This window comes from Stenotrophomonas sp. IS26 (genome assembly GCF_054188265.1).
Genome location: NZ_JBSZJV010000005.1, coordinates 112312 through 167074, shown reverse-complemented (window position 1 = coordinate 167074; position 54763 = coordinate 112312). Strand labels below are relative to the sequence as shown.

The window sequence follows — 54763 nt, the reverse complement described above, 5'->3', positions numbered from 1 at the left end:
CGGCGGCGGTCGCTCGAATCAGAAGCGGTAGGACATACCCACGTTCCAGGTGTTCAGGCGCATTTTTTCGTCCCCCGAGGCCTGCGTCACCTTCTTGTTGACCGACTGTGGAATGCTGTACTCCGCGCGCACGGCAAGTGCCTCGGTCAGGTACACGTTGGCACCGACGCTGGGCGTGACGCCGAACTTGCTCTGGCGGATTCGCTTGGTATCCCCCACCGCGTTCTTGGGCGGGGCCAAGCTCTGCTGGCGACTGCCGACCGCTGCCTTGCCGAACACTTCGACACGGTCGCCAATCGGCAGCAATGCAAGCCCGCCGACATTGAGCGAGCGGTTCGTCAGTCGCGACACGTCCTTGCTGCGGCTGTTCTTGAGTGTGTTCTCGAACGAAGCTTCTGCGGCCAGGAATGGCCCGAAGCGATATCCGGCGCCGCTGGCGTAGCTGGTCCCCGAATCGCTCTGCTTGCGCTTTTCACCGGGCACCACGTCCGCTGCAGGGGTCTTCGACTTGACGTGCGTCTTGCCGAGACCACCGTAAACATAGGCACCTTCGCGATCAGGGGAAGAAGCGTGGGCGGTGGTGGCGACCAGGGCGAGCGACAGGGCAATGAGGGAACGCTTGATGTACATGGGTGACTCCGTGGTTGGGAGTACACAGCGTGGATCCCTGCCGGCCGCATGTCAGTGGCGTGCGCGTGTGCCTGTCGAAACCGTTGTCGACTGTGTGTAACCGCGCGTGACAACGTGCAGAATGCGACACTGCAGCAGTGTCCGTCCCGGATCCATCGCCGCACCACTGAAGCTGCTGTATACGCCACGGGCAGTCGTTGTCTGCACCAATTGACGTCCTTTGTTTCAGCGTGGCGGCACCACGGCTCACGAACGGCCCACCGCAGTGCGTGTGACGGGCGATGCCTTGCCGTACTGCTTTACGATCGCGTCAGGTCAGGCAGGCGATGCAGCGATGGTCGATATCGTACTGGTGGAGGATGACGAGCGTCTGGGCAGGCTGGTGAGCGGCTATCTGGCCAGACACGGCTATGACGTACTGCATCAACTCACTGGCGAGCGTGCCGTGGAGCGGATTCCTGCGCTGGATCCGGCCGTGGTGCTGCTCGACGTGACCCTGCCGGGCATCGATGGCTTTGCGGTGTGCGCAGCGCTGCGTCCCCGCTATCCCGGCGTGATATGCATGCTGAGCGCCCGTACCGATGATATCGATCAGGTCCTGGGGCTTGAGCTGGGTGCCGACGATTACATCGGCAAGCCGATCGAGCCGCGCGTGCTGCTGGCACGTATCCGTGCGCATCTGCGTCGCGACAGCGGCCAACGACAGACCCGCCCGACGCTGTGCTTCGGGCAGCTGCGCATCGAGCGCGATATCCGCGAGGTGACCCTGCAGTCCAAACGCATCGAATTGACGACGGCCGAATTCGATCTGCTGCTGTGCCTGGCCGAGAGCGCCGGAACGATACTCAGCCGGGACGATCTGTTGCGCGACCTGCGCGGCATCGGATTTGACGGACTGGATCGCTCGATAGATGCACGCATCTCACGGCTGCGCCGCAAGCTCGGCGACCTGGGCGAGGTGCCGGATCGCATCAAAACGATCCGCAGCAAGGGCTATCTGTTCAACCGGGCCGGGTGGGACTGACCCGATGGCGTCCTCTGGTACGGCCATTCACCACGCCGGGCATTTCCGCCTCTTCCTGCGCTATTGCCTGGGCTTCGTACTGGCCTACCTCATCCTTATCGGCTCCGGATTGTACCTATGGGCCGCGCTCACCGAGCAGGGCGAAGACCAGCAGATCCGCACACAGCTGCAAGGCATCCATCATCTCCTGCAGGCTCGCTATGCCGATACCCCGCAGGCGCAATGGCCGCAACTGACCCGGCTGCTGCAGACGCAGTTCGCCTACCCAGTGCGGGTGATACCAATGGCCGAGGCACCGCACACGCTCTATCCCCAATCGCTGCAACATCTCGAACAGGGGGGACTCGTGGTGACCGACGATGCCCATTTCAGCTATCAGCGGCTGCCTGGCTCGAGCGAGGTGCTGGTGCTGGGCGATTTCTCCAAACCCGACAAGGCCGATGTCGCCTGGTACGACAGCCCGAGCGTGGACACGCTGGTAATGGTCGGCATTTTCGTCATCGCCATCGCACTGCCGCTCTATTTTCTGGTGTATCGGCTCTGGCGTGATGTCTATGCGCTGGGCCACATGGCGCTGGCGATACAGCAGGGCGACCTCGCCGTCGGTGCACCGGCGGTCGGCACGCACCTGGTGCGACCCCTGCGCGAAGCATTGTCCAGGATGGCCACCCAACTGCAGGACGTCATGGAAGGGCAGCGGATCCTGTCCCAGGCGGTTGCGCACGAAACCCGCACCCCGCTGGCGCGGATGCGTTTCGCACTGGCCATGATGCAGGTAGGTGACGAGGACCCGGAAGGCACTGAACTGCTCGAGGGTCTGAAAGCCGATGTCACCCGGTTGGAGCAACTTGCCTCGGCTGGCGTGACCTATGCGCAGTTCGGGCGCAGCCTGCGGATCAGCACCCAACGATTGGAGGTTGCCGAGGTGTTCGACGCGCTCGACCAGCGTCTTCCGCCCGGCGGCAGGGTGCGGCGCCTGCGCTTCCTGCCCTCGCATCAACGCACCCTCGTCGCCAACCGCGATGCGCTGCTGCTGGCACTGGGCAACCTGATCGGCAACGCGTGCCGCCATGCGGCCAGCGAGGTGGTGGTAAGCGCATCCACGGTCGAGCAATGGGTGGTCATCGCCGTGGACGATGACGGACCTGGCGTCGCCCCGGCAGACCGCGAACGCATTTTCCAGCCGTACGTGCAGCTGCAGCGGCACCCCGATGGCTTCGGACTGGGGCTGGCCCTGGTCCATATCATCGCCATCAAACACGGTGGCCGCGCGGACGTCTGCGACTCGGTTCTCGGCGGTGCAAGGTTCCGGCTGTTGCTACCAGATGCCTGACGCGCTCCCGCGGGCGCTCAGCGCGCGGCCGGCAACGAGAACACGAACAGCGCCCCCTCGCGACTCTCCAGCAGGCGTATATCGCGCCCATGCAGCTGCAGGATGCGATGCACGATCAGCAGGCCCAGCCCGCCGCTGTCCGGCCGCTGGCTGCCCAGCGCCGGCATGGCGGTGAACAATGTGTCGCGCCGCTCCGGGGCGATGCCCGGACCACTGTCGGCGATGCTGATCTGCACCTCGCCACTGGCCGCGCGCAGTGTCACCGTGATGCGTCCGCCCTCGGGCGTGTGGCGGATCGCGTTGTCGAGCAGGTTGGTCAACACCCGCTCGATCAACGCCAGATCCGCGATCACCGGCGGCACGCCCGGCGGAATGTCGGCACTCAACGTCTGCCGACGCGACTGCGCCGCCAGCTCGAACTTCTGGAACACATCCTGCACGAGATCGGGCAGCGAGAAGGTCTGGCGGTCCAGCACCACGCCGCCGTGTTCAAGGCGGGCCAGCTCGAACAGCGCCTGGGCCAGCCGGCCGACCTTGTGGCTCTGCGACAAGGCGATGGAGAGATAGCGCTGGCGCTCCTCGGCGCTGAGCGTGGCGTCCTTGAGCGCCAGGGTTTCCAGATACCCGTGCAGCGACGACAACGGCGTGCGCAGATCGTGCGAGATGTTGGCGACCAGTTCGCGCCGCTGTAGATCCTGCTGGCGCAGCTGTTGCCACTGCTCGCCCAGGCGCTGGGCCATGTGCCCGAAGCTGTGCTGCAGGATCGCCAGTTCGTCGCGCTCGCCGGGACGCACCGGTGCCGGTGGCGGCGCGGCGTCCGGGGTAGCGCTATCCACATCGAAGGACTGGATGCGCCGGGTCAGCTGGCGCAACGGGCGGGTCACCCAGCGGAACGCGACCAGGCCAGCCAGCAGCCCCACCACGGCCACGATCGCCAGCGACCACAACGTGGTGCGCAGCGTACTGTTGGCCGCGATATTGGCGGCGAGCGCCTCGCGCTGTTCACCGACCAGCACCACGTAGATGTAGCCCGCCTGATGCCCCTGCACCCACAGCGGCGCCGCGTTGAACACCTTGCGGCCGGTCGCGCTGCGTGGGTCATCGCCGAGGATCGGCAACGGCTCGTCGCGCAGCAGCGCCTGCACAGGCGCCAGATCGACACGGCTGCGCTTGAGGTGACCGTCCGGCGCGTCATGGCCAAGGATGCGGCCCTGGTCATCGAGCAGATACACCTCCACGCTCGGGTTGACCGCCATCAGCTTGCCGAACAAAGCGCGCACTTCACCATTGCGCATGCCGCGACCATCCATCAACTCGCCGCTGCGCGCGATGTGCTCGGCCAGCCCGCGTGAGAGGCGCTGCACGGTTTCCTGCTCATGCACAGTGGTGCTGCGCATCTGGATCCAGACCAGTGCGCCACAGCACAGCAGCAACAGCGCGAAGAACACCGCGGACAGGCGCTGGGACAAGGTGAGGCGGATCATGTGTCTGCCCCCTCGTGGCCATCGACCAGTTTGTAGCCGCGCCCCCACACCGTCTGGATACGCTGCGGGCTGGCCGCATCGCGCTCGATCTTGTTGCGCAGCCGGTTGATGTGGGTGTTGACGGTGTGCTCGTAGCCGTCGTGTTGATAGCCCCAGACCTGGTTGAGCAGGTCCATCCGCGAATAGACCTGGTCCGGATGACGGGCGAAGAAGTACAGCAAGTCGAACTCGCGCGGGGTCAGTTCCAGGGGCCGGCCGTCGACCAGTGCCGTGCGTGCGACCGGGTCGATGCGCAGCCCGGCCACCTCGATCTCGCCAGCGTCGATGCGTGCGTTCTGCGCCATCGCCTCGACACGGCGCAGCAGCGCCTTCACGCGTGCCACCAGTTCCAGCATCGAGAAGGGCTTGGCCAGATAATCGTCCGCACCCAGCTCCAGGCCAAGAATGCGGTGCACTTCACTGGCGCGCGCACTGGTGATGATGATCGGGGTGTAGCGCGTCATCGCGCGGGCACGCTTGCAGATTTCCAGGCCGTCCACGCCGGGCAGCATCAGGTCCAGCACCAGCGCGCTCCACGGCTGCGCCTCCAGCAAGGCCAGGCCCTCGTCGCCGGTGGCGGCATGGGTGACCTCATAGCCTTCATCGCGCAGATGCATGCGCAGCAGATTGGCGATGTGGACATCGTCTTCGACGATCAGGACACGCTTGGCACTGCTCATCGGCTCAGGGGGCGGCAGGAGGGCATGGCGGCATTGTCGACGGATCGCGACCTGAATGTGTCACGGAAAATTTAACCCTGCGTGAGGATTCGTTGACCGGGCCGGGCGCAGCATGGCCGCATCGTCCCCGTGCCCGGAGATCGGTCATGCGCTTCACACGTCGCAAAGTGCTTGGAATAGGTGGCATGACGGCCGCCGCCGGTCTGTTTGGCCTGACCGCCTGCAGCAACCCTGCCCCGGCGGCGCCCGCCGCACCCGCACGCCAGTTCGAGGTGATGCGCAGCGATGCGCAGTGGCGCGAGCAGCTCACGCCCGCCCAGTACAGCGTGCTGCGGCGGCAGAGTACCGAGCGGCCGTTCAGCAGCCCCCTCAACAAAGAGCATCGGCGTGGCACCTTCAGCTGTGCCGGCTGCGCGCTGCCGTTGTTCTCCTCCTCCACCAAGTTCGACAGCGGCACCGGTTGGCCAAGCTTCTGGGCGCCGCTGCACGATGCCGTCGGCGAAGACCGCGACACCACCCTGGGCATGGTCCGCGTCGAGGCGCACTGCCGGCGCTGCGGTGGTCATCTCGGCCACGTGTTCGATGACGGCCCGCGGCCCACCGGCCTGCGCTACTGCATGAACGGCGTGGCCATGAATTTCGTCGCGGCCTGAGCGCCGCACTCCCCTGCGTCATAGAAGGACCTCTCCATGCTTCTGCTCGTGCTGGCCTACCTCGGTGGCGTGCTCACCATCCTCAGCCCCTGCATCCTGCCGGTGCTGCCGTTCGTGTTCGCCCGCTCGGACCGCCCGTTCCTGCGCAGTGGCCTGCCGCTGCTGATCGGCATGGCGTTGATGTTCGCCGTGGTCGCCAGCCTGGCGGCGGTGAGCAGCCAATGGGTGGCGCAGGCCAACCAGATCGGGCGCTGGATCGCGCTGGTGGTGATGGCAGTGTTCGCGCTGGCGCTGCTGTGGCCGGCGCTGGCCGACCGCCTGCTGTCGCCGTTCCAGCGGCTGGGCGCACGGCTCAGCGCCTCGGCCGATGCGGCCAGTGACGCGGGGCGGGGGGGCGTGGGCACCTCGCTGCTGATCGGCATCGCCACCGGCCTGCTGTGGGCGCCATGTGCGGGGCCGATCCTCGGCCTGATCCTCACCGGCGCGGCGCTGCAGGGCGCCAGCGTCGGCACCAGCGGGCTGCTGCTGGCCTACGCACTGGGCGCGGCCACCTCGCTGGCCCTGGCGATCTGGATCGGCGGGCGCGTGTTCGCCGCGCTCAAGCGCCGCCTCGGCGTGGGGGAGTGGGTGCGCCGCGGGCTCGGCATCGCCGCGTTGCTGGCGGTGGTCGCCATCGCGATGGGGTGGGATACCGGCGTGCTGACCCGGCTCTCCACGGTCAGCACCGCCAAGCTGGAGCAGGGCCTGCTCGATGTACTTCCGGCGCAGCAGCCCGCGGCCGGTGCGGCGATGATGAGCACCGCCGGTGCCCCTGGGCAGCCGCTGCCGGTGGAAGGCACCCTGCCCTCGCTGGCCGGTGCGACCGGCTGGCTCAACAGCCCGCCGCTGGACGCGCAGGCGTTGCGCGGCAAGGTGGTGCTGGTCGACTTCTGGACCTACTCCTGCATCAACTGCCTGCGCGCGATGCCCTACGTGCGTGAGTGGGCCGAGCGCTATCGCGATCACGGTCTGGTGGTGATCGGCGTGCATGCGCCGGAGTTCGCCTTCGAGCGCAATCTCCCCAACGTGCAGCGGGCGGTGGAGGACCTGAAGGTCACCTACCCGGTCGCGATCGACAACGACTTCGCCATCTGGCGCGGCTTCAACAACAAGTACTGGCCGGCGCATTACTTCATCGATGCGCAGGGCCGGATCCGCGCGCATCACTTCGGCGAGGGTAACTACGCGCAGTCCGAGCAGATCATCCGCCAGCTGCTGCGCGAGGCCGGCAACATCCTGCCCGGTGACGATGCACCGGTCGCGATGACGCTGGACGGCGTGGCGCGCCAGGCCGACATGAGCAACCTCAAATCACCGGAGACCTACCTCGGCCATGCGCGTGCCGAGAACTTCGCCTCCCCCGGTGGCCAGCGCCAGGACCAGCCTGCCGACTACACCGTGCCTGCCACGCTTCAACACAACCAGTGGGCCTTGGCCGGACGCTGGACCGTGGGCAACGAAGACGCCCGGTTGGAGACACGCGGCGGCCGCATCGCCTTCCGCTTCCATGCGCGCGACCTGCACCTGGTACTGGCGCCGGGCGAGGACGGCAAGCCGGTCCGGTTCCGCGTGCGCATCGACGGGCAGGCGCCCGGCGCTGCGGCCGGTGGAGACATCTCCGCCGACGGCGACGGCCGCGTGGATGAAAACCGTCTGTATCAGCTGATCCGCCAGTCCGGCGCCGTGCAGGAGCGCACCTTCGAGATCGAGTTCCTCGATCCGGGCGTGCACGCCTACGCCTTTACGTTTGGGTGAGGAGCCATCGCATGAAGATCGCAGTCGACAAACTCGTTGCAGGCGGCATCGCTGTCGCTATCGCGGCACTCACCGCCAGCGTGGTGCTGGGTCTGGATCGACCGGCACACGCCGCCGCAGCCATCACAGCCGCGGCGATGCCGCCACCTGCCGGCAAGGCCGACCTGCGCCAACCCGGTGTGAAGCGTGCACAGGTGGTATTCGCCGGTGGCTGCTTCTGGGGTGTGCAGGGCGTGTTCCAGCACATCAAGGGCGTGGACAACGCGCTCTCCGGCTACATCGGCGGCAGTGCGGCGAATGCCACCTACCCGCGCGTCGGCGGCGGCGGTACCGGCCATGCCGAAGCGGTGCAGGTCACCTACGATCCGGCCCAGGTCAGCTATGGCCAACTGATGCAGGTGTTCTTCTCGGTGGCGCATGATCCGACCCAGCTCAACCGGCAGGGCCCGGACCGAGGCACGCAGTACCGCTCGGCGGTCTATGCCGACGACGCGGCGCAGCGCGATGCCACCCGCGCTTATATCGCCCAGTTGCAGCAGGCCAGGACCTACGCCGCGCCGGTGGTGACCCAGGTCGATGGCGGCAAGCCGTTCTTCGCCGCCGAGGGGTATCACCAGAACTACCTCACGCTGCATCCGGAATCGCTGTACATCCGGATCAACGACCTGCCCAAGGTGGCCGCGCTGAAGCAGCAGTACCCGGCGCTGTACCGCGAGCAGCCGCGCCTGGTGAGCACCACCATTTCGGCGCGCTGATCACGCGGGGAACCAGAAGAAAAGACGCACGGCACACATCGCTCTGCCGTGCGCGAGGGAAGTCATCGAGCCCCATGGTAGGCTGCGTCCCGAGGCGGATACAGATGCAGATGGCTGGCATCCGCACGGTTACAGATACCCGTGGATGCAGATGCCGATGGCGACCAACCTCTACCAGTCCCTGGCCGATGAAATGGCCGATGCGATCCGCAGTGGTCGCTTGCCGGTCGGCACCCGGCTGCCGTCGCTGCGCGGCCTGGCGACACAGCGCAGCCTCAGCCTCAACACGGTGATCGCCGCGTATCGGCAGCTGGAAGATGCCGGGCTGGTGCTGCCGCGGCCCAAGGCGGGCTTCGTGGTGAGCCCGCGCCTGCCCGAACCGACCCAGTCGCTGCGGCAGGCGCCCTCACCACCGACCGCACCCTCGCAGCAGGCGATGATGGCCCGCGTACTGGCCGCACAGCAGCAACCGGACATCGTCGATCTGGCGTTCGCCGGCCCGCGCGGCAAGCGTTTCTATCCCGGTGCCCAGCTGGCACGCACCACCGCGCAGGTACTGCGCCGGGCCGCCACCACGGTGGAGACCTACGCACGTCCCAACGGTGCGGCACGGCTGCTGACGCAGATCGTGCAGCGTGGGCCACGGCTGGGGCTGCACACCACCACGGACCGGCTGGTGCTCACGCATGGCGCGATGGAAGCCCTGCAGCTTGCGCTGCGCGTGGTGACCCAACCCGGCGATGCCGTGGCGATCGAAGCGCCCTCCTACTTCAACATCTACCCGCTGCTGCGCAGCCTGGGCCTGCGCGCGATCGAGCTGCCCACCCATCCGCGCGACGGACTCGATCTGGATGCACTGGAAGCGCTGCTCGCCGCCGGCGGCATCGCCGCGATCATGGCCATGCCGACCGTGCACAATCCGCTCGGCGGCAGCATGCCCGTGCCGAACAAGCAGCGCCTTGCCGCGCTGGTGAACCATTACCAGGTGCCGTTGATCGAAGACGCGGTCTACGCCGAACTGCAGTTCAAGGAACCGCTGGAGCCGTTGGCCAAGAGCTTTGACCGCGATGGCTGGATCATGGTCTGCAGCGGCTTCTCCAAGACGCTGGCACCGGACTACCGCATCGGCTGGCTCGACGGTGGCCGCTTCGCCGCCGATATCCAGCTGCTGAAGTTCCATTCTTCCGGCGCAGAATCACGCCTGCTCGGGGACGCGGTTGCCGCGTTCCTGGAGGCCGGCAACTATGAGCATCATCTGCGGGGCTTGCGTCGGCTCTACAGCGACCAGGTCAGCCACGTGCGTGGCCTGATCGCGCAGCACTTCCCGCCCGGCACGTCGGCCACCCAGCCTACCGGCGGGTTCCTGCTGTGGGTGGAGCTGCCTGCCGCGATCGATGCCGGGGAGCTGTTCGAGCAGGCCTTGGCCGAGGGCGTGGTGTTCATGCCCGGCCAGGTGTACTCGCGCGGTGCCCGCTACCGGCATTGCCTGCGCCTGTCATGCTGCCAGGAACTCGACGCGCGTTTCCTCGGCGCGATCGCCACGGTCGGCCGGTTGGCGACCGCCCTGCAGACGCGCGCAGGCACCTGACACTCAGAACACCAGCCGGTCCGCCAGGCGGGCCGGGTCCAAGCCCGGCGCATACGGCAGGCGCCCCCAACATGGCATCGGCAGCCGCGCGGTGAGCAGTGCGACGTTCTCGTCGCGGCGTGCCATGCTCGGGTCCACGTCGTTGGCAATCCAGCCGATGCAGCGCGCGCCACGGGCCGCGATCGCCTCGGCAGTCAGCCGCGCATGGTTGAGGCAGCCCAGCCGCAGCCCGACCACCATCACCACGGGCAGCGCCAGCGCGTGCACCAGATCACTCTGGTCCAGCCTGGCCGACAGCGGCGCCAGCCAGCCGCCGACGCCCTCGACCACCACCGTGTCCGCGCTGGCGCGCAGGCGCGCGAAGGCGGCCTCGATCGGCGCCAGCGACAGTTGCACGCCCGCCTCCGCCGCGGCGATCTCCGGGGCCAGCGGCTGCTCGAGCGCGAACGGGTTGAGGTCGTCATATGCGGGCATCGGCATGCTGGCGGCCAGCAGGGCCGTGGCGTCCTCGTTGCGCAGGCCCTCGGGCGTGCGCTCGCAGCCACTGGCGACCGGCTTCATGCCCACCGCGGTGCCGCCGTGGCGGCGCAGGGCATGCAGCAGCACACAGCTGCTGAAGGTCTTGCCGATGCCGGTGTCGGTACCGGTGACGAACAGGGCGGCAGGGCGCGGCGCAGGCAGGGGCATGGGGACGACCGGGGGCGGAAACGCGCCATTATCCGCCGTCCCGGCAGCGCTGCGGTGCGGTCCGCTGTGTTCGGCCGGCCCCGGGGGCACCCAACCGCTGCGCTTGGTAGACTGCGGCCATGTTCGATACCTCCACGCTCACCGGCAGCAAGCCGGAACAGTACGGCCAGCTGCTGGCCCAGGCCCGCGCCCTGGTGCACGGCGAGCGCGACCGCATCGCCAATGCGGCCAACCTGTCGGCGCTGGTCTACCACGCCCTGCCGCACCTGAACTGGGTCGGCTTCTATTTCTTCGATGGCAAGGAGCTGGTCGTCGGCCCGTTCCAGGGTCTGCCCGCCTGCGTGCGCATTCCACTCGACAAGGGCGTGTGTGGCGCCGCGGCTTCGCAGCGGGTGACCCAGCGTATCGAAGACGTCGATGCGTTCCCGGGCCACATCGCCTGCGACTCGGCCTCGCGCTCGGAACTGGTGGTGCCGTTGGTCCACCACGGCGAGCTGGTCGGCGTGTTCGATCTGGACAGCCCCTCGCTGGCGCGCTTCGATGCCGAGGACCAGGCCGGGCTGGAAGCCATCGCCGCGGTGTTCGTCGAGGCTTTGGGATGAGTGGCGTCAAGCTGCGCAACATCGGCCCGAAGAGCGCAGCATGGCTGCGCCAGGTCGGTCTGCGTACGCCGGAAGATCTGGTGGCGGTCGGCGCGGTCGGTGCCTTCGTCAAAGTGCGCCGCGCCGGCTTCAAGCCCAGCTTGAACCTGCTCTACTCGCTGGAAGGTGCGCTGCAGGACTGCCACTGGCAGGAACTGCCGGAGGCGCGCCGCACCGTGCTGGTGGCCGAGTACGAAGCGATCATCGCCGACCAGCCGCTGAAGAAGGCGCCGCCCGCCTCCGGCCCGGTCTACGACCGCACCGTGGAGCATCGCGACGATGACGGCGACGAAGCGCCGCCGTTCGAGATGGACGATGACAACCGCTGATCCACGGCTACCGACACACCGTCGGTAGCCGCGCGCCTCATACCTGCTGCAGCTCCAGCAGTTCGCCCCACAGCCGGTCGTCCTCGCGCTCCACGCGCAGGCGCAGCCGCGTGCCGTGATCGATGCGCAGCGCCCAGCACATCGCCATCGGCAGGCCGCATACCTGCGACAGCACCATCCGCAGCGGTCCGCCATGGCTGACGATCAGGGTCGGGACCGGCTCGGGCTCATCCAGCAGCCGGTGCAGTCCACGCGCGATGCGGCGCTCGAAGTGGCCCCAGCTTTCGCCATGCGGCGGCGGGTTGGCGTGCGGGTCCAGATGGAACGCTGACAGCGCATCCATCGGCAGCGCCTCCAGCGCGAGCCCGTCCCAGTCGCCGAAATCCAGTTCTTCCCATTCCTCATCGGCCTCCACGTCCACCGCGTGGGGCAAGGCCAATGCCTCGGCGGTCAACAGCGCTCGCTGCCGTGGCGAGGACAGCACACGCTGCCAGGACAGCCCGGCGTAGCGCGCGCACAGGGCCTCGGTCGCACCCTCGTGCAGCGGCGGATCGGTGCGGCCATCAAGATGGTCGTCGCGGCTGGTGCTGGCGTGGCGGATCAGATCGAGAATCATGCCGCGCCCCGTCTGCTGCCCGCTGCGGCCGGCCGGTGCGGGTCACGGGCGTCGGTGCCGGGGTGCTGCAACCACGTTGGGGTCATGGAGATCACATCGAAAAAGCGAGGCGCATTCTAACCGGTGCGCTCCATGGGCCCGGCCGATGGCTTAGACTGCGCCCACTTTCAGGTGACCTGGGGCTGCAATGCCGCCAGGTTGAAACGGGAAGCCGGTGACGCGTCGGGCCCTGTGCCACGCCGCCACTCCGGCGCTGCCCCCGCAACGGTAAGCGTGGAAACACCAGGCAATACGCCACTGTGCTCCGGCATGGGAAGGCGCCTGGCACGATGGCACGGCCATCGACCCGCGAGCCCGGAGACCGGCCTGGAAGACGACTGGTTGCGATGCGGCGGGCATGGCGGCGGCAAGCAGGCGCCTGCGTGCGCCCGCCCACCGTCGAACCTCCCTGCAGCGTGATCATCCCCACCCCTTGCCGCGCGGGCGTGCGCGGTGCATGGAGTCATCGATGAAGCTGCAAACCCGCGTTCTTTCCCTGGCCGTGCTCTCGGCCCTGCCCCTGCTGGCCGCCGCACAGGACGACGCCACCGCGCTGGACCAGGTGCTGGTCACCGCCACGCGTACCCCGATCGCCCTGCAGGACAGCATCTCACCGGCGCAGGTGATCGACCGCGCCGAGATCGAGCGCAGCCAGGCGCCGTCGCTGCAGGATCTGCTGCGCGGCCGTGCCGGCATCAACCTCAACAACAGCGGCGGCCTGGGCAAGCAGAGCTCGCTGTTCCTGCGTGGCACCAACTCGGCCCACACCCTGGTGCTGGTCGATGGCGTGCGCATCAACACGGGCGACCTCGGCCTGGCGATGATCCAGGATCTGCCGCTGGCACAGATCGAGCGCATCGAAATCGTGCGTGGCCCGCAGTCCAGCCTGTACGGCGCCGATGCGATCGGCGGCGTGATCCAGATTTTCACCCGCCGCAACGCCGGCCAGTTCGCGCCGCACCTGCAGCTCGGCGGTGGCAGCAACGGCCTGCGCGAGGCCAGCGGTGGCTTCGGCGGCAGCGGTGAGCGTGGCTGGTTCGGCACCGACATCGCCTACCAGCACACCGATGGCATCAACGCCTGCCGTGGCTCGGTGTCGCCCTTCGCCGGCTGCGGCGCCGACGAGCCCGACCGCGATGGCTACCGCAACCTGTCCATGAGCCTGCGCGGCGGCTATGCCCTGACGGACACGTTGAGCGTGGAAGGCACCGCCCTGCGCGCCGAAGGCGAGAACCATTACGACGGCTATTACAACTACTCCGAAACGCTGCAGCAGGTACTCGGCGGCAAGCTGCGCTACACGCCGAGCGAGCGCTTGAACCTGACGGTCAACGTCGGTCGCGCCGATAACGAATCGGACAACTTCAACGGTGATACCTGGCTGGGCAATGCACAGACCCACCGCGACAGTGCCTCGGTGCAGGCCGACATCGGCATCGCTGATGGCCAGCTGCTGAGCGCCGGTGTGGACTGGAGCCAGGACAACCTGGACGGCAGCAGCGCCGGCTACCTGGTCGACAGCCGCGACAACACCGGCGTGTTCGTGCAGTACCAAGGCCGCTTCGGCGCGCACCACCTGCAGGCCAGTGTGCGCAACGACGACAACGAGCAGTTCGGCAACCACACCACCGGCAGCCTCGGCTGGGGCCTGGAGCTGGGCAGCGGGTTCCGCCTCAACGCCAGCTACGGCACCGCGTTCAAGGCCCCGACCTTCAGCGACCTTTACGACCCGTGGAGCGGCGTGCCGACCCTGGACCCGGAAAAATCCAAGAGCGCGAACATCGGCATCGCCCAGCAGGGCGACGGCTGGCGCTGGGGCCTGGATGTGTACGAAACGCGCATCGATGACCTGATCACCTACGATGCCACCACGTTCATGATGTCGCAGGTCGAAAAGGCCCGCATCCGCGGCGCCGAATTGACCGGTGCGATCACCGTCGCCGGGTTCGACCTCAACGCACAGCTCAGCCACACCGACCCGCGCAACCGTACCGACGGCAGCGCGCAGTTCGACAACTGGCTGGCCCGCCGCGCACAGAACACTGCGCGCCTGGACGTCGATCGCCGCGTTGGTGATTTCCGCGCCGGCCTCACCGCCAACGGCGCCGGCAAGCGGTACGACAATGCGGCCAACACCGTGCGCCTGGGCGGCTACGGCACCGTGGATCTGCGCCTGGAATACGCCCTGACCGGCGATTGGTCTGTACTGGGCCGGGTCAGCAACGTCTTCGACCGCGAGTACGAAACCGTCGCCTGGTACAACCAGCCCGGCCGCGAGTACCGTCTGAGCGTGCGTTACCAGCCGAAATAAGGGATCTGGACGGCGGCACTGCCGCCGTCCCACCCCCCCGCTAGGTGCCGACCGTTGGTCGGCACAATCATTGAACCTGGCAGGTGCCGACCGTTGGTCGGCACACGCTCGAACGCCTTACAACACCAGCAATTCCCGCAGATCATCCACCACGGCAACCGCCTCGACGTGGTCCAGGTCCAGCCCACGCGGATACCCATAGCGCACCAGCGCCACCGGCATGCCAGCATCCACGGCCGCTCGGTAATCCGTGATCGAATCGCCCACCATCAATGCGGCCTCGACGGCCACGTCGAAGTGCGCCGCGATGTGCCGCAACGGCGCACCACTCGGCTTGCGCTCCGGCAGGGAATCCCCACCCAGCACCAGTGCGAACACGTCCTGCAGACCGAAATGCTGCAGCAGCGGCGCCACCAGTGCGGAGGGCTTGTTGGTGCAGATCGCCAGCGTCACCGAACGCTCGCGCAAGGCAGCCAACGTCTCGGTCACGCCATCAAACAGGCGCGGGCTGCGCAACAGGCACTCCTCGTAGTGCCGCATGAAACCGGGCATCACTTTGTCCAGATCGATATCACTGCCGGCCGCAGTAAACGCCTGCTCGACAAGCCGACGCACGCCATCACCGATCCACGTCAACACCGTCGCCTCCGGCACGCGCGGCAACTGCCAGTCCTGCAGCGTGCGGTTGAGCGCTTCGGCGATATCGGCCGCGCTGTCCACCAGCGTGCCATCCAGATCGAACACCACCAACGGATACGGATACGACAAGACGACACTCACTTCAACGACGTGGGAGCCCCATTGTACGGCGGCACCGCCACGGCTCTGCTCATGCGCCGTTGACCCCAGGGACTCAGAGCAGCGCCAGAAACTGCGGGCTGCTGAAACGCTCCACCAGGAAATCCAGAAAGCTGCGCATGATCGTCGGCAGCTGCCGGCGCGAGGCGTACACGGCGTGCAGCCCCAGCGTCTCCACCGTGTAGTCAGGCAGCACGGCCACCAGCTCGCCCGAACGCAGCAGCGGCGCGATCTGGTACATCGGCAACATGGCGATACCCGCCCCGGCGCGTACGGCTTCCAGCAGCAACGATGCTTCGTTGACGCTGATATTGCCACCCACCGCCACCGCGATCTGCCGTCCGTCGCGCTGCAGGTGCCACACACTCTTGCCGACGTAATGGTGGGTCAGGCAGTTATGCGCGGCCAGTGCATCGGCTGTGCCCGGCGCACCGCGCTCGGCCACGTACGACGGTGCCGCACACAACACCGACCGGCACGGCCCAAGATGGCGCGCGATCAGACTCGGGTCGATCGCGCGCGAGATGCGTACGGCGATGTCCACCCGCTCTTCCACCAGATTCACCACCCGATCGACGAGTAGCAGTTCCACCCGCGTCAGCGGATGGCGTTTGACGAATTCGGCCACCGCTGCCGCCAGGTGGAGCTGCCCGAAAGAAACACTCGCGGTCACCCGGATCAGCCCGTGTGGCTCGGGGTTGTCAGTGGCCAGCTCAGCGTGCAGTTCATCGCCGATCGCCAGCATCTGCCGGAAGCGCAGCAGCGCCGCCTCTCCGGGCCCGGTCAGGCTGATCCGGCGCGTGGTCCGGTGCAGCAGCCGCGCGCCCAGCCAGCGCTCCACCTCGGCCAGATGGCGCGTCACCATCGCCCGCGACATCTCCAGCGCCTCGGCCGCAGCGGTCAGGCTGCCACGCTCGGCCACCTCGACGAACACGTTCATCGCCGTCATCCGGTCCATTTGATCGATCCGTGCAACAAATTAGGCCGTTATACGCGGTTTTTCGTTCGATTCCAGGGGCATACGCTGGCCTTCCTTCCTCAACGGACCTTCCCCCATGAAAATCGCTCTCGTTGGTGCCACCGGCAACATCGGCCGTGAAATCACCCGCCAGGCCCTCGCCCGCGGCCACCAGGTCACTGCCATCGTCCGCCGTGAAACCGACCTCCCGGCGGAACTGGACGGCGCCCAGCTGGCCGTGGCCGCGCTGGATGACACCGACGCGCTGGCCGCCGTGATCGCCGGCCATGACGTCCTGGCCAGCGCCTTCGGCCCGCGCCCGGGCGATGCCCCGAGCACGGTGACCACCACCAGTGCCGCTCTGGTCGCCGCCGCCCGCCAGGCCGGCGTGCCCCGCTTCATCATGGTCGGCGGTGCCGGCAGCCTGGAAGTCGCCCCCGGTGTGCAGCTGGTGGACACCGAGGGCTTCCCGGACGCCTACAAGCCGGTCGCCCTGGCCGCCCGCGAGACGCTGAAGCAGCTGCGCGCCATCGACGACCTCGACTGGACCTTCTACTCCCCGGCCGCCGAAATCGGCCCCGGCCCGCAGCGCGGCGGCTTCCGCACCCAGGCGAAGAACTTCCTGGTCGGCGATGACGGCCACAGCCGGATCAGCTACCCCGACTACGCCGACGCCTTCGTCAGCGAGATCGAAACCCCGCAGTACCTGCGCCAGATCGCCACCGTCGCCTACTGAGCCCTGCCCGCCCCGGCGATCCCCGCCGGGGCCCTGGATGGAACCGCCCCCATGCCCACGCTCTCCCGCACCACCCTGGCCCTCAGCCTGGCCCTGATCACCGGCCTCACCGCCCTCACCCCGGTCACCAGCCCTGCCCGCCCCGCCGCGAACGCACCCGCGCAGGACGCCCCCTTGGCAGTGCAGCCCTACCACCCCGGAGACGACGCCCTCTTCGCGGTTTCCTCCACCCTGATCACCGGCCGCCACGACGCCATCCTCGTGGATGCCCAGTTCGCCGCCACCGATGCCGCGCAGCTGGTCCAGCGCATCCGTGACTCGGGCAAACGCCTGACCACGATCTACATCAGCCACGGCGACCCCGACTACTACTTCGGCCTGGCCACCCTGCAGGACGCCTTCCCCGACGCCCGCATCCTCGCCACCCCCTCCACCGTCGCCCACATCAACGCCACCCAGGCCGCCAAACTCGCGTTCTGGGGCCCCCAGATGGGCGCAGGCAAGCCGAGCCGCATCGTCGTCCCCGAACCGCTGGACGGCGACACCCTCACCCTCGAAGGCCAACCGATCAAGATCATCGGCCTCACCGGCCCCAGCCCGGACCGCACCGTCCTGTGGATCCCCGCCCTGCGCACCCTCCTCGGCGGCATCCCCATCGTCGCCGGCGAACACGTCTGGATGGCCGACACCCAAAGCGCCCAATCACACGCGCACTGGCTGCAGACCCTCGCCACCATCAAGGCACTGAACCCCACCCGCGTCATCCCGGGCCACTACGCAGCCGATGCCGCCCTGGACATCAGCGCCGTGGATTTCACCGCCAACTACATCCGCGCGTTCGACGAAGAAACCGCACGCAGAAAAGATGCCAACGCACTCATCGCCGCGATGAAAAAGCGCTATCCGACCCTGGCCGGCGAGAGTTCACTGGAACTGAGCGCGAAAGTAGCCAAGGGTGAAATGCAGTGGCCGTAAGGGCGCATTCGTAGAAGCCCAACGTCATTGCGCACATTGAAAAGCGCGAGGCGTTTCCTCTCTGCGCACCGACCTGTGTCGGGGGGACGACGCGGGTGGGGTATCGGGACCGTGTGTTGCCATGGATGGCAACACACGAGCTTACAGGGACGTACTTGCAGCGGGTCCCGGTACCCCACCCGCGTCGTCCCAAACCCTCATCACCCGAACACCAGCGCATCCGCCGTTGCCGTTGCCGTTGCCGTTGCCGCAAACAGTAAAACCGTCAGCCATCACCAAGATGGTCAAACAACCCCGGCTGGCGAACCACCTCCCGCTCCCGGAATCCCCCCAACCCCACCCCCACCAACCGATACCGCGTCTCCAACGGCAACTCCACCCGCGCCCGCAACCCCAACGCAATATCGCGCAGCGCCTCCACCGAATCCGGCGGTGACTCCGGCGTAAAACTGCGCGTAATGATCCGGAACTGCGACGTCTTCAACTTCAACACCACCGTATGCCCCACGCGGTCCGTCTTGCGCGTCGCCAGCCACGTCTTCTCCGCCAACTGCACGATCGCCGGCGCCAGATCCTCCAACAACAGATCCTCGGCGAACGTATCCTCCGACGAGATCGACTGCACCGGCTGATCCGGCTCCACCGGCCGCTCATCCACACCGCGCGCACGATTGAACAACCGTCCCCCAAACGTCCCGAACCGCGCCTCCAGTTCCTCCAGCGGCAGCGCACGCAGATCACCCACCGTCGCCACGCCCAGCTCTGCCAGCTTCGCTGCCATCACCTTGCCCACGCCCGGCACACGGTTCACCGGCAACGGCGTCAGAAACTGCTCGATACGATGCGGTGGCACCACGAACTGCCCGTCCGGCTTGCGCCAATCCGAGGCGATCTTGGCCAGGAACTTGTTCGGCGCGATCCCCGCCGACGCCGTCAGCTGCGTCTCCTCGCGGATCTGCGCGCGGATGATCTGCGCGATCTCCGTCGCCACCGTCATCCCGCCCTTGTGCTCGGTCACATCCAGATAGGCCTCATCCAGCGACAACGGTTCCACCAGATCCGTATGCCGCAGGAAAATCTCGCGTACCTGGCGTGACACCGCCTTGTAGCGGGCGAAATCCGGCGGCACGAACACCGCATCCGGACACAGCCGCTCCGCACGCACCGCAGGCATCGCCGAACGCACGCCAAACACACGCGCCTCGTACGAGGCTGCGCACACCACCGAGCGCATGCCCCGCCACGCCACCACCACCGGTTTGCCCCGCAACGAAGGGTCGTCACGCTGCTCCACGGACGCGTAAAACGCATCCATGTCGACGTGAATGATCTTGCGGGGGCGGGACACGGGCGTTGGCACTCGAATTCAGATGAACAAGATTACAGCCACACGCCGCAGTATGGTTGTTGGATAACAACAACATGCGTTTTTGAACCTGAAAACACTACGGCGGCGTACGGTTAAAACGTTTGATTGAATCACTTTTTCTCATGCACTCTTGAGCACTTGCTTCATGCAAGAGCAGTCGACCTGTGGTCGGCTCACCCCGATGACAACTTCCTCAGGATTGCGTTTTCCATGACTCGTCTCAACGCGTTCTCGCGCGACCAGCTGCTGGCCAGCGCCCGCGGTGAACTGTTCGGCCCGGGCAGCGGCCGCCTGCCCAATGATCCGATGCTGATGTTCGATCGCATCACCGATATCCGCGAGGACGGCGGCCCACACGGCAAAGGCATGGTACGCGCGGAACTGGATATCCGCCCTGACCTGTGGTTCTTCGACTGCCACTTCCTCGGCGACCCGGTCATGCCTGGCTGCCTCGGCCTGGATGCCATGTGGCAGCTGACCGGCTTCTTCCTGACCTGGATCGGTGCGCCCGGCCGTGGCCGCGCCCTGGGCTGCGGCGAAGTCAAATTCACCGGCCAGGTACTGCCGAGCGCCAAGCGCGTTACCTACGAAATCGACATCTCGCGCGTCATCAACCGCAAGCTGGTGATGGCGCAGTCCGACGCCCGCATGCTCGTCGACGGTCGCGAAATCTACTCTGCCAAAGACCTGCGTGTAGGTCTGTTCACTTCCACTGAGAACTTCTGATGCGTCGCGTCGTCATTACCGGAATGGGCATCACCTCGTGCCTGGGCAACGATCTGGACACCGTGTCCTCGGCACTGCGTGAAGGCCGCGCCGGCATCCGCCACCTGCCCGATCATGCCGAAGCCGGCCTGCGCAGCCATGTCGGCGGCAACATCGAGCTGGACCTGGATGCGCAGATCGACCGCAAGGTGAAGCGCTTCATGAGCGATGCCTCGGCGTATGCGTACATCGCCATGCGCGATGCGATCGCCGATGCCGGCCTGGACGAGGCGCAGGTCGCCAACCCGCGGACCGGCCTGATCGCCGGCTCCGGCGGCGGCTCCAGCCAGTGGCAGGTGGAATCGGCCGACATCCTGCGCGCCCGTGGCGTGCGCAAGGTGGGCCCGTACATGGTGCCGCGCACGATGTGCTCCACCGTGTCGGCGTGCCTGGCCACCGCGTTCCAGATCAAGGGCCTGAGCTACTCGCTGTCGGCCGCCTGCGCGACCTCCGCACATTGCATCGGCGCCGCCGCGGATCTGATCCGCCATGGCGCGCAGGACGTGATGTTCGCCGGTGGCGGTGAAGACCTGCACTGGTCGATGAGCGTGATGTTCGATGCGATGGGCGCCCTGTCGACCCGCTTCAACGAGACCCCGGCCTCGGCCTCGCGCCCGTACGACAAGGACCGCGACGGCTTCGTCATCGCCGGTGGCGGCGGCATGCTGGTGCTGGAAGACTACGACCACGCCGTGGCCCGTGGCGCACGCATCTATGCCGAGCTGGTCGGTTACGGCGTCACCTCCGACGGTGCCGACATGGTCGCCCCCTCCGGTGAAGGCGCGGTGCGCTGCATGAACATGGCGATGGAGCACATCACCGCCCCGATCGACTACCTCAACACGCATGGCACCTCGACCCCGCTGGGCGACGTCACCGAGTTGAAGGCGGTGCGTGAAGTGTTCGGCGAGAGCATTCCGCCGCTGTCCTCGACCAAGGCGCTGTCGGGCCACTCGCTGGGTGCGGCGAGCGTGCACGAAGCGATCTACTGCCTGCTGATGATGCGCGATGGCTTCATTGCCGGCTCGGCCAACATCGGCGAGCTGGACCCGCTGGTGGAAGGCTTCCCGATCGTGCGCGAGACGCAGCCGGCACAGCTGAACACCGTGATGTCCAACAGCTTCGGCTTTGGCGGCACGAATGCGGCGCTGGTGTTCAGTCGCCTCTGACTGCAGCCTGTGTCCGCATGAAAAAGCCCGGCCATGTGCCGGGCTTTTTCGTGGTCCAAACGGGCAACGCCGTTCGTTACCGCGCGCCGGTCACCGGCAGCAGCGGCACCAACAACTGCCGTGCATCCAGCAGCGAATCCACGATGCGATGCCCCAGCGCACGCAGTTCCTCATCCGGATGCACCAGGTCCGGCACCTGGATGGCGGTCATGCCCGCACCCACCGCCGCGCGGATACCGGCCGGGGAATCTTCCAGCGCCAGGCAGCGCGCCGGGTCCTTGCCCAGCTTCTGCGCGGCCAGCAGGTAGATGTCCGGGGCGGGCTTGGGATGGGACACATCGCTGCTGGTCACCACCACCTCGAAGAACGGCAGCAGCCCAGCGGCGGCCAGCTTGCGCGAGGCACGCGGCTGGCGGGTGGAGGTAGCCACCGCACGCGGAACGCCGTGCTCGTGCAGCAGCTGCAGGATCTCCAGGATGCCGGGGCGCAGCGGCAGCCCCTGCTGCGTGCGCGCTTCGTACAGGTCGTGGCAGCGCGCGAACAGCGCGGTGACCTGCTCGGCATTCACCGTCTGCAGCAGCAGACGCTCGCAGTCGCGATCGCCCAGGCCCACCATGCGCAGCCAGAACCCCTCCGGGAACGGCAGCGCCAGTTCCTGTGCGGCCTGCGACCAGCACGCGATCGAGACCCGTTCGCTGTCGATCATCAGACCGTCCATGTCGAAGATGACGGCGTCGGGCAGGAACGGCAGCGCGGCGAAAGCACTCATGGGACGTTGAACAGCGTCTCGAGATCGGCCGCATTCAGCCTGCGCCACTCGCCTTCAGGCAGTTCGCCCAGCGACAGCCCGCCGATGCGGCTGCGGTGGAGCGCCTCGACGTGGTTGCCGACCGCCGCGAACATCCGGCGGGCCTGGTGGTAGCGGCCCTCGTGCAGGACCAGCTGCGCCTGGCGCGGGCCGTTCACGTGCAGCTCGGCCGGCAGCAACGGCTTGTCGTCCGATTCCAGCAGCAGACCGCCGCTGGCGAAGCGCGCGGCTTCATCACCGCGCAGGTCTTCGGCCAGGGTGACCTCGTAGGCCTTGTCCAGGCGCGACTTGGGCGACACGATCCGGTGCAGCAGCGCGCCATCGTCGGTCATCAGCAGCATGCCGCTGGTGTCGCGGTCCAGGCGGCCCACTGAAGACAACACCGGCGCGCGGTCGCGGTAACGCGGTGGCAGCAGGTCGTAGATCAGCCGGCCTTTGTCCTTGGTCGAACAGGTGTAGCCGCGCGGCTTGTGCAGCAGCAGGGTCAGCCCCTGCGGCGGGTCCAGCGGCTCGCCTTCGACCCGGATCGCCTCATGCGCGACCGCGTCATCGGCGTACAGCACCTCGCCCTCGGCATCGGTGATCAGGCCGGCACGGAACATCCCCTGCACCTGCTTGCGGCTGCCATAGCCCAGGTTGGCCAACAGCTTGACCAGCTTCATGCGCGGCCTCCGCGGCCCCACTTCGGCTCGGTGCTGCGCGGCGTGCGGACCGGCGTGGCGCTCTTGCTGGCCTTGGTGGCTTCGATCAGCTTGAAGCCATCGCGCTCGGCGGCCACGCGGACCTGGCCGAAGCTCTCGTTGAGGATCTGCTCGTACGGCAGGTGGCGGTTGGCCACCAGCCACATCCGGCCCCCGGGGCGCAGCGCCTGCGCGGCCACGGCGATGAAGCGCTGGCCGATGTCGGGGCGATCCGCGCGCGACGGGGTGTGGAACGGCGGGTTGGTCACGATGAAGTCGTACTCGCCCTCGATCCCGGCGGTGACGTCCTGCCAGTGATAGGCCAGCGCCGCCGGCTTGCCGAGCGCGGCGAGGTTCTCGCGGGCCAGCGCCAGCGCGCGGCCTTCGGCCTCATACAGGTCCAGCGCGGTCACGTTCGGGCAGCGCGCCAGCACTTCGGCCGAGAGATAACCGAAGCCGGCGCCCAGATCGGCGCCACGCCCGGCCAGATCGGCCGGCAGCTGCTCCACCAGCAGCGCCGAGGCGGGATCGATGCGGTCCCAGGCGAAGATGCCCGGGCGGCTCTGGAAGCGGCCGCCAAGGATCGCGCGCGGCGCGTCCAGGGTTGCCCAGCGCTGCGCGAGCGCGGCGTCGTGCTGGCCGTTGAGCGGCGCCGTCCAGTAGGCACGGCAGTGGTTCTTGGTCAGCTTGCCGCCGAGGCCGGCCAGCTGCTGCAGGTCGCCTTCGCCGGAGCGGGCGCCTTCGTTGTTGTGCTGGCAGGCCACCACGATTCCGCCCGGGGCGGTCAGGGCCAGCGCACGGGCGAACAGGGCCTTGGCTTCCTCGCGCTGGCGCGGCGGCAGCACCAGCACCACGGCGTAGCGGGTGGCATCGCCGGCCAGCTGCTGCTCGTCACGCACGGTCCAGCCACTGGCTTCCAAGGCGTCGGCGAACGGGCGGAAGCTCTGCTCGCAGACCAGCTGCGCCGGCTGGGCGTGCTCGCGCAGCGGTGCGCCATCGCGGGCGCGCAGGAACAGCACGGGGCCGGCCGGCCAGGACAGTGCGCCACTGGCGAACGGCAGGAACAGGGTTTCCAGGGGAGCGTCGTGCTGGGCAGCCATGCGGGGGCACATCTTGAAAAGAGGCCGCCATTCTACCGGTTCGCCCCGCCCCACCCGGATTTGCGTTTATTCAACGTCCTGTTGATGCCCTGACAACATCCAAACCGGCAGGGTGGAGCCTCACTTCCCGTGGAGATGGCTCATGCGTGCATTGTTTGTCGGTGGCGTAGTCGACAACAGCGAGATGGACATGGAGGGCAGCCAGCCACCGGTGCATTACCCCGAAGACACCGGCGGCGGCCATTCCCGCTACCGCCTGCACCAGGTCGGCAAGACCGCCGATGGCAGCGTGGCCTATGCGGTGTATGGCGCCCCGGACCTGGCCGATGAAGAGGTGGCCCGGATCGCCGATGAACGGGCCTACGCGCGCCGCTTCGAGGCCGAACCCAGCGAATTCACCCACTGAGCCCTGCCCCATCCGCACCTGCCCGCCGCGATCACTCGCGGTAGGGCAGCTGCCGGATGGCGGTGATCTGGTCCAGCCACACCACGTGCTGCTGCACAGGGGTATCCAGATCGTCCAACCGCAGTTGGCCATTGCTCCCTTCGTTCTCCTCGGCGTCGCGGTACTGCTGCAGCGTCGGCTGCACCGCGACGGTGCCCAGCAGGCGGCTGCCATCCTCAAGCGTGAGTTCGACCTGGGTCTGGCCGTGCAGCTGTGGCAGCAGGGCTTCCAGCGCCGCGATGGCGGTCGGATCGGTATGGATGCGGGGGGCGTAACGGGACATGGCGACTCCTGTGGCGTACGCCCCAGTGTGCCCGCGGCGGCGTCAACACGCCGCCAACGCAGGACTCAGCGCGTACCGCTCAGGACACCGCGTACAGCGGCGACCAGCTGCGCCACCGAATACGGCTTGGCCACATGCTCCTGGAAGCCCGACGCCAACGCACGCTTGCGGTCGTCCGCACGTGCCAGCGCCGTCACCGCGACAGCAGGCAATGCCTCCGGCTCGACGCCCATGTTGTCGCGCAGGGTGCGTACCAGCCCGTAACCATCCATGCCGGGCATGCCGATATCGGTCAGCAGCGCATCGATGCCGTCATGGCCATTCTCATTGAGCAGCGCCAGCGCCTCGCCGGCGGAGGAGGCCGTGGTGACCGAGGCCCCCTGCTCTTCCAGCAGCCGCCGCAGGTACTCCAGCACTTCGGGCTGGTCTTCCACGGCCAGCAGATGCAGGCCCTTGAGGGGATACGGCTCAATGATCTGCTCCGTGATCGGGCCGCTGAATACTTCGCGCAACGGGCGGCCATCGGCCTGCGGCTGATAGCGCGGCAGGCGCACGTTGAAGCTGGCCCCGTGCCCGTGGCCGTCGCTGCTGGCCGCCACCGCGCCGCCGTGCAGTTCCACCAGCTGGTGCACGATCGCCAGCCCCAGCCCCAATCCGCCGTGGCGGCGTGTGGTGGTGCCGTCGGCCTGGCGGAACCGGCTGAACAGATGGCGCAGGAACTCTGGCGCAATGCCGTCACCAGAATCGGTCACGGTGATCGACCAATGCCCGCCATCGGCAGCCAGGGTCAGCACCACGCGCCCCTCGGCCGGGGTGAATTTGATCGCGTTGGAGAGCAGGTTCCACAGCACCTGCTGCAGGCGGGTGGCGTCGCCGAGCACCAGGCAGGGCTCGTCAGGCATCACCAGCTCCATGGACAACGCTTTGCCTTCGGCGACCAGCTCCTGCGCGCGCATCGCCTCTTCCAGCTGCCCACGCAGATCCAGCATTTCCACTTCCAGCTGCACCTTGCCCAGCAGCATGCTGCTGAGGTCCAGCATGTCCGAGATCAGCCGCTTCTGCGCCATCGCACTGTTGGCGATCACGCCCAGGCCCTTGTACATCGGGCTGGTGTTGTCGATGCGCTGCAGCAGCAGTTCGCTCCAGCCCAGGATGGTGGTCAGCGGGGTACGCAGCTCGTGCGAGAGCGTGGCCAGGAATTCATCCTTCAACCGCGCCATGTTCTCGGCCGCGCTGCGCGCCGCACGTTCGGACTGCAGCAGTTCCTCGCGCGCCATTTCGATCTCGCGGCGCTCGGTCACATCCGGACTGCTGCCCGCCAGACCGATGAAACGGCCCATGCGCGAGAAGCGCGGCCGGGCGTTCATTTCCAGCCAGCGCCATTGGCCATCGGCGCGGCGGCCGCGCACCAGCGCATGCATGGAGCGCTGCGATTTCAGCGCCTCCTGCAGTTCGTAATCGAACACCGAAGCATCGTCGGGATGCACCAGGCCACGCCAGACATCATCCGGCACGCGCTGCTCATCGCCTCCAAAAAACTCGCTGAAGGCACTGTTGACGAAGCGCGAATGGCCGCGCTCATCCAGCACCCAGACCGGCATCGGCAGGCCATCGGCCAGCGCGCTGAAGCGCGCCTCGCTTTCGGCCAGTTCCACCTCGATGTGCTTGCGGTTGGTGATGTCGAAGAACACCACGGCCACCAGAGGCTCGTCCGGCTCGCCCACGCTGACCGCTTCCACCGAGTACCACCGGTTCAGCGCGCGCGCTTCCATCTCGAACTGCCGTGCCTGCCCGCTGCGCGCCACCTCGCCATAGGTGCGGTACCAGTCGGATTCATGGCCGGGTTGCAGGCTGCTCATCCGCTGTCCGCAGACGTTGCTCAGCCCGGTATTGCGTGAAAAGGCCTCGTTGACCTCGACAAACCGGTAGTCCACACCCACCCCGGCATCGTCGAAGATCACTTCGATGATGCAGAACCCCGCATTCAGGCGCTCAAGTACCGTGCGATACAGGGCCGGATCCGGCGATGAAGCCAGGAAGGAGGCGCGTTCCAACGTAGAGGTGGGCAGGCTGGGCAAGGGCGTCAATGAGGCAACTGGCGAAACAGAGGAGGACAGGATCGGCCAACGCGCGTATTCGCAGCGTCAAGCGCCGTGGGTCGGGGGCGGCCTGGGTGAATTGGCGCCAACCGCAGAGGCGGAGCATACACGCGTGGATTGTCCCTCACCCGGATCAGGATCACACTGGGTGCCTGATCCCACTTGTGATCGCGACCCAGGAGTTGTCATGAACCGCACATCCCTGATCGCCGGGGCCCTGGCCGGCCTGCTGCTCATCGGCAGCGCCGCGGCGGCCCCGCGCACCGTGACCGACCCGCAGGCCCCGCGCGCCCTCAAGGCGGAGGGTCCTGTCCAGGTGACGTGGACCGACCCGGCCCAGTTCACCGAGATCCGCCTGAGCAACAACCGCTTTGAAGCCGAACGCGGTGACTGGGTGCAGCAGTTGGCCAAGTACGTGCAGACCACCGCCAGCAAGGCGCTGCAGCCCGGCCAGACGCTGGAGGTGACCTTCACCGACATCAAGCGCGCCGGCGATTACGAGCCGTGGCACGGCCCGCGCGCCAATGACATCCGGGTGATGCGCGATATCTACCCCCCGCGCGTGACCCTGACCTACACCCTGAAGGATGCACAGGGCAAGGTGATCGGCGAAGGCGAGCGCAAGCTGCAGGACACCGGCTACCTGCACAACATCGGCCGGCAGAGCGATACCGACCCGCTGCGCTACGAGAAGCGCCTGCTGGATGATTGGATCCGGCGCGATCTGCGCAATGAGGCCACGGCGAGTACCTGAGCCACCCCTCAGCCGGTGTACTCGCGCACCACCCGCTTCACGCCGCACGGCAGCTGGTAGGCACTGACCCCGCACAGCGGCGCCAGGGCCTCGATGCGCGGGGCATCGCCCCACAGCGTCACCGTGCTGCCGATCCCGGCCTGCGGCAGGTGGGTGAGATCCACGGTGAGCATGTCCATCGAGACCCGACCGATCACGATGCCGGACTGGCCGTCGATGCGCACCGGGGTGCCGTTGGGCGCGAACTGCGGGTAGCCATCGGCATAGCCGAGTGCCACGACGCCGACCCGGGTCGGTCGCTGCGCGACGAAGCGCGCGCCATAGCCGACCGGCTCGCCGACCGCGATGTCGCGCACGGCAAAGATTTTCGACCGCATGGTCATCACCGGGCGCAGCCGCTCGGTCAGCGCCGTATGCGCCGGCATCGGGTTGATCCCGTACAGCATCAGGCCCGGGCGCACCCAGTCACTGCGCACCTCCGGCCAGCCCAGCAGCGCCGGCGAGTTGCACAGGCTGGTCTGCCCGGCCAAGCCTTCGATGGCGGCGGCAAAGACGTCGGCCTGCTCGCGGGTGCGCGGGCTGTCCAGTTCGTCGGCACGCGCCATGTGGGTCATCAGCACCATCGGCCCGACATGCGCCAGCGCACTGAGCGTGGCGTGCGCGGCGCGGAACTCGTCCGGCCACAGGCCCAGGCGATGCATGCCACTATCCAGCTTCAACCACACGGTGAGCGTGGCGGTGGTCTGGAACGCGGCCACCGCCTCGACCTGCCACGGTGCGCCAACGGCGAACCACAGGTCGTGCTCAACGATCAGCGGCAGTTCGCCGGCATCGAAGAAGCCCTCCAGCAGCAGGATCGGACCGGTGATGCCGGCCGCCCGTAGTTCCAGCGCTTCCTCGATGCAGGCCACGCCGAACGCATCGGCATCGGCCTGCAGCGCGCGCGCGCAGCGCACTGCACCGTGCCCGTAGGCATCGGCCTTGATCACGGCCACGGCCTTGCCGCCTCCCAGTTCGCGTGCCAGCCGGTAATTGCTGCGCAGCGCGTCCAGATCAATCAACGCACGGGCTGGGCGCATGAACTCGGCTCACGGTGACGGACGGACGCGGCATGGTGGGTGTAGCGGAAGATATCCAGGCCTTCGGTGCTGATCTGCGGCTGGCGGGCATCCATCAGGTCGGCCAGGTAGCGGCCGGAGCCGCAGGCCATGGTCCAGCCCAGGGTGCCGTGGCCGGTATTGAGGAACAGGTTGCGGTACGGCGTGGCGCCGACCACCGGGGTGCCGTCCGGCGTGGCCGGGCGCAGGCCGGTCCAGAACTCGGCGCGCGACAGGTCGCCGCCGTCCGGATAGAGGTCGCGCACGACCTTCTCCAGCGTGGCGCGGCGGCGCGGCGAGAGCGACAGGTCGAACCCGCCCACCTCGGCCATGCCACCCACGCGGATGCGGTCGTCGAAACGGGTCACGGCCACCTTGTAGCTTTCATCCAGGATGGTCGAGGTCGGGGCCATCGCAGGATCCGTGATCGGCAGCGTCAGCGAGTAGCCCTTGAGCGGGTACACCGGCAGCTGCAGGCCCAGCGGCGCAACCAGCGACGGCGAATAGCTGCCCAGCGCGACGACGTAGTGATCGGCGGTTTCCAGCGTGCCGTCGATGCGTACACCGGTGATGCGGTCGCCATCGCTCTGCAGGCCCGCGATGTCCTGGTCGAAACGGAATTCGACCCCGGCATCGACGCACATCTGCGCCAGGCGACGGGTGAACAGCTGGCAATCGCCGGTCTGGTCGCGCGGCAGGCGCAGCGCGCCGACCAGCTTGTCGGCCACGCCCGCCAGTGCCGGTTCGTAAGCGATGATGCCGTCGCGGTCGAGCACCTCATACGGCACGCCGTACTGGGCCAGCACTTCGATGTCCTGCGCGGAGGCATCCAGCTGCTGCTGGGTACGGAACAGCTGGGTCGTGCCCAGGTCGCGGCCTTCGAACGCGATACCGGTCTCTCGGCGCAGCTCGTTGAGGCAATCGCGGCTGTATTCGGACATGCGCACCATGCGCGCTTTGTTGATCGCATAACGCTCATGCGTGCAGTTGCGCAGCATCTGCGCCAGCCAGCGGTACTGGTGCCAGTCCAGGCCCGGGCGGATCGCCAGCGGGGCATGTTCGGAGAACAGCCACTTGACCGCCTTCAGCGGTACGCCCGGCGCGGCCCACGGCGAGGTGTAGCCGAACGACAGCTGGCCTGCGTTGGCGAAACTGGTTTCCAGCGCCGGACCGGGCTGGCGGTCGACGACCGTGACTTCAAACCCGGCCTGCCGCAGGTACCAGGCACTGGTCGTGCCGATCACACCGCTGCCAAGGACTAGAACGCGCATGACACCCCTCCAACCCGATCATTCCCTGCGCAGGAGCACGCCGGGACCATAATTGAGGAAGTATAGTCAGCCGCAACCAATCAATTCGCCTGTTTTTCCAGCATCAGGCAGGGTATTGTCTCGCCAACATCCTCGAGAGGCTGACGCCGATGGCCACGCGCGCCCGCGAACTGGACAAGATCGACCGCAAGATCCTGCGCATCCTGCAGGCCGAGGGCCGGATCTCCTTCACCGAACTGGGCGAGCGGGTCGGGTTGTCGACCACGCCGTGCACCGAGCGCGTGCGCCGGCTGGAGCGCGACGGGGCCATCACCGGCTACTACGCCAAGCTCGATCCGCATTACCTCAAGGCCAGCCTGCTGGTGTTCGTGGAGATCAGCCTGGCCTACAAATCCGGCGACATCTTCGAAGAGTTCCGGCGCGCGGCGTTGAAGCTGCCCAATGTGCTGGAATGCCATCTGGTCTCGGGCGACTTCGACTACCTGCTCAAGGCGCGCATCAGCGAGATGGCCTCGTACCGCAAGCTGCTCGGCAGCACGCTGCTGACCCTGCCGCACGTGCGTGAATCCAAGAGCTACATCGTGATGGAAGAGGTGAAGGAAACCTTGACCCTGCCGATTCCCGATTGAGCCGGTCGCGTGCTGAGCTGCGTGGCTGAAACGCAAAAGGCGGCGCGCATGTGCGCACCGCCTTCGTTCATTGCGCCAAGCGCATCAGCGCTGCTGTTTCTGGTCCTGATGCTTCTGGTCCTGCTGCTTGCCGCCCTTCTGATTCTGCTGGTCCCACTGCTGCTGGTTCTGCTGGCCGGGCTTCTGGTTCTGTTGCTGACTGCCCTGCTGCTCCTGCGGCGTCTTGCCGGGACTGCGGTTCTGCTGGTTAGCCATGATTGCACTCTTCTCGAAAAACCTCGGGGGATGCGCCTGTGTTGCGGCGCGTGTACAGGGTCCCGCCGATCCGGTTAATCACAGGCGAAAAAACAGTGAGGCCTTGCGTTGACGGGGATGACTGCGCGGGCAGCGATGTAAACCATTCATGTTGCCGGCCTGCCACTCCAGCACTCAGGGCTTGATCTGTTGGCCGTCACCGCTGGGGACGGCGTCGTAATAGCGGCCGGTGCGGGTATCAAGCACGCGGTTCGGGCCTACCTGCTTGACCCCCGGAAGGATCCGGCCGTGGCGGTCGTAGACCTTGCTCTGCACGGCCGGACCCTGCATCGGTGCGGGCTGCGCCGGGCCTTTGCTTTGGATCGGGTGCGTGCGCAGTTGCTGCTGGGTCTGCGAGGACGACTTCACCGGGGCCATCCTGTCGGACAGGCTGTCGACCGGCACCGGTTGCACGGCCGGGGGCTGTGGCGCGCGCTGCGGCGTGACCACCGGCCGCGTCGCGGTGGGGGTGGGCGGCGGGCCGATCTGCGCGGCCGCGGTCAACGGCAGCAGCACCAGCAAGGCAGCGGCGAGGCGACGTGGGCGGTACATGGCGATCTCCCGGCGGCGGTTCAGGTCTTCACCATGCACCGCCACGGGTATCAGCACGATGAATGTCGCCCGCTTGGAACGCCCCGCCCACGACCCAATGTAGAGTGCATCCCCACGAGGACTGCCCATGACCGTTTTCGACCTTTCCCCGCCTACCGACGCCCAGCGCCAGGCCTTGGTGGCCGGCCTCAGCGCCGATGAGCAGCGCGTGCTGCTGCATCACGGCACCGAAGCACCGTTCTGCGGGGTCTTCCTGGACAACAAGCAGGACGGGGTCTACGGCTGCCGGTTGTGCGGCCTGCCGCTGTTCCGCTCCAGCACCAAGTTCGACTCCGGCACCGGCTGGCCGAGCTTCTTCGCGCCCTTCGATCCGGCCCATGTCCGCGAGATCCGCGACGCCAGCCATGGCATGGTCCGCACCGAGATCGTCTGTGCGCGGTGTGACAGCCATCTCGGCCATGTTTTCCCGGATGGCCCGCCGCCGACCCATGAACGCCACTGCCTGAACTCGGTCTCGCTGTCGTTCACGCCCAACGGGCAGGCCTATCCGGATCCGTTGCAGCGCGGTGGTGCGGAAGCCGAGCCGGCCGCCTGAATCCGGAAAAGTGTGACATCGAGCGACCGCCCCCCTTCAGAAAAGGTGTGAAGGGGCCGACATGGAGGTATCCCCTTCCCGCGTCGGCCCCATGCTCATCATCGTTGGACTTCTCGTCGTCATCCTCAGCGTGCTGGGCGGCTATGTCGGCGCGCACGGCAAACTCGGCGCGCTGTGGCAGCCCTATGAACTGGTGATCATCGGCGGTGCGGCGCTGGGCGCGTTCCTGGTCGGCACCCCGGTCAAAACCGTGAAGCAGACCCTGCAGGCCACCGTGGGCGTGTTCAAGGGCCCGCGCTACAAGCAGCAGGACTACATCGACGTCCTCAGCCTGCTCTACGAACTGCTCAACAAGGCGCGGCGCGAAGGCTTCATGGCGCTGGAAGACCACGTCGAGCGCCCGGCCGAGAGCAGCATCTTCGCCAATTACCCCAAGGTGCAGGCCGACCACCACCTGGTCGACTTCATCACCGATTGCCTGCGCCTGATGATCGGCAGCAACATCGAGCCGCATGAGCTGGAACCGCTGCTGGAGCTGGAGCTGGAGAAGCACCACGGCGAGGCGATGCAGCCGGCCGCCGTGCTCAACAAGGTCGCCGACGGCCTGCCTGGCTTCGGCATCGTCGCCGCAGTGCTGGGCATCGTGATCACGATGGGTTCGATCGGCGGGGAAATCACCGAGGTCGGTGCGCACGTCGCCGGCGCGCTGGTCGGTACCTTCCTGGGCATTCTGCTGGCCTATGGCTTCGTCGGCCCGCTGGCCTCGGCCGTGGAAGCCCGTGCCGAACAGGACGCGCGCATCTACGAATCGGTCAAGACCGCCCTGCTGGCCTGCCTGCGCGGCTACAACCCGAAGATCGCCCTGGAATTCGCCCGCAAGACCCTGCCGTCCAACGTGCGCCCGGGGTTCAGCGAGTTCGAACAGCACCTCAAGACGGTCAAGTAAGGCAGCGCCATGGCCGAGACCAAACCCACCGTCATCGTCCGCCGGGTCAAGAAGGCCGGCCACGCCGCGCACCATGGCGGTGCCTGGAAGGTGGCCTATGCCGACTTCGTGACCGCGATGATGGCCTTCTTCCTGGTGCTGTGGCTGATGGCCGCCTCCAGCAAGCCCGAGCGCGCGGCGATCTCCGAGTACTTCCGCAACCCCAGCCCGCTGGCCGGCAGCAGTTCCACCCCGGCCCCGGGCATGGCCGGCCCGGGCGGCGCCAGTACCTCGATGATCAAGCTGGGCGGCGCGACCGACATCTCGCGCGGCAACAGCAACGATCCCTTCCAGAACCAGCAGGCCTCCAGGCCGGTGCCGCAGGAAGACGAGCGCCAGCGCGAAAAACGCCAGCTGGAAGCGCTCAAGCAGGAGCTGGAAGAAGCGATCAGCAAGAGCCAGGCACTGGAGCCGTTCAAGGACCAGCTGCTGCTCGACCTCACTCCCGAAGGCCTGCGCATCCAGATCGTGGACAAGCAGAACCGCCCGATGTTCGACATGGGCAGCGCCTCGCTCAAGCCGTATACGCGCGAGATCCTGCGCGAGCTGTCGCAGTTCATCAATCACGTGCCGAACCGGATCAGCGTCACCGGCCATACCGATATCACCGCCTACAACGCCGCCCACGGCTACAGCAACTGGGAGCTCAGTGCCGACCGCGCCAACGCCGCCCGGCGGGCACTGCTGGATGGCGGCATGACCGAAGACAAGGTGACCCGTGTGGTCGGCCTGTCCTCCTCGGTGCTGTTCGACAAGACCCAGCCGGACAACCCGATCAACCGCCGGATCAGCATCGTGGTGATGACCAAGGCGGCAGAAGCGGCGGCCCTGGCCGGTGCCGGGCAGGAAGTGGCGCTGTCGCCCACCGCTGCCGACGCCGATATCCAGGCGACGCTGGCGCCGGCTGTCGCGCCTTGAGCGGCGCGGCGGCAACTGCAGAGGGAAATTCAGGGAATCCGTGGAGCCGGCCGGCGGCCGGCACTACAATGGGTCTTCCCTTTTGTAGATAGACGGCACTCATGTCCAAGCAGTCCAAGGCCAAGCGCGACAAGCGCAAGAAGCAGCAGCCCAAGCGTCCGATCAACCGCCTCAACGCCCAGCAGCCGGTGCAGAACCATGCCGTGCTGACCAACGAAGAAGGCCAGGTCGTCGCTGCGATCGGCCTGCAGGGCACCGAGTGGCTGCTGGCCATCGGCGGCCAGACCATGGGCAACGCCGACAACCCGGTCCCGATGCTGGCCATGCTCAAGCACCTGTCCAACGTCCAGGAAAAGGAAGGCCGCAAGGTCAACCTGGAGTACTCGACCCAGCTGCAGCAGCTGATCGACGACCTGGCCGCTGACGAAGGCAAGACCGCCGACGAGTACCTGTCGCAGCTGGTCTCCGAGTTCGAAGGCGTGGAAGGCGAAGGTGACGACGAGGCCGAAGACGCCGAGATCGTGACCGACGCTGCTGCCGAAGCCGAAGCCGATGGCGAGCCGGCCCCGGCCGCCAGCGACGACAAGCCGCAGGCCTGAGCCACGGCGATCCGGTGACGGTCTATATCGACGATGCGGTACATCCCTGGCGCGGCGAGCGCTGGGCGCATCTGATGGCCGACACCCTGCCCGAGCTGCACGCCATGGCGGCGCAGCTCGGGATTCCGCGGCGGGCGTTCCAGAACCGCCGCAGCGGGGCGCATTACGACGTGCCCGCCCCCTTGCGCCTGCAGGCCATTGCCCTGGGCGCACAGGCCATCTCACGGCATACGGACCGTGCGCTGGTCAAAGCCGTGATCTCAAACGCGCGCGGCCAGTATCAGGCGTAGGTGCCGACCGTTGGTCGGCACACGCAGACCGCAATCGCGCCCTCAGAACGGATCGCTGCCCGGCCGCACTTCCACGCCCAGCAGCGAGCACAGCGCCAGCATCGCATCGTCATCGCGGTTCAGCGCCATCCACCCGGCCAGGGTGTCATTGCCGGTATCCACGCTCCACAGCGCGTAGTTGTGCTCGCGCAGGCGGTCATGGGCGGTGCCCATCAGCATCGGGGCATCCACCCCGGCGGCGAAATCCTCATCGTCCAGGTCGCCGCCCCAGTCGATCTGCAGGTTCCAGCGCGCGGACAGCTCGTTGACCGCCGACATCAGCGCATCGGCATCGCTGCGCTCCACCTCGAACCCGGACTGCCAGGCGATCGCCGCCATCATCGGCGGCAGCCAGTCGGCGTCCTCATCGATGCCTTCGCCGCTCTCCAGCAGCGCCTCGCGCCAGCGGTTGAACTGCTGCAGGGCCAGTTCTTCATCGCCCGGGTTGATCAGCACGAACAGATTCCAGATCCGCGCCTCGAAATCGTCCTCGTCGAAATCGCGTTCCTCTTCTTCGAAGTCGAAATAATCGCTGTTGTCGGGCATGGCCGGTATTCCTGGAGACAGGGGCGCATTCTGCCGTGCAAGGGCGTTGGCAGGAAGCGAAATTCGGCGCAGGGCCCGCTGCGGTTTATCCTGTACGGCAGAAGGCGGCCTTGGTGGTCGTCAGCATCCTGTGACCATGAGCGATACCCCTCCCGATCACCTGGCGATCAACCCGGCCAGCCCCTTCCACGATGCCGCTGCGCTGGAGCGCGGCGTGGGCATCCGTTTCAACGATGTCGAGCGCGACAACGTTGAAGAGTATTCGGTCAGCGAAGGCTGGATCCGCGTGCAGGCCGGCAAGGCCCGCGACCGCCGCGGCAACCCGATGACGATCAAGATCAAGGGCACCGTGGTGGCCTACTTCCTGGATCAGAAGCCGGACGCCTGATCCCACGGTTGCCGGAGACGCCTGATCCACGTGTGCCAGGGTAGAGCCACCCCATGGGTGGCTGCCCTTCGTCCCGGACGCGTGGGTTCCAGTGGGTCCGCGCAGCCACCCATGGGGTGGCTCCACCCGTGGCACGGTGCGGCCTCAATCGCGTTGCCGCGTCTCCAGCAGATCCAGATTGCGGATCAGCCTGCGCGAGATCTCATCGGAGATCTTGCCGCGCCGGGTCAGGCGGAACAGCTCTTCGCGCTCGGCGGTGAGCCCGGCGGTGCGCAGCTGGCGGTAGCCCTGCTCCATCCGCTTCACCTTGTCCGGATCGGCATCCGGCCCGGCGTCCTTCTCCAGGTTGCGCTGGTACAGCAGGCTCACCCGTGAGGCGGCGTCGTTGTAGAGCTGCACGTTCTCGGTGGTCTGGTTCTGCACCAGCTGCTGGCGCGTGCGCTCCACACCGGCCAGCGCGGCCTTGGCGGCGAGCTTGCGGGCAAGATCCTCTTCCTTGCGTTCGCCCGAATCGGCCGGCAGTTCCAGCCCTTTGAGCAGGCGGGGCAGCGCGATGCTGGCGCCGACCAGCGAGATCAGGATCACCGCCGCGGCCAGGAAGATCACCAGATCGCGCGCCGGGAAGGCACTGCCATCGGGCAGGAACAGCGGCAGCGTCAGCACGCCGGCCAGGGTGATCGCACCGCGCACACCCGCCACCGAGGTGGCCACCACGATCCGCCAGGACGTGCCCTGCCGCGCCTCGCCACGATGGCGCGCGCGCAGCAGGCTCCAGCGCAGCGACAGCCACACCCAGGCCAGGCGCAGCAGTACCAGCGCCAGATTGATCACCACCACGTAGACCAGCAGCCACCACGCACTGTGATGCCCGCTTTCGCTGACCGTCTTGATCGCGCGCTCCACGATGCCCGGCAGCTGCTCGCCGAGCAGCACGAACATGATGCCGTTGAAGCTGAACTGCAGCATGTTCCACACGGCCGTGCGCTGCACGCGCATGCTGCCGGACACGCGGCCGCTCAGTTCCACATAGCTCATCGTGATGCCCGCAGCGACCGCCGAGAGGATGCCCGAGGCGTTGAACTCTTCGGCCAGCAGGTAGGCCGCGAAGGGAATCAACAGGTTGACCAGCAGCGCCGCGCCCGGCTCCTCGCCGAAGCGCCGCCACAGCCAGCGCTGGAAGGTGGACACGCCCAGCGTCACCGCGACACCGATCGCCAGCCCGGCCACGGCCACCCACAGGAACGTCAGCGAGGCGGTCGCCAGCGAGAACGAGCCGGTCATCACCGCCGCCACCGCGAAGCGGAAGCAGACCAGGCCGGAGGCATCGTTGAGCAACGACTCGCCTTCCAGGATGTGCATCAGCCGTTTGGGGATCGGCGCGCGCGAGGCGATCGAACTGACCGCCACCGGGTCCGTCGGCGAGATGATCGCGGCCAGCGCGAACGCCACCGCCAGCGGCATCACCGGGATCATCCAATGGATCAGGAAGCCGGCCCCGATCACGGTGAACACCACCAACCCGAAGGCCAGCTCCAGGATCACGCCTTTATCGCGGAACAGGCCCTGCTTGGGGATGCGCCAGCCATCCAGGAACAGCAGCGGCGGCAGGAACAGCAGGAAGAACATCTCCGGCTCCAGCGCGTGGCCGCGGTTGAACACCCCGGCTATGACCGCGCCCAGCCCGATCTGCACCAGCGGCAGCGGCAGCGACAACGGCAATACGCGGACCAGGTAGCCGCTGGCGACCACCGCCACCAGCATCGCCAGGACGACTTCAATGGTATGCATGCATTTTCCAGTAAGCAGCGCGGGGGAGGCTGCAGGCAGCCGGCGCCGGAAACAGGAAAAAACGTACCACACGTGCGCCGCCACGCGAATGCGCGGGGCGCGCCAGGCTCAGTTCGCGGACAGCACGGCACTCATGCGGCGCGCTGCTGCGCGTCGGCGCCGTCGAAGCGATAGATGTCCATCGCCAGGAAGCCGGCATCAATCCCGGCATCGATACGCTGCGCGCCGAGCGCATCGCCACCGGCCGCGCCCATCGCGACGTGCAGCGGTTGCAGGTGCTCGTCGCTCGGGTGCGCCTGCACGGCGTACGGGGCCTGACGGCGATAGTCCAGCAAGGCGGCACTGTCATCGGCCTGCAGGCGCTGTTCCACCCACTCGATGAAGGGCCGCACATACGGCGCTTCCTTGCCGTCCGGGTAGCTGCGCCAATCGTGCAGGTTGTGGGTGATGCTGCCTGAGCCGATCAACAGCACGCCCTGCTCGCGCAGCGGTGCCAGCGCGCGGCCCAGTGCGAACTGATGGGCCGGCCCGAGCAGGGGCTGGATCGCCAGCGGTACGACCGGGATGTCCGCCTGCGGGTACAGAAAGCGCAGCGGCACCCAGGCACCGTGGTCGAGACCGCGCTGCGGGTCGATCGCGGTCGGCAGGCCGGCCGCGGTCAGCCGCTGCGCGATCTCCTGCGCCAACGCGGGGTCGCCCGGCGCCGGGTACTGCAGATCGAACAGCGCCTGCGGAAAACCGCCGAAATCATGGAGGGTCGGCGGCTGGGCATGCCCGCCCACCGCCGGCTGATGGGTCAGCCAGTGCGCCGAGGCCATCACGATCGCGCGCGGACGCGGCAGGCGCGCCGCCAGGGCCGCCAGGCGCTCGCCGACCAGACCGGGGTTGAGCGCGGTCATCGGCGAGCCGTGGGAGATATACAGGGAGGGCAAGCGGGACATCACGGACTCCAATAGCGCGACGACGGCCCTGAGCTTATTGCGCGCAGCCTTACCAATAAATACGATGTATCGACGCTGTTTATTTCGGAAATAGAAACAATGGACACTCTGGATGCCATGCGTGTGTTTGTCGCCGTGGTCGAGCGCAACGGCTTCAGTGCCGCCGCGCAGGCCCTGGACCTGTCCACCGCGGGAGTGACCCGGCAGATCGCCGCGCTGGAAAAGCGCCTCTCGACCCGGCTGCTCAACCGTACGACCCGCCGCGTGAGCCCGACGAGCACGGGCGCGGCCTATTACGCCGAGTGCGTGCGGCTGCTGGCCGAGTTCGATGCGCTGGAGGCCGGCATCAGCGCGCAGGCCCTGGAGCCCTCGGGGCGGCTGCGCATCAACGCGCCGGTCAGCTATGGCATCGCCCGGTTGGGCCCACTGCTGGCCGGCTACCGCGCGCGCTACCCGCAGGTGGAGCTGGACCTGTCGCTGTCCGACCGCCTGGTGGACATGGTCGAAGAAGGCTACGACGTGGCGATCCGCATCACCCGCCAGCCCAGCCCGGCACTGATCGCCCGCAAGCTGGCCGACGCGCAGATCAGCCTGTGCGCGGCGCCGGCATATCTGGATGCGCATGGCCGGCCGCAGCAACCCGAAGATCTCGCCGCGCACGAGTGCCTGCAGTACAGCTACTGGGGCGGCGGGGATGCGTGGCAGCTGCAGGGGCCACGCGGGGAGGTCTCCGTGCCGGTACGTGGCGGTGTGCGTGCCAACAACGGCGATGTGCTGCGCGAGGCCGCGATCGCCGGGATGGGCATCATCGTGCAGCCGGATTTCCTGGTCGCCGACGCGCTCGCCGACGGGCGGCTGGAGCGCGTCCTGCCGGAGTGGACGGTGCCGGGCATCGGCATCCATGCGGTATACACCAGCCGCAGCCATCTGGCGCCGAAGGTGCGCAGCTTCATCGACTACCTGGTGGAAGCTCTGGGCGGATGATGCGTGGCGGCGGCCGGGCAACGCCCGGCGCACTACGCCTCCACCGCCTCCAACTGCGCGATGACGTTGGCCAGCGGCATCGGGCGGCCGAGCAGATAGCCCTGCACCTGGTCACAGCCGTGCGCAGCCAGCCACTGGTGCTGCCCGGGGGTCTCCACGCCTTCGGCGATGATGGTCAGGCCCATGCTGTGCCCCAGTGACAGCAGTGCACGGCAGATCGAGGCATTACGCGGATTGGTTTCCACGTCGGCCACGAAGCTGCGGTCGATCTTGAGGATGTCCAGTGGCAGGTGCTGCAGGTAGGACATATTGGAATAGCCGGTACCGAAGTCGTCCAGCGAGATGCAGATGCCCTGCTCGTGCAGCCGCTGCATGGTCTGCTTGGCCTGGCCGGGTTTGCGCATCAGGCTGCTCTCGGTCAGCTCGACCTGCAGCGCACCGCGGGCCAGCCCGTATTCCTGGCTGGCGCGGGTGAACTCGGCCACCAGGTCGCTGTTGAAGAACTGCACCGCCGAGACATTCACCGCGATCGGCAGGTCCCAGCCGGCATCGACCAGTTGCCGCTGTGCCTGCGCGGCGGCGCGGATCACCCAGCGGCCCAGCGCCAGGATCAGGCCGGTGTCTTCGCACAGCTGGATGAACTCACCCGGTGGAATGAAACTGCCGTCGGCCTGCGGCCAGCGCAGCAGGGCTTCCAGCGCGGCTGGACTGCTGTCGCCTGCGTGGCAGATCGGCTGGTAATACAGCTCGAACTCGGTGTCGATCGCGCTGTGGATGCGCCCGGCCAGGCGCAGGCGTTCGGACAAGCGTGAACTCACCGTCGCGTCATACCAAGCGATCACGTTGCCTTCGTCGCGCGCCGCATGCGCGGCCTGCGCGGCCATGCCGATCACCTGCTCGGCGGTGCTGGTGTCGGTGTCGGCCTTGACCGCCACGCCAATACGCGGCTCGAACTGATGCAGCCAGTCCTGCCCGCGCACCGGCTCGGAGACGGTCTGCACCAGCGTATCCAGCGCAGTCTGGCGTTGATGGTCGTCGCGGATGGCGAAGATGAAATCCTCGGCCGGCTGGAAGGCCAGCAGCCCATAGCGCACGCCGAGCCCGCCCAGGCGCTTGGCCATCGCCTGCAGCACCACGTCGCCGACCTCCCGGCCGAGCGTATCGGCGACCAGCTGCAGGCCACGGAACTGCACGTAGGCAATGGTGTACGCCCCGCCCTCCTCGTCCAGCTGCGCGGCCAGCGCACGCGTATTGAGCAGGCCGGTCGCCGGGTTATGGGTGGCGTGATATGCCAGATCGCGCTCGTAGGCCAGCCGCTCGCTGACATCCTCGGCCAGCACCAGGCAGGCCTGGCGACCGTCGAAATCCAGCCGGGCCAGATGCGCGCGGACCTCGAACACGGTGCCGTCCTTGCGCTGGTGCAGGCGCACCTGCGCATCCTGCACGTCGCCGATGCGGGCCTGTGCAATCGCCCCGCGGATCTCCTCCCAGCCTTCGCGCGGGCGGATATCCAGGATGCTCATCGCCAGGAATTCATCGCGGCTGTAGCCGTACTGGCGCACCGCCGCTTCGTTGACTTCCAGGAAGCGCAGCGTGTCCGGATCGAACACCCAGAACGGCGCCGGGTTGCGGTCGAACAGCAGCCGGAACTGCCGCTCGGCCTGCTGCACCCTGGCCAGCGCATCGACCCGCTCGCTGACATCGGTCAATGCACCGATCATGCGGCGCTCACGGTCCACCACCGCCACCCGCTGGCCACGCGCGGACACCCAGCGGATCGCGCCCCCCGGCAACACCAGGCGGAACATTTCATCGAGCACGCCGCTGCCGGCAAACGCGGCGTCGAAGGCCTGCTGCATGCGTACGGTATCTTCGTGGTGCACGCGTGCGAAGAAATCGGCGACCGGCAGGCTCTCGATGTCGATGCCGAAAATCTCGCGCGCCAGCGGTGACCAGCGCAGCAGGCAGGCATCCTCATCCACGTACCAGGTGCAGACCTTGCCGACCTGGTGCGCCATGCGCAGTTCGGCATGGCCGGTGCGCAGCTCCTCGCTCAGCGTGTCCTGATCGCGGGTGGCACGGCGCAGGCTCACATACACCGCGCCGAACAGCGCCCAGTACAGCAGGTAGACGCCGATCGAGGCCTGCACATACGGCCACCATGCTGCCAGCACATCGCGCCGGCCCAACCCGGCGTAGACCGCCAGCGGGTACTGCGCCAGCGTGCTGAGGCTGGAAATCCGCTCGATGCCATCGACCGCGCTGATCTCGGTCCCCAGTGGGGTCAACGCGTCCCGGCGCAGCAGCTCGCGCTTGGCCAGGCCGAAACGACGCCCCACCACCCCGGCCGGGTCCGGACTGCGCGCCAGCACATAGCCATGCGGGTCGGTGATGGAGATCACGCCGGCATCGCCGGTGTCCATACCGCCGATGATCGACTGCAGTTCGGCCGTGCGCAGCCGCGCCAGCAGCCAGCGGTCGCCGCCCATGGGCAGCGCCAGCGGCAGGATCCACTGCGCGGCATCCAGCGCTTGGGGCGGGCCGAGGAACACCTGGCTGCCGTGGCCGCGGTTGTCATCCACCGCCCATAACGGCAGCTGCAGGTCGCCACTGCCACTGGTCAGGGCGCGCCCGTACTGGTCGACCACCACGATGCTGTGCAGTTCTGCATGCCGCTGCAGGGCGCCGGCGATGCTGGCATCGAGCAGATCGGGAGCCTGCGCCGGCACGCGCTGGAACAGCAACGCACCATCCCGGGAAATGCCCTGCATCACCCGCTCCAGATTGCGCAGCTCCAGCCGCAGCAGGCGCTGGGCGCCGGTCGCCAGCGCCGAACTCTGGCGCTGCGCGGCTTCCTGTCGGCGCTGGCCATCATTGACCAGTGTCGCCACCAGCCCGCCAGCCAGCAGCGCGCCCAGGGAAACCCCCAGCCACACGAACGTCCGCAGTGGCCGCGCCAGGGCACGGTTCAACGCGGGCATCGCAACCCTTTTCCCGAACGACAGGCTGACTTCATCTGTACACGCTTCCTGGTTTCCCCAAACCTGAGCGGCCGCTGCCCGGGATTCTTGACGCCATGATCGTCACGCGGGCGCCGACGGGCGCGCGCGGAATCCGTGCCGTACCAGCATGCACGAGCACGCGCAGGACGGGAAGCACCACAATAGGCCGTTCACCTCGGTGAATCCGGGGACGGGCAGATCCGGTACCCGATGCCGCCGAAGCCGGCATAACCGTGCGCCCGGGACAGGATTAGACTTGGATGTTTCCGTTGCAGAGAAGCTCAATGTCCAAGCTGCGCCGCCCCACCCTGATGCTCGCCATTGCCGCCAGCCTGTCGCTGAGCCTGGCCGCCTGTGACCGCCAGGCGACTGCGCCGGCCGCGGCCGCGCCCGACGCCGCTCCGGCCGAACCGGCCGCGCCCAAGCCGCAGCTCGGCAGTTTCGGCTTCGACGCCACCGGCATGGACCGCAGCATCGCCGCCGGCGATGACTTCTTCGGCTTCGCCAACGGCACCTGGGTCAAGAACACCGAGATCCCGGCCGACCGTTCCAGCTACGGCAGCTTCAACGTCATTTCCGAAAAGACCCTGGCCGACACCCGCGCGATCCTCGAAGGCGCCGCGGCCGATACCAAGGCCGAGGGCGAGACCAAGCTGATCGGCGATTACTACGCCGCCTTCATGGACGAGACCGGCATCGAGTCACGCGGTGCCGCCCCGGTCAAGCCAGCGCTGGACGCCATCGCGGGCATCGGCGACAAGGCCGCGCTGGCCACCGCGCTGGGCGGCACCCTGCGCGCCGATGTGGACCTGCTCAACGCCACCAACTTCTACACCGACCGCCTGTTCGGCGTGTGGGTCTCGGTGGATCTGCTGCAGCCGGACCGCACCGCGCCCTACCTGGTGCAGGGCGGCCTGGGCCTGCCGGACCGCGACTTCTACCTGCAGGGCGGCCGCATGGCCGAGATCCGCAAGCAGTACCAGGCGTATATCGCCCAGGTGCTGCAGCTGGCCGGCGTCGCCGATCCGGCGGCCAAGGCGCAGCGCATCCTCGCGCTGGAGACCAAGATCGCCCAGGCCCACGCCACCCAGGAAGACACCAACGACGTCGCCAAGGGCGCCAACGCCTGGAAGCAGGCCGACCTGAGCGCCAAGGCGCCGGGCATGGACTGGAGCGCCTTCCTGGCCTCGGCCGGCCTGGACGCCCAGCAGGACTTCATCGTGTGGCAGCCCAAGGCCGTGGCCGGCATTTCGCGCCTGGTCGCGACCGAGCCGCTGGAAGTCTGGAAGGACTACCTCGCCTTCCATGCTTTGGACCGCGCCGCCCCGTACCTGCCCAAGTCGTTCGCCGATGCGCGCTTCGCCTTCCACGGCACCACGCTCAACGGCACCCCCCAGCAGAGCGAGCGCTGGAAGCGTGCGGTGGATGACAGCAACCATGCCGTGGGTGAAGCGATCGGCAAGCTGTACGTCGAACGTCATTTCGACCCGGCCACCAAGGCCCGTGCGGACGAGATGGCCAAGAACATCATTGCCGCCTTCGCCAAGCGCATCGATGCGCTGGCGTGGATGTCGCCGCAGACCAAGGCGCGTGCCAAGGCCAAGGTCGACGGCCTGACGGTGGGCATGGGCTACCCGGACAAGTGGCGCGATTACACGGGCCTGGAGATCAGGCGCGATGACGCGCTGGGCAATGCCGAGCGTGCAGAGCTGTTCGAGTACCGCCGCAACATCGCCAAGCTGGGCAAGCCGGTGGACCACAGCGAGTGGGCGATGCTGCCGCAGACCATCAATGCGATGAACGTGCCGCTGGAAAACCGCCTGGTGTTCCCCGCCGCGATCCTGCAGCCGCCGTTCTTCGACGGTGCGGCCGATGATGCGGTGAACTACGGTGCGATCGGTGCCGTGATCGGCCATGAGATCAGCCACGGCTTCGACAACGCCGGTGCGCTGTTCGATGAGACGGGCAAGCTGCAGAACTGGTGGACGGCGGAAGATCTGAAGAAGTTCAACGCGGCCGGGGATGCGCTGGCGGCGCAGTTCAGCAGCTACAGTCCGTTCCCGGGGGTATCGGTGAATGGTCGTTTGACGCTGGGCGAGAACATTGCGGACGTGGCGGGTCTGTCGACGGCCTACGATGCGTATCAGTTGTCGCTGCAGGGCAAGCCGGGCCAGACGCTGGAGGGCTTTACGCCGGATCAGCGGTTCTTCCTGGGCTTTGCGCAGGCGTGGCGCAGCAAGGCGCGCGAGCAGGCGTTGCGTAATTCGCTGTTGACGAATGTGCATGCGCCGGGGCAGTTCCGTGCGTTGACGGTGCGCAATCTGGATGCGTGGTATCCGGCCTTCGAGGTGAAGGAAGGCCAGAAGCTGTATCTGGCGCCGGAGAAGCGGGTCAAGGTGTGGTGAGGCTTTTCATCGCGCTTTGCTGAGATGAAAGAACGGGCGCTTCGGCGCCCGTTTTTTTTGCTGTAGAGCTACAGAGCTACAGAGCTACAGAGCTGCAGAGCTGGAGCAGAGCCACGGCTGGGGTTTGCGTTTGCGCTGGTTTGGGCGGGCATGGGTGGGGTGTCGGGACCCGCTGCAAGTCCCGCTCCGCGGCCCGGCCCAGCCGCTGGCGGCTGTGCGTTCAGTCGCATGCGAGGCAGTGCCTCGCAAGCAATGCGCCTTCACCCAAATAAGCTCGTATGCCGCCATCCATGGCGGCATACGGTCCCGCCACCCCACCCATGCCCACCTTCTGACAGTGGGCTGGTGCGCGCGGGGAAAAGCTGGCGCTGGCTCCGCAGCTGCGACAGTGAGTACGTTTGTTTTGCTACCCAGATTCGTTCTGTAGTTTTGCTGCTCGGCTTCGTCGAGCAACACAGCGCCGCTTTGCTGCTCCGCTTTGCTGCTCCGCTTTGCTCCTCCGGGCTTCCGCACTTCTGCACTTCTGCACTTCTGTGCTGCTTCGCTGTTTAGCTGTTTAGCTGTTTAGCTGTTTAGCTGTTCAGCTGTTCAGCTGTTAGCCGTGTAGCCGTGTAGCCGTTTAGCTCTTTAGCTGCCCAGCATCGTCACTCTGATCCACTGGTTGGCACTGCTACTCAGTCTGCTGCTTAGCCCTACTTCTCCGCGTTTGTGCAGCGCTGCTACTCCGCGTTGCCGCGTGGTGCTGTTCGCTGGCTTTTGACCTCAGCATGGCCACCAGCCAATTGTCAGGGGGCGGGCATGGGTGGGGTGGCGGCATACGAGCTTACTTGGGTGAAGGCGCATTGCTTGCGAGGCACTGCCTCGCATGCGACTGAACGCACAGCCGCCAGCGGCTGGGCCGGGCCGCGGAGCGGGACTTGCAGCGGGTCCCGGAAGCCTGCACGTGTCCGACCTAACCATCAGACACAGGCACTCGCGAGTACCGACCAACGATCGGCACCTACCGCTTCAAGGCCAATCAGCAAGCACGCCAGCCGGCACATCCATACGCGTGCATGCGCGCGTCGCCAGGCTATCCTGCAGGGCACGTCGGAACAAAGGCGCCATGCCTCTCAACATCACCGCAGAGGCACGCGACTGCGCACGCTGCATCGGCGTGCGCGCCAGCATCGTCGTCGCCCAGTCCGGCAACAGCGCCGCGCCCGCACCGAGGAACAGCTCGCGCGACAACCCCGCCATCGGTACCGGCAAGCGGATGCCGGACAACACCGCCAGTACTTCTTGCGAACGGGCATCGAACACCAGCCCGGATTGCTGGCGCGCGAAGTACGCGTCGACCTCCGCTTCCGAGGCGGGTACATCGGTGGCGCCGAGCGCCTCGGCCACGCGCTTGTACTCGCGGTAATACCGGTCGGCGACCGCCGTGGGCACGTCGCGGCAATAGCGTCGGCAGCCCTGCAGGAAGCCGTAGGCTTCGGTGACGTGCACCCAGGTGAGCAGCGCCGGATCGTCGGCGGAATACGCGCGGCCGTCGGCGGTGTGCCCGCGTACCTGTGCATGGATGCGGGTCACCTTGGCGATCAGCGCCTCCACTTCCGCGCTCGGTGCGTACGTGGTGCCGGCGACGAACGCGGTGGTGCGGCGCAGGCGGCCCACCAGGTCATCGCGGAAGTTCGAGTGGTCGTACACCCCGGCCAGTGCCAATGGATGCAGGGTCTGCAGCATCAGGGCACACAGGCCGCCGGCGAGCATGCCGGGAAACTCGGAGTGCACGCGCCAGGTGATGCTGTCCGGGCCGAACCAGCCGGGATCGCCCAGCGGATGGTCGTAATCGATCCCGCTCTGGCCGCGGGGGAAGGCGCCCAGCACCCAGCGGCGGATCGGGGCGGTGGCAGGGCGGGCAAGCGAACGCAGCAGGGAAGACATCAACAGTACCGAGGGCGGAGCGGACCGGCGTTTCGCGCGGATGCGTCAATTCTGCGTGATACCGCCGGGGCTGGCGAGGGCACGGTGGCGCTGGGCCTGCGCATTGTGCAACTGCAGCATGAGAACCGGCGTCCGCGGCCTATTTACCCGGTGATTTACGTGCCGCAGTGCGCAAATCCGCTGCGAGTTTGCCCATTCAGGCAGGAATGACGCCGGATCTTTGCGCTTTGCCCATTGCCAAGCGCCGTGAAAGTGCTAGAACTGGACGTGCCACAACGTCGTCCAATGCGCTGCCGCACGTTCCAGAAGGAGCTCGTCATGATCGCTTTGTTCAAAGGTTTGGGTTTGCTGTTGCAGGACAACGAGCTGTACAGCAGCCCGTTCGAAAAACAGGTCGCGCATTGGCGTAACAAGAGTGAACAGCAGATCCGCGAAGAAGTCGCGGTGCTCGCCAAGGCCAAGGGCCAATGGCTGATGGCCTCGATCGTCGGGTGGCAGGCGTCCTCGCTGCTGATCCTGGGCCTGATCAGCAACTACCTGTGGAAGGATGACTTCCATATCACCTTCACCCGCGTGGTGATCGTGTTCGGGTCATGGGTCTCGATCCTGTTCGTGATCTGGTTCATGGCCAACATGTTCGATCACACCGCCGGCTTCGAGCGCTGGATGAAGGCCTTCAACAGCCGCGCCCGGATCACCTCCGATGCCGATACGGTGGAGTGCGTGGCCGAAGCGCTGGACATGGCCCATCACTATCCGGAAGTCCTGGATTACAAGCAGGCCGTGAGCGCCAAGCGCGAGCTGCGCCACGAGGACATCCGCATCATGCGCGAGATCGGCCGGATGAAGCAGCACACCGAACTGGTCGGGCAGCTCAACCACGTCGGCGAGCAGCCCAACGGCACCAACCTGCATCTGCAGCCCGCGTTCTGACCCTACTGAAAAGCGGGGGGAGCCACGATGCCACCGTGATCATTCACGGTGGCATTGTTCTTTCTGGACTGCGCTGACGCAGTGCCGGAAGCCGGCCGGCAGCCCGGCCATCTGCTCGGTCTTGCCGACCGCCACTGCCAACCGGTGCAGAGGCGGATAGGGGCAGTCGGTGTCCTTCCCGCAGCGCGCGTCCAGCACCAGGTAATGGCAGTGGCCGCTGCTGCTGGCGATGCAATCGAAGTTGGCCACCCCGTTGTCGACCGTGGTCTTGCTGTACAGCGTATCCACGCCATTGGCGCGGATGCGGGTGACGGAGGTGTTGCTCGATTGCTGGCAGGCAGCCAGCACCAGCACGCAGAGACTGACGAGAACGGCGATACGCATGGCAGGCTCCAGACGAAAGAAAAGGCGCGTTACATCCCGCGGAACAGACTCATGAAGGGCTGGCTGACATTGAGCACTTCGGCGCGGTGCTTCAAGCGCAGCTGGCCGCGGCCGGTGTCATCGCGGGTGACCGCGGCGACGGCTTTCATGTTGACGATGGTGGAGCGGTGGATCTGGCGGAACCGTTGCGGATCGAGCGCATCGAGCAGTTCGCGCAGTGAGGTACGCAGCAGGCTTTCGCCCTGCTCGGTGACCACGGTGGTGTATTTGCTGTCGGCACGGAAGTAGATCACGTCTTCGAGCATGATCAGCTGCGTGTCGCGTCCGTTGCTGGCCGTGATCCAGGCCAGTGGCGGCGCGCTTGAGGCGGCGGCGGGCTGATTGCCGAGGCGCTGCAGCAGCTGCTCGAGCATCCCGCTGTCCGGTCGGCCCAGCTGCATGCGGGCCAGGATCCGCTCGCGCGTGGCGAGCAGACGCTCATCGCTGACCGGCTTGAGCAGGTAGTCGATCGCGCCTTGTTCGAAGGCATCGATCGCATACTGGTCGTAAGCGGTGACGAACACCACCTGGGTGCGCGGGCTGATCTCGGGCAGCGCGCGGGCCACCTCGATGCCGGTGATGCCCGGCATGCGGATGTCGAGCAGGGCCAGGTCCGGCTTCAGCTCGGCCAAGCGCTCCAGCGCACTGGCGCCATCCTCGCATTCGGCCACCAGCCGCAGCTCGGGCCATAGCCGCTGCAGCTGGGCGACCAGCGACTGGCGCAGCAGGTCTTCGTCTTCGGCAATGAGTGCATCAAGCTGCATGGATCGCCTCCCGGGCATCGCGCGGCAGGGTGATCGTTGCCGCCACGCCGCTGGGGAAATTGGACACGATGGCCACGCCGGCGCGCTCACCGCAGGTCAGGCGCAGGCGCTCGCGCAGGTTCTTCAGGCCGATCCCGGTACCGCTGGTGCCCTGCCCGAAGCCGAGGCCGTCATCGGCCACGGTGAGGGTGACATGGTCCTCGAAGGCGCGCGCGATGATCCACACCGTGCCACCACCGGGCTTGGGTTCCAGCCCGTGTTTGATCGCATTCTCCACCAGGGTCTGCAGCGCCATCGACGGCAGCGGCAGGCTGGTCAGCGCCGGCGGCACATCCACCTGCAGGGCCAGGCGTGCACCCATGCGGATCTTGAGGATTTCCAGGTAGGCCTGGGTGCGCTCCAGCTCCACGCCCAGGGTGGACATCGATTCGTCCACGCTGGGCAGCGAACTGCGCAGGTACTGGATCAGGTGCCCGAGCATCTGATCCGCGCGCGGTGGATCGGTGCGAGTCAGCACCTGCGCGTTGGCCAGGGTGTTGTAGAGGAAGTGCGGCTCGACCTGGGCATGCAGCAGGTTGAGTTTGGCCACCGAGAGTTCCTTCTCGGTCGCTGTCTGCTCGGCGGCGGCCTGCTCATCGCGGCGCTGCTCGGCCACCCGACGGGTGATCGCACGGCCGACCGCTTCGGCGTTCTCATGGTTGCTGCCTTCGTCGACGGCGAGCAGATCGGCCCAGACCCCGGCATCGGGCTCGAACAGCAGCGTCACGCTGCTGGTGCCCTGCCCCGGCGTGACCGTGGCGAGCACGCTGTTGCGCTTGATCGCCAGCCGCGCAGGCAGGTTCCAGCGTGACGGTGGGCGGCCGTTGTAGGGATCCACGCGGCGTACGTAGGCACGGACCTGCAGGCTGCCCGGAGCGCTTTCGATGTCTTCCACCCGCGGCAGCTCGGCGATGGCGGCTTCGACCAAGGCGAAGGCGGGGCCCGCATCCATTGGGACCTCGATCTGGCGCCGCTGGCGGCTGGACAGGGTGGCCGCGTCCAGGCGCCCGGCCGCATGCTGGACCCGGCGAATATGGGCGATGCAGCTGCCCAGGGCCGTCACCATCACGAACAGGGCCAACAAGCCGAACACCCAGCCGGGGCCTTCGTCCATGCCATGGAAGAAGCCACTCCAGACAAACCCCGCCACCACGATGGCGGCGGCCCAGGCCAACAGAATGCGGAAGATCAGGGAGAGGCTGGCGAACACGGCGGCGTCATCACATAGGGAGTGAGGCGAGCATAGCCCTGCCGCGAGTGCGAACAAGCGGCATGCGACGAAGGCGGGGTTTGGGGGATTGAAGCCGGCCGCTGGTCGGCTGCGTTGTTTCCCGGCCGTGCTGCTGGGGAGGCCGGCCAGCGGCCGGCTCCCACATTTCCGATCATTCAAGCGAGGAGCCGGCCAACGGCCGGCACTACTTCCGCTCGGCGGCGCTGGCGTCACGCGGGGCGCGGAACTGGGAGTCTTCACTCCAGTTCGGCCAGGCGCGCGAGTTGGCCAGCTGGTTGCCCAGCGTGTACAGCACCTCCAGATCGCGCGAGGCACCGGCGAAGGTCCAGTCCGGCTGCCATTCGTCACCCTGCTGGTGATAGCGCTTGGCGGTGTAGTCATCCGACGCCGCCTTGCCCGCGGCGACGCCGCCTTCCACCCAATCCTGGCCCGCCGAGTACGACACCGCCGGCACGCCGCGCTTGGCGAACGGGAAGTGATCGGAGCGGAAGAACAGGCCGGCTTCCGGCTTCGGATCGGGGGTGTAGCGGATGTCCCAGCCCTTGGCGACGTCCTTGAGCTGGTCCAGCAGTTCCAGCTTGGCCGAGCCGTAGATGCCGAAATCACGCGACGGGCTGAAGGGCGCCATGCCATCCATGTTGATGAGCGCCACGGTCTTGCCGAGCGGATACAGCGGGTGGCTGGCGTAGTACTCCGAGCCGAGCAGGCCCTTTTCCTCGGCGGTGACGGCCAGGAACAGCACCGAACGCTCCGGACGCTTGGCCTTGGCGAAGCCGCGCGCCAGCTCGACCAGCGAGGCGGTGCCGCTGGCGTTGTCCAGCGCACCGTTGAAGATGGTGTCGCCGTTGGCGTCGGGCTTGCCCACGCCGATGTGATCCCAGTGCGCGCTGTAGATCACGGTCTCGTCGGGATGCTTGCTGCCTTCCAGGCGCGCGGCCACGTTGTGCGAGGTGATCACCTCGGTCTTGACCGCGTACTTGGCCGAGAAGGTCTCGCCCTTCAGCTCGACCGGCTTGAAGTCGCGGGTCTGCGCCTGCTTCTTCAGCGCCTCGAAATCCAGGCCCGAGCGCTTGAACAGTTCCACCGCCAGATCGCGCTGGATCCAGCCTTCCAGCAGCGGATGCGCTTCGGCCGGGTTGTCGCGGACCACGTCGAACATGGTGTTGGTGTTGGAGCCGGCCACGGTGGCCCAGCCATACGAGGCCGGTGCGGTCTCGTGCACGATCAGCACACCCAGGGCGCCCTGGCGCGCGCCTTCTTCGTACTTGTAGGTCCAACGGCCGTAGTAGGTCATGCCCTTGCCGTCGAAATCGCCCTGGCCGGTTTCGAAGTCCGGATCGTTGATCAGCACGACCGCGATCTTGCCCTTCAGGTCCACGCCCTTGAAGTCGTCCCAGTTGCGCTCGCCGGCTTTGACGCCGTAGCCCAGGAAGACCAGCGGCGCGTTCTTGATGTCCACCTCGCTGGCACCGTTCATGGCGGCACGCACGGCGATTTCCTTGCCCTGGCTCAGCGTCTGCGGCGTGCCCTTGCTGCTCAGCGACAGGCTCGGGGTGCCGACGATATCGCCTTTGAGCAGCGGCACGGCCTGTGTCCACAGGCGCTTGCCGTCCTTGAGGTCGCCGCCCGGCTGCAGGCCGGCCGCGGCGAACTGCTTGCTCAGGAAGGCGATGGTCTTTTCTTCACCGGCCGTGGCCGGCGAGCGGCCTTCGTAGGCATCGGAGGCCAGCTCCTTGACGTCGGCGGAGATCCGCGCGCCGTCGAATTTGGGCGTCGCCGCCATCAGGGCGCCAGACACCGACAGGGCCAGCACGCTCAGTACTACTCGCTTCATCGCTCTCTCCACAACGGGACCAAACCTGGACCCCGAGTGTAGGCGATGCCGCAGCTGGACAGGCGCCGGGCCAAGGCCCGGCGCCATCGTTTACCAGTTCGGATCTTCTGCCGGCTTGGCCGCCGCGGCAGGCTTGGCGGCACGGACTGGTGCCTTGCCGCTACCCGACGGCGCCGCAGCGGTCGTGGCCGGCTTCACCGCACCCAATTGCTTGCGCAGTTCAATGGCACCCAGGCGGAAGCCTGCGCCGCCGAGATCCGCACCTTCTTCCAGCGTCCCGTACGAGGTCTGCGCGGCCACGCGATCAATGCGGATCGTGCAGCACGGGGTCTCATTGCGCCCCAGCGAGCGGCCGGTCTGCGGGTCCTTCAGGGCCTCGCCCAGCATCACCGCCTGCCAGCGCTGGCCGACCTGCAGGGCGTCGCCGCCCTGGCTCAGCACCACCTGGTCACCGCTCAACGATACGACCGAGACCGGGAAAATCTCGGTGATGATCGCGGTCCCGATCTGGCCGGACAGCGAATCCATCATCGTCGCGGCCATGCCTTTGCCGTCCACCACACGCGGCAGCGTGCTCGGCCCGGTCGAGGCCAACTGGTGGTCGAAACTGTCGGACATCACCACTTCACCGGTGGCCGCGTTTATCAGCCGCAACGTGATGCGACCGCCGCCGGAGTACGAGCTCACCTGGCGATCGGACATGCGCAGCTGACGCACGCTGCGCGGGTACTCGAAACGCTCGATGCTCGGAATCAGGATCAGATCCGTCGCCAGCTGCTGGCCCAGGCGTGCGGTGTCCTGCAGGCGCACGTTGCCGCTGTTGATGTGATCGATCTCGGCCTGCATTTCATCGCCGAACTCACGATCGAGCACGATGAAACGCTTGGTCTGGGTCAGCGTGTCGGACAGGCGTGCACGGATGGCACGCGCCACCTCTTCGCTGCTTACCCGGCCATCGCCGACGGCATAGCTACCCGACCGGACGTGCGGCAGGGCGACGACGATCTTCGGCCGGCCCTGCTCGTCCGGTGCGCGGTACTTGGCGATGTCGGCACGGATGCGGACCTTCCAGTAGCTGCGCATGGTGCGATGGCTGACGTCGGACTCGTACGAACTCGCCCCCCGCTTGGCATCGACCTTCGCGCTTTCCTTGTAGCTTTGCTTGACGCTGGCCGAAGCCGAACCGCCTTGTCCGCTCGCGTCGGCCTGCGCCTGTGCCGAGCCACTGGCCGACGCCGAGGCGGCGTACGTGAAGCCGGCATCGCTGGCCCGCACGCGTTCAATCACTTCCTCATCAATCTGACGGATTTCCTCCTGCGAGAGGATCTCGTAGCCCAGCACGGCTCCCTGCGACGCCGCGATCGCCTGCTGGGCGAAGGCATTGGCCTGGAGGCTGCCGACGTGGTGACCGTCGACATCGACATCCAGACCGGCGCGGAGCGTCTGCATCTGGCTGGCGACACGGACGCCGTTGACCTGCGCCACGGCCGACTGCAGCGCAGCCAGTACAGCCAGTTCCGGCGTGCTGCCGATACCGTCGGCTTCCCGCGCGACCTGGGTGGTGCCGCCGAAATCAGGCGTACCGCGCAACGGCCCGGTGTCGGCATTCGCAGCCGAAAGCACCTTGGATTCAGTCTTGCTGGCAACCTCGTCCACCGGCGCCTCCTGCTTGCCGCACGCGGCAAGCAGGGTAGCGGCGATGGCCAGGCTCAGCAGTCGGGTAGAAATCTGCATGCGTGGCCGTCCCGGATCAGTTCAGGCCGTCGAGCATCGCATCTACATTGCCCGGCACCTTGATCTTGCTGGCGCGGGCGAACGTCATCGCCGACTTGGAGGTGTCGTACAGGCCCTTGAGGTAGCCCGGGGATTCCTTGGCGACCCACGCACCGGCGACCAGCTTGCGGCCCAGCGTGGCCATCTGCGCCGCGCCGAGGTTCTTCATGCCACCGGCGAAGTTGCTGGCTTCGCCACTCAGCTTCTGGCCTTCAGCCGCCGAGGCGATCAGCGAGACCAAGCCTTCGGTGTAGTACTGCTTGGATTCGGCGCTGAGTTCCGGCTGCGCGGCAACGCGCTCATCGATCGCCGCTTGGGCGGCTTCGCTGACGGACACGGACTTCTTCATTTTGCTCACGTCCACCGCACCGGACGACAGCGCCTGACGCTCGGCTTCCAGCAGCTGCACCTGCTCGGCCAGACCGAAGGCCTTGGCGAAGGAGGTCTGCGCGGCCAGCGAATGCGACTGCGACGCGACAAAACGGCGCACCAGTGCATCCTGCGCGGCTTCGTCCGGGGCGCCGGCGGCGCTGGCTTCGGTGGCGGTCGCGCCGCCGACCAGACCCTTGAGCTTGCTCAACTGAGCATGCGCGGGCGCGGCGAAGGAGGCAGCGACGGCGAGTGCGATGACGGTAGTACGGATCATGGGATGGGTCCTGTGTGAGGGAAGAACGCCCGTGCAGGCACGGGCGAAAAAAACGATCTGGAGGCAATGGGGCGTGCGGCGCACCGATGTTCGCCGCACGGCGTCAACGAACGGCTTTGACGTTCAGCTCGTTGATCATCTGCTGGGCGGCCTGTTCGGCAGCCTCGCGCAACGCATTGGTACGGGCGACGGTTTCGTTCGGGCCCAGGCCGGCGTACTGCACCGGGCCGACCGAAGAGACGGTGCGCGGGAAGCGGCCGGTCACGTCCAGCACTTTGCCGGTCACCGTGACGTACACGCGGGTATTGCCCGAGGCCGGATCGCGGTCA

Annotated in this window: 54 protein-coding genes and 1 riboswitch (1 of these 55 cut by a window edge); of the genes, 25 read left to right on the top strand and 29 right to left on the bottom strand. The window is 67.2% G+C overall.

Translation table 11 applies throughout. The features are described 5' to 3' along the window. Nucleotides 1-18: 18 nt before the first annotated feature. Nucleotides 19-630 carry a porin family protein gene (locus tag ACW6W5_RS07175; RefSeq protein ID WP_152153068.1) on the bottom strand — a complete coding sequence of 204 codons (612 nt, stop codon included), beginning with the start codon at nucleotides 628-630 and terminating at the stop codon, nucleotides 19-21. A gap of 334 nt (nucleotides 631-964) precedes the next feature. Between ACW6W5_RS07175 and ACW6W5_RS07170 the strand changes: the two genes are divergently transcribed. Together ACW6W5_RS07170 and ACW6W5_RS07165 are read left to right on the top strand one after the other, a co-directional pair. Further along, complete coding sequence (locus tag ACW6W5_RS07170; RefSeq protein WP_152153066.1) at nucleotides 965-1654, top strand: winged helix-turn-helix domain-containing protein; 690 nt, start codon at nucleotides 965-967, stop codon at nucleotides 1652-1654. Nucleotides 1655-1658: 4 nt separating this feature from the next. After that, nucleotides 1659-2987 carry an ATP-binding protein gene (locus ACW6W5_RS07165; protein WP_193222810.1) on the top strand — a complete coding sequence of 443 codons (1329 nt, stop codon included), beginning with the start codon at nucleotides 1659-1661 and terminating at the stop codon, nucleotides 2985-2987. Between the two features lie 17 nt (nucleotides 2988-3004). Here ACW6W5_RS07165 and ACW6W5_RS07160 read toward each other — a convergent pair whose 3' ends face one another. After that, nucleotides 3005-4471, bottom strand: a complete 1467-nt coding sequence (locus ACW6W5_RS07160; protein WP_152153062.1) for a sensor histidine kinase — start codon at nucleotides 4469-4471, stop codon at nucleotides 3005-3007. Then, complete coding sequence (locus ACW6W5_RS07155) at nucleotides 4468-5190, bottom strand: response regulator transcription factor (protein ID WP_152153060.1); 723 nt, start codon at nucleotides 5188-5190, stop codon at nucleotides 4468-4470. The genes ACW6W5_RS07160 and ACW6W5_RS07155 overlap by 4 nt, the downstream gene beginning before the upstream one ends. Nucleotides 5191-5336: 146 nt before the next feature. Between ACW6W5_RS07155 and msrB (ACW6W5_RS07150) the strand changes: the two genes are divergently transcribed. From msrB (ACW6W5_RS07150) to ACW6W5_RS07135, 4 genes are all read left to right on the top strand, one after another. Then, nucleotides 5337-5843: a peptide-methionine (R)-S-oxide reductase MsrB gene (gene msrB / locus ACW6W5_RS07150; RefSeq protein WP_152153059.1), complete on the top strand. Its 507-nt coding sequence runs from the start codon at nucleotides 5337-5339 to the stop codon at nucleotides 5841-5843. 36 nt (nucleotides 5844-5879) lie between these two features. Beyond that, nucleotides 5880-7637, top strand: a complete 1758-nt coding sequence (locus ACW6W5_RS07145) for a cytochrome c biogenesis protein DipZ (protein ID WP_152153057.1) — start codon at nucleotides 5880-5882, stop codon at nucleotides 7635-7637. A gap of 11 nt (nucleotides 7638-7648) precedes the next feature. Then, nucleotides 7649-8392, top strand: a complete 744-nt coding sequence (msrA, locus tag ACW6W5_RS07140; protein ID WP_121042490.1) for a peptide-methionine (S)-S-oxide reductase MsrA — start codon at nucleotides 7649-7651, stop codon at nucleotides 8390-8392. Nucleotides 8393-8549: 157 nt separating this feature from the next. Continuing rightward, nucleotides 8550-9980 carry an aminotransferase-like domain-containing protein gene (locus ACW6W5_RS07135; RefSeq protein ID WP_226956653.1) on the top strand — a complete coding sequence of 477 codons (1431 nt, stop codon included), beginning with the start codon at nucleotides 8550-8552 and terminating at the stop codon, nucleotides 9978-9980. A 3-nt stretch (nucleotides 9981-9983) separates the two neighbouring features. Here the strand turns inward: ACW6W5_RS07135 and bioD are convergent, their stop codons facing one another. Next, nucleotides 9984-10667, bottom strand: a complete 684-nt coding sequence (gene bioD, locus ACW6W5_RS07130; protein ID WP_152153053.1) for a dethiobiotin synthase — start codon at nucleotides 10665-10667, stop codon at nucleotides 9984-9986. A gap of 119 nt (nucleotides 10668-10786) precedes the next feature. Between bioD and ACW6W5_RS07125 the strand changes: the two genes are divergently transcribed. Next, the gene (locus ACW6W5_RS07125; protein ID WP_121042484.1) at nucleotides 10787-11269 is read left to right on the top strand and encodes a GAF domain-containing protein; all 483 of its coding nucleotides are present in this window, start codon (nucleotides 10787-10789) and stop codon (nucleotides 11267-11269) included. After that, nucleotides 11266-11637 (top strand): TfoX/Sxy family protein, encoded by a 372-nt coding sequence (locus ACW6W5_RS07120; RefSeq protein ID WP_121042482.1) that lies wholly within the window; start codon nucleotides 11266-11268, stop codon nucleotides 11635-11637. The genes ACW6W5_RS07125 and ACW6W5_RS07120 overlap by 4 nt, the downstream gene beginning before the upstream one ends. A 37-nt stretch (nucleotides 11638-11674) precedes the next feature. Here the strand turns inward: ACW6W5_RS07120 and ACW6W5_RS07115 are convergent, their stop codons facing one another. Further along, complete coding sequence (locus ACW6W5_RS07115) at nucleotides 11675-12253, bottom strand: histidine phosphatase family protein (protein ID WP_152153051.1); 579 nt, start codon at nucleotides 12251-12253, stop codon at nucleotides 11675-11677. A 152-nt stretch (nucleotides 12254-12405) separates the two neighbouring features. Further along, nucleotides 12406-12637: riboswitch (cobalamin riboswitch) on the top strand. Nucleotides 12638-12761: 124 nt separating this feature from the next. Here ACW6W5_RS07115 and btuB point away from each other — a divergent pair. Then, nucleotides 12762-14603, top strand: coding sequence for a TonB-dependent vitamin B12 receptor (gene btuB / locus ACW6W5_RS07110; protein WP_152153049.1), 1842 nt, complete (start codon nucleotides 12762-12764; stop codon nucleotides 14601-14603). Between the two features lie 117 nt (nucleotides 14604-14720). On the opposite strand, the gene gph is transcribed toward btuB, so the two are convergent. Together gph and ACW6W5_RS07100 are read right to left on the bottom strand one after the other, a co-directional pair. Further along, a complete protein-coding gene (gene gph / locus ACW6W5_RS07105; RefSeq protein WP_152153047.1) occupies nucleotides 14721-15371 on the bottom strand; it encodes a phosphoglycolate phosphatase in 651 nt (216 codons plus the stop codon). 85 nt (nucleotides 15372-15456) lie between these two features. Next, a complete protein-coding gene (locus ACW6W5_RS07100) occupies nucleotides 15457-16359 on the bottom strand; it encodes a LysR family transcriptional regulator (protein WP_152153045.1) in 903 nt (300 codons plus the stop codon). A 97-nt stretch (nucleotides 16360-16456) separates the two neighbouring features. On the opposite strand from ACW6W5_RS07100, the gene ACW6W5_RS07095 reads away from it, so the two are divergent. Together ACW6W5_RS07095 and ACW6W5_RS07090 are read left to right on the top strand one after the other, a co-directional pair. Beyond that, nucleotides 16457-17095: an NAD(P)-dependent oxidoreductase gene (locus ACW6W5_RS07095; RefSeq protein WP_152153043.1), complete on the top strand. Its 639-nt coding sequence runs from the start codon at nucleotides 16457-16459 to the stop codon at nucleotides 17093-17095. Between the two features lie 51 nt (nucleotides 17096-17146). Continuing rightward, on the top strand, nucleotides 17147-18070 hold the full coding sequence (locus ACW6W5_RS07090) for an MBL fold metallo-hydrolase (RefSeq protein WP_152153041.1): 924 nt from the start codon (nucleotides 17147-17149) through the stop codon (nucleotides 18068-18070). Nucleotides 18071-18335: 265 nt separating this feature from the next. Here ACW6W5_RS07090 and dinB read toward each other — a convergent pair whose 3' ends face one another. Then, complete coding sequence (dinB, locus tag ACW6W5_RS07085) at nucleotides 18336-19418, bottom strand: DNA polymerase IV (protein ID WP_152153039.1); 1083 nt, start codon at nucleotides 19416-19418, stop codon at nucleotides 18336-18338. Nucleotides 19419-19649: 231 nt separating this feature from the next. Between dinB and fabA the strand changes: the two genes are divergently transcribed. Together fabA and fabB are read left to right on the top strand one after the other, a co-directional pair. Further along, complete coding sequence (gene fabA / locus ACW6W5_RS07080) at nucleotides 19650-20165, top strand: 3-hydroxyacyl-[acyl-carrier-protein] dehydratase FabA (RefSeq protein WP_070471641.1); 516 nt, start codon at nucleotides 19650-19652, stop codon at nucleotides 20163-20165. Then, entirely contained in the window at nucleotides 20165-21373 is a 1209-nt protein-coding gene (fabB, locus tag ACW6W5_RS07075) for a beta-ketoacyl-ACP synthase I (RefSeq protein WP_121042466.1), read from the top strand. The genes fabA and fabB overlap by 1 nt, the downstream gene beginning before the upstream one ends. Before the next feature lie 76 nt (nucleotides 21374-21449). Here the strand turns inward: fabB and ACW6W5_RS07070 are convergent, their stop codons facing one another. From ACW6W5_RS07070 to ACW6W5_RS07060, 3 genes are read right to left on the bottom strand one after another with little or no spacing between them, the layout of a single operon-like run. Next, nucleotides 21450-22142, bottom strand: a complete 693-nt coding sequence (locus ACW6W5_RS07070) for an HAD family hydrolase (protein WP_152153037.1) — start codon at nucleotides 22140-22142, stop codon at nucleotides 21450-21452. Further along, nucleotides 22139-22843, bottom strand: a complete 705-nt coding sequence (locus ACW6W5_RS07065) for a pseudouridine synthase (protein WP_152153035.1) — start codon at nucleotides 22841-22843, stop codon at nucleotides 22139-22141. Before ACW6W5_RS07065 ends, ACW6W5_RS07070 begins: the two co-directional genes overlap by 4 nt. Continuing rightward, entirely contained in the window at nucleotides 22840-23961 is a 1122-nt protein-coding gene (locus ACW6W5_RS07060) for a class I SAM-dependent methyltransferase (protein WP_152153033.1), read from the bottom strand. Before ACW6W5_RS07060 ends, ACW6W5_RS07065 begins: the two co-directional genes overlap by 4 nt. Nucleotides 23962-24103: 142 nt before the next feature. Between ACW6W5_RS07060 and ACW6W5_RS07055 the strand changes: the two genes are divergently transcribed. Beyond that, nucleotides 24104-24367 (top strand): hypothetical protein, encoded by a 264-nt coding sequence (locus tag ACW6W5_RS07055; protein WP_121042458.1) that lies wholly within the window; start codon nucleotides 24104-24106, stop codon nucleotides 24365-24367. A gap of 31 nt (nucleotides 24368-24398) precedes the next feature. Here ACW6W5_RS07055 and ACW6W5_RS07050 read toward each other — a convergent pair whose 3' ends face one another. Together ACW6W5_RS07050 and ACW6W5_RS07045 are read right to left on the bottom strand one after the other, a co-directional pair. After that, entirely contained in the window at nucleotides 24399-24689 is a 291-nt protein-coding gene (locus ACW6W5_RS07050; protein ID WP_152153031.1) for a DUF3247 family protein, read from the bottom strand. A gap of 65 nt (nucleotides 24690-24754) precedes the next feature. Then, complete coding sequence (locus ACW6W5_RS07045) at nucleotides 24755-26758, bottom strand: hybrid sensor histidine kinase/response regulator (RefSeq protein ID WP_226956657.1); 2004 nt, start codon at nucleotides 26756-26758, stop codon at nucleotides 24755-24757. Nucleotides 26759-26975: 217 nt separating this feature from the next. Here ACW6W5_RS07045 and ACW6W5_RS07040 point away from each other — a divergent pair, with 217 nt between their 5' ends. After that, the gene (locus ACW6W5_RS07040) at nucleotides 26976-27542 is read left to right on the top strand and encodes a DUF3016 domain-containing protein (protein ID WP_152153029.1); all 567 of its coding nucleotides are present in this window, start codon (nucleotides 26976-26978) and stop codon (nucleotides 27540-27542) included. An 8-nt stretch (nucleotides 27543-27550) separates the two neighbouring features. Here ACW6W5_RS07040 and alr read toward each other — a convergent pair whose 3' ends face one another. Both alr and ACW6W5_RS07030 read right to left on the bottom strand, forming a co-directional pair. Further along, nucleotides 27551-28621, bottom strand: a complete 1071-nt coding sequence (gene alr / locus ACW6W5_RS07035; protein WP_121042450.1) for an alanine racemase — start codon at nucleotides 28619-28621, stop codon at nucleotides 27551-27553. Then, complete coding sequence (locus ACW6W5_RS07030; RefSeq protein WP_152153028.1) at nucleotides 28600-29910, bottom strand: D-amino acid dehydrogenase; 1311 nt, start codon at nucleotides 29908-29910, stop codon at nucleotides 28600-28602. The genes alr and ACW6W5_RS07030 overlap by 22 nt, the downstream gene beginning before the upstream one ends. A 149-nt stretch (nucleotides 29911-30059) precedes the next feature. Between ACW6W5_RS07030 and ACW6W5_RS07025 the strand changes: the two genes are divergently transcribed. Then, the gene (locus ACW6W5_RS07025; RefSeq protein WP_046272909.1) at nucleotides 30060-30539 is read left to right on the top strand and encodes an Lrp/AsnC ligand binding domain-containing protein; all 480 of its coding nucleotides are present in this window, start codon (nucleotides 30060-30062) and stop codon (nucleotides 30537-30539) included. Between the two features lie 84 nt (nucleotides 30540-30623). Here ACW6W5_RS07025 and ACW6W5_RS07020 read toward each other — a convergent pair whose 3' ends face one another. Both ACW6W5_RS07020 and ACW6W5_RS07015 read right to left on the bottom strand, forming a co-directional pair. Next, entirely contained in the window at nucleotides 30624-30794 is a 171-nt protein-coding gene (locus ACW6W5_RS07020; protein ID WP_121042445.1) for a lana protein, read from the bottom strand. 174 nt (nucleotides 30795-30968) lie between these two features. Beyond that, complete coding sequence (locus ACW6W5_RS07015) at nucleotides 30969-31385, bottom strand: classical arabinogalactan protein 4 (RefSeq protein ID WP_121042837.1); 417 nt, start codon at nucleotides 31383-31385, stop codon at nucleotides 30969-30971. A 127-nt stretch (nucleotides 31386-31512) separates the two neighbouring features. On the opposite strand from ACW6W5_RS07015, the gene msrB (ACW6W5_RS07010) reads away from it, so the two are divergent. From msrB (ACW6W5_RS07010) to ACW6W5_RS06990, 5 genes are all read left to right on the top strand, one after another. Continuing rightward, complete coding sequence (gene msrB / locus ACW6W5_RS07010; protein ID WP_121042443.1) at nucleotides 31513-31980, top strand: peptide-methionine (R)-S-oxide reductase MsrB; 468 nt, start codon at nucleotides 31513-31515, stop codon at nucleotides 31978-31980. 91 nt (nucleotides 31981-32071) lie between these two features. Beyond that, a complete protein-coding gene (motA, locus tag ACW6W5_RS07005; protein WP_088432758.1) occupies nucleotides 32072-32926 on the top strand; it encodes a flagellar motor stator protein MotA in 855 nt (284 codons plus the stop codon). A gap of 9 nt (nucleotides 32927-32935) precedes the next feature. Beyond that, the gene (gene motB, locus ACW6W5_RS07000) at nucleotides 32936-33883 is read left to right on the top strand and encodes a flagellar motor protein MotB (protein ID WP_152153026.1); all 948 of its coding nucleotides are present in this window, start codon (nucleotides 32936-32938) and stop codon (nucleotides 33881-33883) included. 101 nt (nucleotides 33884-33984) lie between these two features. Further along, on the top strand, nucleotides 33985-34482 hold the full coding sequence (locus ACW6W5_RS06995) for a hypothetical protein (protein WP_152153024.1): 498 nt from the start codon (nucleotides 33985-33987) through the stop codon (nucleotides 34480-34482). Between the two features lie 14 nt (nucleotides 34483-34496). Then, entirely contained in the window at nucleotides 34497-34772 is a 276-nt protein-coding gene (locus ACW6W5_RS06990; protein WP_121042437.1) for a DUF4031 domain-containing protein, read from the top strand. Between the two features lie 42 nt (nucleotides 34773-34814). On the opposite strand, the gene ACW6W5_RS06985 is transcribed toward ACW6W5_RS06990, so the two are convergent. Then, the gene (locus tag ACW6W5_RS06985; protein WP_121042435.1) at nucleotides 34815-35357 is read right to left on the bottom strand and encodes a DUF6630 family protein; all 543 of its coding nucleotides are present in this window, start codon (nucleotides 35355-35357) and stop codon (nucleotides 34815-34817) included. Nucleotides 35358-35493: 136 nt separating this feature from the next. On the opposite strand from ACW6W5_RS06985, the gene ACW6W5_RS06980 reads away from it, so the two are divergent. Continuing rightward, nucleotides 35494-35745 (top strand): DUF3297 family protein, encoded by a 252-nt coding sequence (locus tag ACW6W5_RS06980; RefSeq protein ID WP_088432755.1) that lies wholly within the window; start codon nucleotides 35494-35496, stop codon nucleotides 35743-35745. A gap of 144 nt (nucleotides 35746-35889) precedes the next feature. Here the strand turns inward: ACW6W5_RS06980 and ACW6W5_RS06975 are convergent, their stop codons facing one another. Then, nucleotides 35890-37533, bottom strand: coding sequence for a Na+/H+ antiporter (locus ACW6W5_RS06975; protein WP_121042433.1), 1644 nt, complete (start codon nucleotides 37531-37533; stop codon nucleotides 35890-35892). Between the two features lie 131 nt (nucleotides 37534-37664). Next, a complete protein-coding gene (locus ACW6W5_RS06970; RefSeq protein ID WP_152153021.1) occupies nucleotides 37665-38474 on the bottom strand; it encodes a dioxygenase family protein in 810 nt (269 codons plus the stop codon). Between the two features lie 99 nt (nucleotides 38475-38573). Here ACW6W5_RS06970 and ACW6W5_RS06965 point away from each other — a divergent pair, with 99 nt between their 5' ends. Further along, entirely contained in the window at nucleotides 38574-39458 is an 885-nt protein-coding gene (locus ACW6W5_RS06965) for a LysR family transcriptional regulator (protein WP_121042429.1), read from the top strand. A gap of 32 nt (nucleotides 39459-39490) precedes the next feature. Here the strand turns inward: ACW6W5_RS06965 and ACW6W5_RS06960 are convergent, their stop codons facing one another. Beyond that, nucleotides 39491-42439: a bifunctional diguanylate cyclase/phosphodiesterase gene (locus ACW6W5_RS06960; RefSeq protein WP_152153019.1), complete on the bottom strand. Its 2949-nt coding sequence runs from the start codon at nucleotides 42437-42439 to the stop codon at nucleotides 39491-39493. A 305-nt stretch (nucleotides 42440-42744) separates the two neighbouring features. On the opposite strand from ACW6W5_RS06960, the gene ACW6W5_RS06955 reads away from it, so the two are divergent. Further along, nucleotides 42745-44865 (top strand): M13 family metallopeptidase, encoded by a 2121-nt coding sequence (locus ACW6W5_RS06955; RefSeq protein WP_152153017.1) that lies wholly within the window; start codon nucleotides 42745-42747, stop codon nucleotides 44863-44865. Between the two features lie 1008 nt (nucleotides 44866-45873). Here the strand turns inward: ACW6W5_RS06955 and ACW6W5_RS06950 are convergent. Continuing rightward, entirely contained in the window at nucleotides 45874-46791 is a 918-nt protein-coding gene (locus tag ACW6W5_RS06950) for an oxygenase MpaB family protein (protein ID WP_152153015.1), read from the bottom strand. A 318-nt stretch (nucleotides 46792-47109) separates the two neighbouring features. Between ACW6W5_RS06950 and ACW6W5_RS06945 the strand changes: the two genes are divergently transcribed. Next, entirely contained in the window at nucleotides 47110-47724 is a 615-nt protein-coding gene (locus ACW6W5_RS06945; protein WP_183073795.1) for a hypothetical protein, read from the top strand. 39 nt (nucleotides 47725-47763) lie between these two features. On the opposite strand, the gene ACW6W5_RS06940 is transcribed toward ACW6W5_RS06945, so the two are convergent. The 7 genes from ACW6W5_RS06940 to ACW6W5_RS06910 form a co-directional block, all read right to left on the bottom strand. Beyond that, nucleotides 47764-48108 carry a hypothetical protein gene (locus tag ACW6W5_RS06940; RefSeq protein ID WP_152153013.1) on the bottom strand — a complete coding sequence of 115 codons (345 nt, stop codon included), beginning with the start codon at nucleotides 48106-48108 and terminating at the stop codon, nucleotides 47764-47766. 29 nt (nucleotides 48109-48137) lie between these two features. Further along, a complete protein-coding gene (locus tag ACW6W5_RS06935) occupies nucleotides 48138-48911 on the bottom strand; it encodes a LytR/AlgR family response regulator transcription factor (RefSeq protein ID WP_121042416.1) in 774 nt (257 codons plus the stop codon). Then, entirely contained in the window at nucleotides 48901-50160 is a 1260-nt protein-coding gene (locus ACW6W5_RS06930; RefSeq protein WP_121042413.1) for a sensor histidine kinase, read from the bottom strand. Before ACW6W5_RS06930 ends, ACW6W5_RS06935 begins: the two co-directional genes overlap by 11 nt. A gap of 205 nt (nucleotides 50161-50365) precedes the next feature. Further along, a complete protein-coding gene (locus ACW6W5_RS06925) occupies nucleotides 50366-52015 on the bottom strand; it encodes a M28 family metallopeptidase (RefSeq protein ID WP_152153011.1) in 1650 nt (549 codons plus the stop codon). 90 nt (nucleotides 52016-52105) lie between these two features. After that, on the bottom strand, nucleotides 52106-53749 hold the full coding sequence (locus ACW6W5_RS06920) for a CsgG/HfaB family protein (RefSeq protein WP_152153009.1): 1644 nt from the start codon (nucleotides 53747-53749) through the stop codon (nucleotides 52106-52108). 16 nt (nucleotides 53750-53765) lie between these two features. Next, on the bottom strand, nucleotides 53766-54434 hold the full coding sequence (locus ACW6W5_RS06915; protein ID WP_152153007.1) for a hypothetical protein: 669 nt from the start codon (nucleotides 54432-54434) through the stop codon (nucleotides 53766-53768). A gap of 103 nt (nucleotides 54435-54537) precedes the next feature. Beyond that, nucleotides 54538-54763, bottom strand: the 3' portion of a protein-coding gene (locus tag ACW6W5_RS06910; RefSeq protein ID WP_121042405.1) for a hypothetical protein. The gene runs 875 nt beyond the window's last position; only the last 226 of its 1101 coding nucleotides appear in the window; the start codon falls outside the window, past its right edge — the gene reads right to left on this strand; the stop codon is at nucleotides 54538-54540.

Excerpts from the sequence above, each read along its gene's own strand:
- ACW6W5_RS07175 (WP_152153068.1), bottom strand. The coding sequence starts at position 630 with ATGTACATCAAGCGTTCCCTCATTGCCCTGTCGCTCGCCCTGGTCGCC.
- ACW6W5_RS07170 (WP_152153066.1), top strand. The coding sequence starts at position 965 with ATGGTCGATATCGTACTGGTGGAGGATGACGAGCGTCTGGGCAGGCTG.
- ACW6W5_RS07165 (WP_193222810.1), top strand. The coding sequence starts at position 1,659 with ATGGCGTCCTCTGGTACGGCCATTCACCACGCCGGGCATTTCCGCCTC.
- ACW6W5_RS07160 (WP_152153062.1), bottom strand. The coding sequence starts at position 4,471 with ATGATCCGCCTCACCTTGTCCCAGCGCCTGTCCGCGGTGTTCTTCGCG.
- ACW6W5_RS07155 (WP_152153060.1), bottom strand. The coding sequence starts at position 5,190 with ATGAGCAGTGCCAAGCGTGTCCTGATCGTCGAAGACGATGTCCACATC.
- msrB (WP_152153059.1), top strand. The coding sequence starts at position 5,337 with ATGCGCTTCACACGTCGCAAAGTGCTTGGAATAGGTGGCATGACGGCC.
- ACW6W5_RS07145 (WP_152153057.1), top strand. The coding sequence starts at position 5,880 with ATGCTTCTGCTCGTGCTGGCCTACCTCGGTGGCGTGCTCACCATCCTC.
- msrA (WP_121042490.1), top strand. The coding sequence starts at position 7,649 with ATGAAGATCGCAGTCGACAAACTCGTTGCAGGCGGCATCGCTGTCGCT.
- ACW6W5_RS07135 (WP_226956653.1), top strand. The coding sequence starts at position 8,550 with ATGGCGACCAACCTCTACCAGTCCCTGGCCGATGAAATGGCCGATGCG.
- bioD (WP_152153053.1), bottom strand. The coding sequence starts at position 10,667 with ATGCCCCTGCCTGCGCCGCGCCCTGCCGCCCTGTTCGTCACCGGTACC.
- ACW6W5_RS07125 (WP_121042484.1), top strand. The coding sequence starts at position 10,787 with ATGTTCGATACCTCCACGCTCACCGGCAGCAAGCCGGAACAGTACGGC.
- ACW6W5_RS07120 (WP_121042482.1), top strand. The coding sequence starts at position 11,266 with ATGAGTGGCGTCAAGCTGCGCAACATCGGCCCGAAGAGCGCAGCATGG.
- ACW6W5_RS07115 (WP_152153051.1), bottom strand. The coding sequence starts at position 12,253 with ATGATTCTCGATCTGATCCGCCACGCCAGCACCAGCCGCGACGACCAT.
- btuB (WP_152153049.1), top strand. The coding sequence starts at position 12,762 with ATGAAGCTGCAAACCCGCGTTCTTTCCCTGGCCGTGCTCTCGGCCCTG.
- ACW6W5_RS07100 (WP_152153045.1), bottom strand. The coding sequence starts at position 16,359 with ATGGACCGGATGACGGCGATGAACGTGTTCGTCGAGGTGGCCGAGCGT.
- ACW6W5_RS07095 (WP_152153043.1), top strand. The coding sequence starts at position 16,457 with ATGAAAATCGCTCTCGTTGGTGCCACCGGCAACATCGGCCGTGAAATC.
- ACW6W5_RS07090 (WP_152153041.1), top strand. The coding sequence starts at position 17,147 with ATGCCCACGCTCTCCCGCACCACCCTGGCCCTCAGCCTGGCCCTGATC.
- fabA (WP_070471641.1), top strand. The coding sequence starts at position 19,650 with ATGACTCGTCTCAACGCGTTCTCGCGCGACCAGCTGCTGGCCAGCGCC.
- fabB (WP_121042466.1), top strand. The coding sequence starts at position 20,165 with ATGCGTCGCGTCGTCATTACCGGAATGGGCATCACCTCGTGCCTGGGC.
- ACW6W5_RS07070 (WP_152153037.1), bottom strand. The coding sequence starts at position 22,142 with ATGAGTGCTTTCGCCGCGCTGCCGTTCCTGCCCGACGCCGTCATCTTC.
- ACW6W5_RS07065 (WP_152153035.1), bottom strand. The coding sequence starts at position 22,843 with ATGAAGCTGGTCAAGCTGTTGGCCAACCTGGGCTATGGCAGCCGCAAG.
- ACW6W5_RS07060 (WP_152153033.1), bottom strand. The coding sequence starts at position 23,961 with ATGGCTGCCCAGCACGACGCTCCCCTGGAAACCCTGTTCCTGCCGTTC.
- ACW6W5_RS07055 (WP_121042458.1), top strand. The coding sequence starts at position 24,104 with ATGCGTGCATTGTTTGTCGGTGGCGTAGTCGACAACAGCGAGATGGAC.
- ACW6W5_RS07050 (WP_152153031.1), bottom strand. The coding sequence starts at position 24,689 with ATGTCCCGTTACGCCCCCCGCATCCATACCGATCCGACCGCCATCGCG.
- ACW6W5_RS07040 (WP_152153029.1), top strand. The coding sequence starts at position 26,976 with ATGAACCGCACATCCCTGATCGCCGGGGCCCTGGCCGGCCTGCTGCTC.
- alr (WP_121042450.1), bottom strand. The coding sequence starts at position 28,621 with ATGCGCCCAGCCCGTGCGTTGATTGATCTGGACGCGCTGCGCAGCAAT.
- ACW6W5_RS07030 (WP_152153028.1), bottom strand. The coding sequence starts at position 29,910 with ATGCGCGTTCTAGTCCTTGGCAGCGGTGTGATCGGCACGACCAGTGCC.
- ACW6W5_RS07025 (WP_046272909.1), top strand. The coding sequence starts at position 30,060 with ATGGCCACGCGCGCCCGCGAACTGGACAAGATCGACCGCAAGATCCTG.
- ACW6W5_RS07020 (WP_121042445.1), bottom strand. The coding sequence starts at position 30,794 with ATGGCTAACCAGCAGAACCGCAGTCCCGGCAAGACGCCGCAGGAGCAG.
- ACW6W5_RS07015 (WP_121042837.1), bottom strand. The coding sequence starts at position 31,385 with ATGTACCGCCCACGTCGCCTCGCCGCTGCCTTGCTGGTGCTGCTGCCG.
- msrB (WP_121042443.1), top strand. The coding sequence starts at position 31,513 with ATGACCGTTTTCGACCTTTCCCCGCCTACCGACGCCCAGCGCCAGGCC.
- motA (WP_088432758.1), top strand. The coding sequence starts at position 32,072 with ATGCTCATCATCGTTGGACTTCTCGTCGTCATCCTCAGCGTGCTGGGC.
- motB (WP_152153026.1), top strand. The coding sequence starts at position 32,936 with ATGGCCGAGACCAAACCCACCGTCATCGTCCGCCGGGTCAAGAAGGCC.
- ACW6W5_RS06995 (WP_152153024.1), top strand. The coding sequence starts at position 33,985 with ATGTCCAAGCAGTCCAAGGCCAAGCGCGACAAGCGCAAGAAGCAGCAG.
- ACW6W5_RS06985 (WP_121042435.1), bottom strand. The coding sequence starts at position 35,357 with ATGCCCGACAACAGCGATTATTTCGACTTCGAAGAAGAGGAACGCGAT.
- ACW6W5_RS06980 (WP_088432755.1), top strand. The coding sequence starts at position 35,494 with ATGAGCGATACCCCTCCCGATCACCTGGCGATCAACCCGGCCAGCCCC.
- ACW6W5_RS06975 (WP_121042433.1), bottom strand. The coding sequence starts at position 37,533 with ATGCATACCATTGAAGTCGTCCTGGCGATGCTGGTGGCGGTGGTCGCC.
- ACW6W5_RS06970 (WP_152153021.1), bottom strand. The coding sequence starts at position 38,474 with ATGTCCCGCTTGCCCTCCCTGTATATCTCCCACGGCTCGCCGATGACC.
- ACW6W5_RS06965 (WP_121042429.1), top strand. The coding sequence starts at position 38,574 with ATGGACACTCTGGATGCCATGCGTGTGTTTGTCGCCGTGGTCGAGCGC.
- ACW6W5_RS06960 (WP_152153019.1), bottom strand. The coding sequence starts at position 42,439 with ATGCCCGCGTTGAACCGTGCCCTGGCGCGGCCACTGCGGACGTTCGTG.
- ACW6W5_RS06955 (WP_152153017.1), top strand. The coding sequence starts at position 42,745 with ATGTCCAAGCTGCGCCGCCCCACCCTGATGCTCGCCATTGCCGCCAGC.
- ACW6W5_RS06950 (WP_152153015.1), bottom strand. The coding sequence starts at position 46,791 with ATGTCTTCCCTGCTGCGTTCGCTTGCCCGCCCTGCCACCGCCCCGATC.
- ACW6W5_RS06945 (WP_183073795.1), top strand. The coding sequence starts at position 47,110 with ATGATCGCTTTGTTCAAAGGTTTGGGTTTGCTGTTGCAGGACAACGAG.
- ACW6W5_RS06940 (WP_152153013.1), bottom strand. The coding sequence starts at position 48,108 with ATGCGTATCGCCGTTCTCGTCAGTCTCTGCGTGCTGGTGCTGGCTGCC.
- ACW6W5_RS06935 (WP_121042416.1), bottom strand. The coding sequence starts at position 48,911 with ATGCAGCTTGATGCACTCATTGCCGAAGACGAAGACCTGCTGCGCCAG.
- ACW6W5_RS06925 (WP_152153011.1), bottom strand. The coding sequence starts at position 52,015 with ATGAAGCGAGTAGTACTGAGCGTGCTGGCCCTGTCGGTGTCTGGCGCC.
- ACW6W5_RS06920 (WP_152153009.1), bottom strand. The coding sequence starts at position 53,749 with ATGCAGATTTCTACCCGACTGCTGAGCCTGGCCATCGCCGCTACCCTG.
- ACW6W5_RS06915 (WP_152153007.1), bottom strand. The coding sequence starts at position 54,434 with ATGATCCGTACTACCGTCATCGCACTCGCCGTCGCTGCCTCCTTCGCC.